General features: G+C 70.5%; 52 protein-coding genes, 2 tRNA genes, 2 pseudogenes and 1 riboswitch (1 of these 57 cut by a window edge). Of the genes and pseudogenes, 35 read left to right on the top strand and 21 right to left on the bottom strand.

Features of this window, described 5'->3' with window-relative positions:
* The 3 genes from KBX63_RS20445 to KBX63_RS20435 form a co-directional block, all read right to left on the bottom strand.
* A protein-coding gene (locus tag KBX63_RS20445) for a WecB/TagA/CpsF family glycosyltransferase (RefSeq protein ID WP_210913012.1) crosses the window boundary here: on the bottom strand, positions 1-750 show its 5' portion. The gene continues 57 nt to the left of window position 1, outside the view; 750 of the gene's 807 nt are visible here — the first part of the coding sequence; the start codon lies at positions 748-750; its stop codon lies off the left edge, out of view.
* Complete coding sequence (locus tag KBX63_RS20440) at positions 747-1,862, bottom strand: NAD-dependent epimerase/dehydratase family protein (protein ID WP_210913010.1); 1,116 nt, start codon at positions 1,860-1,862, stop codon at positions 747-749. Before KBX63_RS20440 ends, KBX63_RS20445 begins: the two co-directional genes overlap by 4 nt.
* Before the next feature lie 63 nt (positions 1,863-1,925).
* Positions 1,926-2,011: transfer RNA gene (locus tag KBX63_RS20435), tRNA-Leu, on the bottom strand.
* A 207-nt stretch (positions 2,012-2,218) separates the two neighbouring features.
* On the opposite strand from KBX63_RS20435, the gene KBX63_RS20430 reads away from it, so the two are divergent.
* The 14 genes and pseudogenes from KBX63_RS20430 to KBX63_RS20370 all read left to right on the top strand — a co-directional run bounded on the left by KBX63_RS20430 (position 2,219) and on the right by KBX63_RS20370 (position 17,272).
* A complete protein-coding gene (locus KBX63_RS20430) occupies positions 2,219-3,007 on the top strand; it encodes a DUF3662 and FHA domain-containing protein (RefSeq protein ID WP_074315673.1) in 789 nt (262 codons plus the stop codon).
* A 6-nt stretch (positions 3,008-3,013) separates the two neighbouring features.
* Positions 3,014-3,499 carry an FHA domain-containing protein gene (locus tag KBX63_RS20425; RefSeq protein WP_030331975.1) on the top strand — a complete coding sequence of 162 codons (486 nt, stop codon included), beginning with the start codon at positions 3,014-3,016 and terminating at the stop codon, positions 3,497-3,499.
* The gene (locus tag KBX63_RS20420) at positions 3,496-4,971 is read left to right on the top strand and encodes a PP2C family serine/threonine-protein phosphatase (RefSeq protein ID WP_210913008.1); all 1,476 of its coding nucleotides are present in this window, start codon (positions 3,496-3,498) and stop codon (positions 4,969-4,971) included. Before KBX63_RS20425 ends, KBX63_RS20420 begins: the two co-directional genes overlap by 4 nt.
* A 30-nt stretch (positions 4,972-5,001) precedes the next feature.
* Positions 5,002-6,492 (top strand): FtsW/RodA/SpoVE family cell cycle protein, encoded by a 1,491-nt coding sequence (locus tag KBX63_RS20415; RefSeq protein WP_210913006.1) that lies wholly within the window; start codon positions 5,002-5,004, stop codon positions 6,490-6,492.
* Complete coding sequence (locus KBX63_RS20410) at positions 6,489-7,994, top strand: penicillin-binding protein 2 (RefSeq protein ID WP_210913003.1); 1,506 nt, start codon at positions 6,489-6,491, stop codon at positions 7,992-7,994. Before KBX63_RS20415 ends, KBX63_RS20410 begins: the two co-directional genes overlap by 4 nt.
* A 1-nt stretch (position 7,995) precedes the next feature.
* Positions 7,996-9,378: a serine/threonine-protein kinase gene (locus KBX63_RS20405; protein ID WP_210913002.1), complete on the top strand. Its 1,383-nt coding sequence runs from the start codon at positions 7,996-7,998 to the stop codon at positions 9,376-9,378.
* Positions 9,375-11,201, top strand: a complete 1,827-nt coding sequence (gene pknB / locus KBX63_RS20400) for a Stk1 family PASTA domain-containing Ser/Thr kinase (protein ID WP_210913000.1) — start codon at positions 9,375-9,377, stop codon at positions 11,199-11,201. The genes KBX63_RS20405 and pknB overlap by 4 nt, the downstream gene beginning before the upstream one ends.
* Positions 11,202-11,232: 31 nt before the next feature.
* Complete coding sequence (locus tag KBX63_RS20395) at positions 11,233-11,937, top strand: ElyC/SanA/YdcF family protein (RefSeq protein ID WP_307871774.1); 705 nt, start codon at positions 11,233-11,235, stop codon at positions 11,935-11,937.
* Between the two features lie 125 nt (positions 11,938-12,062).
* Positions 12,063-12,291, top strand: a pseudogene (locus KBX63_RS36770) (serine/threonine-protein kinase); the annotation flags it as partial.
* Between the two features lie 286 nt (positions 12,292-12,577).
* Positions 12,578-12,970 (top strand): hypothetical protein, encoded by a 393-nt coding sequence (locus tag KBX63_RS20390; RefSeq protein ID WP_210912996.1) that lies wholly within the window; start codon positions 12,578-12,580, stop codon positions 12,968-12,970.
* Positions 12,971-13,156: 186 nt separating this feature from the next.
* A complete protein-coding gene (locus KBX63_RS20385; RefSeq protein ID WP_210912994.1) occupies positions 13,157-14,095 on the top strand; it encodes a hypothetical protein in 939 nt (312 codons plus the stop codon).
* An 86-nt stretch (positions 14,096-14,181) separates the two neighbouring features.
* On the top strand, positions 14,182-15,363 hold the full coding sequence (locus KBX63_RS20380) for a peptidoglycan-binding domain-containing protein (RefSeq protein ID WP_210912992.1): 1,182 nt from the start codon (positions 14,182-14,184) through the stop codon (positions 15,361-15,363).
* On the top strand, positions 15,360-16,043 hold the full coding sequence (locus KBX63_RS20375; protein WP_307871773.1) for an ABC transporter ATP-binding protein: 684 nt from the start codon (positions 15,360-15,362) through the stop codon (positions 16,041-16,043). Before KBX63_RS20380 ends, KBX63_RS20375 begins: the two co-directional genes overlap by 4 nt.
* Positions 16,040-17,272, top strand: a complete 1,233-nt coding sequence (locus KBX63_RS20370; RefSeq protein ID WP_210912990.1) for an ABC transporter permease — start codon at positions 16,040-16,042, stop codon at positions 17,270-17,272. The genes KBX63_RS20375 and KBX63_RS20370 overlap by 4 nt, the downstream gene beginning before the upstream one ends.
* Positions 17,273-17,474: 202 nt before the next feature.
* Here the strand turns inward: KBX63_RS20370 and KBX63_RS20365 are convergent, their stop codons facing one another.
* Both KBX63_RS20365 and KBX63_RS20360 read right to left on the bottom strand, forming a co-directional pair.
* A complete protein-coding gene (locus KBX63_RS20365) occupies positions 17,475-18,137 on the bottom strand; it encodes a hypothetical protein (protein WP_210912988.1) in 663 nt (220 codons plus the stop codon).
* 12 nt (positions 18,138-18,149) lie between these two features.
* Positions 18,150-20,285 (bottom strand): glycoside hydrolase domain-containing protein, encoded by a 2,136-nt coding sequence (locus KBX63_RS20360; RefSeq protein WP_210912987.1) that lies wholly within the window; start codon positions 20,283-20,285, stop codon positions 18,150-18,152.
* 403 nt (positions 20,286-20,688) lie between these two features.
* On the opposite strand from KBX63_RS20360, the gene KBX63_RS20355 reads away from it, so the two are divergent.
* A complete protein-coding gene (locus KBX63_RS20355) occupies positions 20,689-21,033 on the top strand; it encodes a hypothetical protein (RefSeq protein ID WP_210912984.1) in 345 nt (114 codons plus the stop codon).
* 20 nt (positions 21,034-21,053) lie between these two features.
* Here KBX63_RS20355 and KBX63_RS20350 read toward each other — a convergent pair whose 3' ends face one another.
* From KBX63_RS20350 to KBX63_RS20335, 4 genes are read right to left on the bottom strand one after another with little or no spacing between them, the layout of a single operon-like run.
* Positions 21,054-21,704, bottom strand: coding sequence for an aminodeoxychorismate/anthranilate synthase component II (locus tag KBX63_RS20350; RefSeq protein WP_210912983.1), 651 nt, complete (start codon positions 21,702-21,704; stop codon positions 21,054-21,056).
* A 2-nt stretch (positions 21,705-21,706) separates the two neighbouring features.
* A complete protein-coding gene (locus KBX63_RS20345) occupies positions 21,707-21,991 on the bottom strand; it encodes a hypothetical protein (RefSeq protein WP_210912981.1) in 285 nt (94 codons plus the stop codon).
* Between the two features lie 3 nt (positions 21,992-21,994).
* On the bottom strand, positions 21,995-23,665 hold the full coding sequence (locus KBX63_RS20340; protein ID WP_210912979.1) for a class E sortase: 1,671 nt from the start codon (positions 23,663-23,665) through the stop codon (positions 21,995-21,997).
* The gene (locus KBX63_RS20335; RefSeq protein ID WP_210912978.1) at positions 23,662-24,468 is read right to left on the bottom strand and encodes a DUF881 domain-containing protein; all 807 of its coding nucleotides are present in this window, start codon (positions 24,466-24,468) and stop codon (positions 23,662-23,664) included. Before KBX63_RS20335 ends, KBX63_RS20340 begins: the two co-directional genes overlap by 4 nt.
* Before the next feature lie 221 nt (positions 24,469-24,689).
* Between KBX63_RS20335 and KBX63_RS20330 the strand changes: the two genes are divergently transcribed.
* From KBX63_RS20330 to KBX63_RS20310, 5 genes are all read left to right on the top strand, one after another.
* On the top strand, positions 24,690-24,953 hold the full coding sequence (locus tag KBX63_RS20330; protein ID WP_210912976.1) for a cell division protein CrgA: 264 nt from the start codon (positions 24,690-24,692) through the stop codon (positions 24,951-24,953).
* A 296-nt stretch (positions 24,954-25,249) separates the two neighbouring features.
* Complete coding sequence (locus tag KBX63_RS20325; RefSeq protein WP_210913095.1) at positions 25,250-27,448, top strand: (Fe-S)-binding protein; 2,199 nt, start codon at positions 25,250-25,252, stop codon at positions 27,446-27,448.
* A gap of 215 nt (positions 27,449-27,663) precedes the next feature.
* Positions 27,664-28,977 carry a hemolysin family protein gene (locus KBX63_RS20320; RefSeq protein ID WP_210913093.1) on the top strand — a complete coding sequence of 438 codons (1,314 nt, stop codon included), beginning with the start codon at positions 27,664-27,666 and terminating at the stop codon, positions 28,975-28,977.
* The gene (locus KBX63_RS20315) at positions 28,970-29,971 is read left to right on the top strand and encodes a hemolysin family protein (RefSeq protein WP_210912974.1); all 1,002 of its coding nucleotides are present in this window, start codon (positions 28,970-28,972) and stop codon (positions 29,969-29,971) included. Before KBX63_RS20320 ends, KBX63_RS20315 begins: the two co-directional genes overlap by 8 nt.
* A 182-nt stretch (positions 29,972-30,153) precedes the next feature.
* Positions 30,154-31,152 carry an NlpC/P60 family protein gene (locus KBX63_RS20310; RefSeq protein WP_210912972.1) on the top strand — a complete coding sequence of 333 codons (999 nt, stop codon included), beginning with the start codon at positions 30,154-30,156 and terminating at the stop codon, positions 31,150-31,152.
* Between the two features lie 64 nt (positions 31,153-31,216).
* On the opposite strand, the gene KBX63_RS20305 is transcribed toward KBX63_RS20310, so the two are convergent.
* Positions 31,217-33,199 (bottom strand): N-acetylmuramoyl-L-alanine amidase, encoded by a 1,983-nt coding sequence (locus tag KBX63_RS20305; protein WP_210912970.1) that lies wholly within the window; start codon positions 33,197-33,199, stop codon positions 31,217-31,219.
* Positions 33,200-33,430: 231 nt separating this feature from the next.
* A riboswitch (cyclic di-AMP (ydaO/yuaA leader) is annotated at positions 33,431-33,567 on the top strand.
* Between the two features lie 12 nt (positions 33,568-33,579).
* On the opposite strand from KBX63_RS20305, the gene KBX63_RS36460 reads away from it, so the two are divergent.
* Positions 33,580-34,620 (top strand): NlpC/P60 family protein, encoded by a 1,041-nt coding sequence (locus KBX63_RS36460; protein ID WP_210912968.1) that lies wholly within the window; start codon positions 33,580-33,582, stop codon positions 34,618-34,620.
* Positions 34,621-34,708: 88 nt separating this feature from the next.
* Here KBX63_RS36460 and dcd read toward each other — a convergent pair whose 3' ends face one another.
* Entirely contained in the window at positions 34,709-35,287 is a 579-nt protein-coding gene (gene dcd / locus KBX63_RS20295; protein ID WP_210912966.1) for a dCTP deaminase, read from the bottom strand.
* A gap of 99 nt (positions 35,288-35,386) precedes the next feature.
* On the opposite strand from dcd, the gene KBX63_RS20290 reads away from it, so the two are divergent.
* Positions 35,387-35,944: a pyridoxamine 5'-phosphate oxidase family protein gene (locus tag KBX63_RS20290; protein ID WP_210912965.1), complete on the top strand. Its 558-nt coding sequence runs from the start codon at positions 35,387-35,389 to the stop codon at positions 35,942-35,944.
* 84 nt (positions 35,945-36,028) lie between these two features.
* Here the strand turns inward: KBX63_RS20290 and KBX63_RS20285 are convergent, their stop codons facing one another.
* Positions 36,029-37,012 carry a zinc metalloprotease gene (locus KBX63_RS20285; RefSeq protein WP_210912963.1) on the bottom strand — a complete coding sequence of 328 codons (984 nt, stop codon included), beginning with the start codon at positions 37,010-37,012 and terminating at the stop codon, positions 36,029-36,031.
* Between the two features lie 247 nt (positions 37,013-37,259).
* On the opposite strand from KBX63_RS20285, the gene KBX63_RS20280 reads away from it, so the two are divergent.
* The 4 genes from KBX63_RS20280 to KBX63_RS20265 all read left to right on the top strand — a co-directional run bounded on the left by KBX63_RS20280 (position 37,260) and on the right by KBX63_RS20265 (position 40,308).
* Positions 37,260-37,333: transfer RNA gene (locus KBX63_RS20280), tRNA-Gly, on the top strand.
* Positions 37,334-37,845: 512 nt separating this feature from the next.
* Positions 37,846-38,139 (top strand): hypothetical protein, encoded by a 294-nt coding sequence (locus KBX63_RS20275; protein WP_210912961.1) that lies wholly within the window; start codon positions 37,846-37,848, stop codon positions 38,137-38,139.
* Positions 38,140-39,301: 1,162 nt separating this feature from the next.
* Positions 39,302-39,859, top strand: coding sequence for a DUF3592 domain-containing protein (locus tag KBX63_RS20270; protein ID WP_307871772.1), 558 nt, complete (start codon positions 39,302-39,304; stop codon positions 39,857-39,859).
* Positions 39,860-39,942: 83 nt separating this feature from the next.
* On the top strand, positions 39,943-40,308 hold the full coding sequence (locus KBX63_RS20265) for a VOC family protein (protein ID WP_210912960.1): 366 nt from the start codon (positions 39,943-39,945) through the stop codon (positions 40,306-40,308).
* Positions 40,309-40,325: 17 nt separating this feature from the next.
* Here the strand turns inward: KBX63_RS20265 and KBX63_RS20260 are convergent, their stop codons facing one another.
* Positions 40,326-41,027, bottom strand: a complete 702-nt coding sequence (locus KBX63_RS20260) for a dihydrofolate reductase family protein (RefSeq protein ID WP_210912958.1) — start codon at positions 41,025-41,027, stop codon at positions 40,326-40,328.
* Between the two features lie 113 nt (positions 41,028-41,140).
* The gene (locus KBX63_RS20255) at positions 41,141-41,548 is read right to left on the bottom strand and encodes a contact-dependent growth inhibition system immunity protein (RefSeq protein ID WP_307871771.1); all 408 of its coding nucleotides are present in this window, start codon (positions 41,546-41,548) and stop codon (positions 41,141-41,143) included.
* 29 nt (positions 41,549-41,577) lie between these two features.
* Here KBX63_RS20255 and KBX63_RS20250 point away from each other — a divergent pair, with 29 nt between their 5' ends.
* Entirely contained in the window at positions 41,578-42,456 is an 879-nt protein-coding gene (locus KBX63_RS20250) for an LLM class flavin-dependent oxidoreductase (protein ID WP_210912956.1), read from the top strand.
* A 65-nt stretch (positions 42,457-42,521) separates the two neighbouring features.
* Here KBX63_RS20250 and KBX63_RS20245 read toward each other — a convergent pair whose 3' ends face one another.
* From KBX63_RS20245 to KBX63_RS20235, 3 genes are read right to left on the bottom strand one after another with little or no spacing between them, the layout of a single operon-like run.
* A complete protein-coding gene (locus tag KBX63_RS20245; RefSeq protein WP_210912955.1) occupies positions 42,522-42,953 on the bottom strand; it encodes an ASCH domain-containing protein in 432 nt (143 codons plus the stop codon).
* A 56-nt stretch (positions 42,954-43,009) separates the two neighbouring features.
* A complete protein-coding gene (locus tag KBX63_RS20240; protein WP_210912953.1) occupies positions 43,010-44,095 on the bottom strand; it encodes a questin oxidase family protein in 1,086 nt (361 codons plus the stop codon).
* Between the two features lie 33 nt (positions 44,096-44,128).
* Positions 44,129-44,680, bottom strand: a complete 552-nt coding sequence (locus KBX63_RS20235; protein ID WP_210912951.1) for a phosphoribosyltransferase family protein — start codon at positions 44,678-44,680, stop codon at positions 44,129-44,131.
* A 187-nt stretch (positions 44,681-44,867) separates the two neighbouring features.
* On the opposite strand from KBX63_RS20235, the gene KBX63_RS20230 reads away from it, so the two are divergent.
* The 4 genes from KBX63_RS20230 to KBX63_RS20215 all read left to right on the top strand — a co-directional run bounded on the left by KBX63_RS20230 (position 44,868) and on the right by KBX63_RS20215 (position 49,212).
* Entirely contained in the window at positions 44,868-45,500 is a 633-nt protein-coding gene (locus KBX63_RS20230) for a septal ring lytic transglycosylase RlpA family protein (RefSeq protein ID WP_210912949.1), read from the top strand.
* 101 nt (positions 45,501-45,601) lie between these two features.
* Positions 45,602-46,729, top strand: a complete 1,128-nt coding sequence (locus KBX63_RS20225) for a PP2C family protein-serine/threonine phosphatase (RefSeq protein ID WP_210912947.1) — start codon at positions 45,602-45,604, stop codon at positions 46,727-46,729.
* Between the two features lie 139 nt (positions 46,730-46,868).
* Positions 46,869-48,725, top strand: a complete 1,857-nt coding sequence (locus tag KBX63_RS20220; protein WP_210913090.1) for an acyl-CoA dehydrogenase — start codon at positions 46,869-46,871, stop codon at positions 48,723-48,725.
* Positions 48,726-48,942: 217 nt separating this feature from the next.
* The gene (locus KBX63_RS20215) at positions 48,943-49,212 is read left to right on the top strand and encodes a DUF6458 family protein (RefSeq protein ID WP_074315731.1); all 270 of its coding nucleotides are present in this window, start codon (positions 48,943-48,945) and stop codon (positions 49,210-49,212) included.
* 43 nt (positions 49,213-49,255) lie between these two features.
* Here the strand turns inward: KBX63_RS20215 and KBX63_RS20210 are convergent, their stop codons facing one another.
* Complete coding sequence (locus KBX63_RS20210) at positions 49,256-49,795, bottom strand: histidine phosphatase family protein (RefSeq protein ID WP_210912945.1); 540 nt, start codon at positions 49,793-49,795, stop codon at positions 49,256-49,258.
* A 112-nt stretch (positions 49,796-49,907) separates the two neighbouring features.
* On the opposite strand from KBX63_RS20210, the gene KBX63_RS20205 reads away from it, so the two are divergent.
* Positions 49,908-50,195: a DUF6458 family protein gene (locus tag KBX63_RS20205; protein WP_121655620.1), complete on the top strand. Its 288-nt coding sequence runs from the start codon at positions 49,908-49,910 to the stop codon at positions 50,193-50,195.
* Positions 50,196-50,304: 109 nt separating this feature from the next.
* Here the strand turns inward: KBX63_RS20205 and KBX63_RS20200 are convergent, their stop codons facing one another.
* The gene (locus KBX63_RS20200) at positions 50,305-50,982 is read right to left on the bottom strand and encodes a hemolysin III family protein (RefSeq protein WP_210912943.1); all 678 of its coding nucleotides are present in this window, start codon (positions 50,980-50,982) and stop codon (positions 50,305-50,307) included.
* Between the two features lie 105 nt (positions 50,983-51,087).
* Between KBX63_RS20200 and KBX63_RS20195 the strand changes: the two genes are divergently transcribed.
* The 3 genes from KBX63_RS20195 to KBX63_RS20185 are packed head-to-tail and all read left to right on the top strand — an operon-like array spanning position 51,088 to position 53,346.
* Positions 51,088-51,753, top strand: coding sequence for an allophanate hydrolase subunit 1 (locus KBX63_RS20195; protein ID WP_210912935.1), 666 nt, complete (start codon positions 51,088-51,090; stop codon positions 51,751-51,753).
* Positions 51,651-52,613, top strand: coding sequence for a biotin-dependent carboxyltransferase family protein (locus KBX63_RS20190; RefSeq protein ID WP_374102251.1), 963 nt, complete (start codon positions 51,651-51,653; stop codon positions 52,611-52,613). Before KBX63_RS20195 ends, KBX63_RS20190 begins: the two co-directional genes overlap by 103 nt.
* Positions 52,597-53,346 carry a LamB/YcsF family protein gene (locus tag KBX63_RS20185; RefSeq protein ID WP_210912931.1) on the top strand — a complete coding sequence of 250 codons (750 nt, stop codon included), beginning with the start codon at positions 52,597-52,599 and terminating at the stop codon, positions 53,344-53,346. The genes KBX63_RS20190 and KBX63_RS20185 overlap by 17 nt, the downstream gene beginning before the upstream one ends.
* A gap of 54 nt (positions 53,347-53,400) precedes the next feature.
* Here KBX63_RS20185 and KBX63_RS20180 read toward each other — a convergent pair whose 3' ends face one another.
* Both KBX63_RS20180 and KBX63_RS20175 read right to left on the bottom strand, forming a co-directional pair.
* A complete protein-coding gene (locus tag KBX63_RS20180; RefSeq protein ID WP_210912930.1) occupies positions 53,401-55,233 on the bottom strand; it encodes an NHL domain-containing thioredoxin family protein in 1,833 nt (610 codons plus the stop codon).
* Positions 55,234-55,377: 144 nt separating this feature from the next.
* Positions 55,378-56,304: pseudogene (locus KBX63_RS20175) on the bottom strand (hypothetical protein); the annotation flags it as partial.

The raw sequence follows: 56,304 nt of genomic DNA, 5'->3' as shown, positions 1-56,304 counted from the left end.
CAGGCCGGTCTTCTGGCCGGCGAGCCGCGCCAGGTAGGCCGGGTTGAGGATCACGTAGCGGCGCCAGAGCCGCTTCGGCTCCAGGCCGAGCCGCCAGAACCACTCCAGGCCGGCGCGTTGCATCCACGACGGCGGCTGGCGCAGCAGCCCGGCGTGGTAGTCGAAGGCCGCGCCGACCGCCATCAGCGGCATGTCGAGCAACGGCCGCATGGCGTACGTGAAGACCTCCTGGCGCGGGCAGCCGAGCCCGACCAGGACCAGCCGGGCGCCGCTGGACCGGATGCGGTCGGCGATCTCGGCGTCCTCGCCCGGCTGGACCGCGCGGAACTTGGACGGCTCCACCCCGGCGATCTTCAGCGCCGGGAACATCCGCTCCAGCGCCGGGATCAGCTTGGCCAGCGTCTCCTCCGTGGAGCCGTACAGGTAGACCGGCAGTCCCTCGTCGGCGAAGCGCGAGAGCACGTGCAGGGTCAACGTCGGCCCGTAGACCCGGTCCGTGAGCCCGGCATGGTGCAGCAGGTTGAGCGCCCAGCGCACCGGCTGGCCGTCGGGAGTGACCACGTCGAAGGAGTTGAGTCGGGCGTTGTGCGCCGGGTCCAGCACTCCGGTCATCACACCGTGCACGGCCAGCGCGGTCAGCGCGAGCGGGCGCCGCTCGTGCGCCGCGGTCACCACGGCATCGGTCGCCGCGGCGTAGTCGGTGGCGTCGACCAGGACGCCGAGCACGTTGCGCTTGGTCTGGGCGGTCATGCCTGGGGCACCCACTTGTCCACGTTGGCCTCGTAGATCTCCCGCAGGATCATCGGGACGTCATACGTAATCTTCCACTCCGGGTACTGCTCCTCGAACCGGGCCATGCTGCTCACGTACCACTGGTGGTCGCCGGTGCGGTTCTGCTCGACGTAGTTGACCTGAGCCTCGCGGCCGGTGATCTCCTCGGCGATCCGGAACGCCTCGATGTGCGAGGTGTTGGAGTGCCGGCCTCCGCCGAGGTTGTAGACCTCCGCCGACCGCGGTGCCCGGAAGAACGCCTCGAACGCGGTCAGCACGTCCCGCGAGTGGATCGCGTCGCGGACCATCTTGCCCTTGTAGCCGAACAGGTTGTACGTCCGGCCCTCCATGACGCAGCGCATCAGGTAGGCCAGGAACCCGTGCAGCTCGGCCGCCGAGTGCGCCGGGCCGGTCAGCGTGCCGCCCCGGAAGCAGGCCGTCTTCATGTCGAAGTAGCGCCCGTACTCCTGGACCATCACGTCCGCGGCGACCTTGGAGGCGCCGAAGACAGAGTGCAGCGAGTTGTCGATCGACATGTCCTCGGTGATGCCCTGGTACCAGCGGTGGTCCTCGGGCAGCTCGTACCGGGTCTCCAGCTCGATCAGCGGCAGGCTGTTGGGCCGGTCACCGTAGACCTTGTTGGTGGAACAGTGGATGAACGGCGCGTCGATCGCGTGCCGTCGGGTGTTCTCCAGGATGTTGAGCGTGCCGCCGGCGTTCACGTCGAAGTCCGTGTACGGCTCCTTGGCCGCCCAGTCGTGACTCGGCTGCGCCGCGCTGTGGATCACCACGGCGATGTCCGAGCCGTACTTCTTGAACACCTGCTCCAGGCCGTCCCGGTCCCGGATGTCCACGGCGAAGTGGGTGTACGCGGTGCCCAGGTCACGGCTGAGCCGCTCCAGGCTCCACGAGGTGGAACCGTCCTCGCCGAAGAAGTACCGGCGCATGTCGTTGTCGATGCCGACGACGTCCAGACCGAGGCCGGCGAAGTGCCGGACCGCCTCGGAGCCGATGAGACCACCCGACCCGGTCACCAACGCGACACTCACACGCCACTCCTGGTCCATCGGAGGCAGAAACCATCGGAGCATAGCGTGACGGCGGGCACGGCCCCGACATGACGGAAGGGCCCCGCATTGCGGAGCCCTCGTCGGTGGTGGGGATGGGGGGAGTTGAACCCCCACGCCCTTTCGGGCACACGGACCTGAACCGTGCGCGTCTGCCATTCCGCCACATCCCCGTGGCACGACCCGGAACACTGTAGCCGCCCCGAGCCCGCTGTCTCCAACAGGCCTCGGAGATACTACGCTGTCCAGGGCGCTCGCCACGAGCGGTTACCGTTCGTGGCGGACGAAAGACTAGCACGGGAGTCCCGGCCCATCCGAACGGGCCGGTAGCAGGCGGCCGAGCGGCGTGTGAGCTGCGCGCGCGCCGGCCGGATACCATCATGTCCTCGGGACCCGAGGAGGAGCCGGTGAGCGTGCTGCAACGCTTCGAGAAGCGTCTGGAAGGCCTGGTCGAAGGGGCCTTCGCCAAGGTCTTCAAAGGGGTGGTCCACCCCGTGGAGATCCTCAACGCCATGCAGCGGGAGGCCGAGGCGCACAAGGCGATCCTGGCCGGTGGGCGCACGTTGGTGCCCAACCGCTACGTGATCGATCTCTCGCCGTTCGACCACAGTCGGCTGGCGCCGTACGCCGCCGCGCTGGCCCAGGAATTGGCCCAGTCGCAGGCGGAGTTCATCGGCGAGCAGGCCTGGACGGTCTACGGCGACGTGATCGTCGAGATCGAACGGGGGGAGGGCCTGGACACGGGAATGTTCCGGGTCACCGCCGAGGTCTACACCGGCGGCGAGGTCGCCCCGGTGTCGGCGCCCGGCTACGACGCCGGCCCCCCCGCCTACCCCGCGTACGACCAGGGTGGCGGCTACGGTCCGCCGCCCGGGCAGGGTGGCGGCCGCAACGTGCGGCTGGTCTCGGGCGACGGGCGCACCTATCCCCTCCAGATGGGGTCGACGGTGATCGGTCGCGGCGACCAGGCCAACCTGCGCCTGCCCGACGTCGGTATCTCCCGGCGACACGCCCGGCTGGATTTCGACGGTGGCCAGGTCGTGCTGACCGATCTGGGTTCGACCAACGGCACCATGGTGAACGGGCAGCGGGTCTCCGCCGTCGCACTCAACCCCGGTGACATGGTCCAGCTCGGCACGACGACGCTGACCTTCCGCGTGGACGGCTGACCCGCCTTGCCGGAACTGGTCATCACCGTCGCCCGGTTCGGGTTCCTGATCCTGCTGTGGATCTTCGTGTTCACGGTGGTCGGCGTGATCCGCCGGGACCTCTTCGCGGGCGCCCGGTCCGGTCGTCTGGTGGCCGCGCCACGCGCGGTGGGCGCCTCGACGGGGCAGGCGGCCAAGCCAGCGAAGGTGAAGCGAGGCAGAGCGGCGCACCAGCTGGTGGTGACAGCCGGTCAGCTGGCCGGCACCAGGATCACTCTCGGTGAAGCGCAGATCACCATTGGTCGGGCTGAGGACTCCACCCTGGTCATCACCGACGACTACGCCTCCGCGCGACACGCCCGGCTCGTGCCGCGTGACGGGCAGTGGTACGTCGAGGACCTCGGCTCGACTAACGGCACGTACCTCGATCGCGCTAAGGTCTCCGGACCAACCCCCGTCCCCCTCGGCGTGCCGATCCGGATCGGCCGCACTTCCCTCGAATTACGGCCATGACTCTGACCCTGCGCTATGCGGCCCACAGCGACCGCGGTCTGATCCGAGACGGCAATCAAGACTCCGTCTACGCCGGGCCGCGGTTACTCGCCGTTGCCGACGGCATGGGCGGTATGGCCGCCGGTGACGTCGCCAGCAACATCGTCATCGGTGCCATGGCGCCGCTCGACGAGGACGTCCCGGGTGACGCTCTCGTCGATGCGTTGCGTTCGGCCGTGGGCACCGCCAACCAACAACTCCGCGACACGGTGGACGCCAACCCACAGCTGGAGGGGATGGGCACCACGCTGACGGCGACCCTCTTCACCGGCAGCAAGCTGGGGATGGTCCACATCGGCGACTCGCGGGCCTATCTGCTGCGCAACGGCGAGTTCGCGCAGATCACCAAGGACGACACGTACGTCCAGATGCTCGTCGACGAAGGCCGGATCAGCGCCGAGGAGGCGAGCAGCCACCCGCAGCGGTCGCTGCTCACCCGTGCCCTCGACGGTCGGGACATCGACCCGGAATACTCGGTCCGCCAGGTCATGCCCGGCGACCGGTACCTGATCTGCAGCGACGGCCTCTCGGGCGTGGTCAGCACCGAAACCATCGGCGAGACCCTGCGGGAGTACACCGACCCGCAGCAGTGCGTCGAGCGGCTGGTGCAGCTCGCGCTCCGCGGCGGTGGGCCGGACAACATCACGGTGATCATCGCCGACGCCACCGACCAGGACATCGTCGAGGCGACCCCGATCGTTGGCGGCGCCGCCGCTCGGGACCGGGGCATGGCGACCTCCGCCGACGTCTCCACCCCGGCCGCCCGGGCCTCGGCGCTCTCCGCGCCGCGCCCGGCCGCGCCCGAGGAGCCGGCGCCGGCGGACGACGAGCCGGAGCGGCCGAAGCGCCGGCCGGTGCGGGCCACCGCCATGGCGCTGGCCCTGCTGGTGATCCTCGGCGGCGGGCTCTTCGCCGGCTGGACCTACACCCAGCGGCAGTACTACGTGGGCGCCACCGAGGAGGGCCAGGTCGCCGTCTTCCGTGGCATCCAGGGTCAGGTCGCCGGGATGGACCTCTCCACCGTGCACCGCACCAGTGGCACCCGGCTGGACGACCTCACCGTGGCGGCACAGGACACCGTCAAGGTGGGCATCCGGGCCAAGAGCGAGCCGGATGCCGAGCGCCAACTCGCCGAGCTGACCAGCGACACCCCGAGCAACCCCAACCTGAAGCCGCTCTGCCCGCCCGACCCGACCGCCGTGGTGGGCGGCACGCCGACGCCGACGCCGACGCCGATCGGTACGACGCCGGCACCGAACGGCAGCCCCAGTGCCAAGGCGTCGGTGACCCCCAACGGGGTCGTCAGCGCAAGCCCGATCACCGGTGCGACCGCCACTGTCGGCGTGACCGGCCCGACCACCACACCCGACGCCACGCCCTCCGACTCGACCACGCCAGGGCTCGACCCGGCCGGTTGCCGGTCTCCCGAGTGAGCGTCAGCTGAGATCCCGAGGACTCCACCCGTGACCGTAGCGGCCACACCGGCACCCTCGCCCGCCACCACGGGCGGGCCGTCCGGCGTACGCCTGGCCCGGTCGCGCCGTAACGCCGAGCTGTCCCTGCTGCTGCTCGCGATGGTGCTGGTGGCCGCGTACGGGGCGACCGTCGAGGCGAACCTGCTGGACACGGTGACACCGGACTTCTGGATGCCCGCCGCGGCGCTCGGCGCGGTCTTCCTCGGCCTGCATCTGGTCATCCGGTTCCTCGCCCCGTTCGCCGACCCGGCCCTGTTGCCGGCGGTGGCGCTGCTCAACGGCCTCGGGGTGGGTTTCCTGCGCCGGATCGACCTGGGCGAGGCTCCCGTGGCCGACCGGGAGACCCTGGCCATCTTCGCCGGCATCGGCGGGCGGCAGCTGGCCTGGACGCTCGTCTCGGTGATCCTCGCCGCCGGTCTGCTCGCCATCATGCGCGACCACCGTTCGGTCTCCCGGTACGCGTACACCCTGGGCCTGGCCGGCATCGTGCTGGTGATGCTCCCGGCGGTGCTGCCGAGCAGCATCTCCGAGATCAACGGCGCCAAGCTGTGGATCCGGATCGGCTCGTTCTCCATCCAGCCGGGTGAGTTCGCCAAGCTGGCACTGCTGGTCTTCTTCGCCTACTACCTGGTGCGCAAGCGTGAGGTGCTGTCGCTGGCGAGCCGGCGCTTCCTCGGCATCGACTTCCCGCGTGGGCGCGACCTGGGCCCGGTCGTCGGGGTCTGGCTGATCAGCCTCCTGGTGCTGGTCTTCGAGAAGGACCTGGGCACCTCGCTGCTCTACTTCGGCATGTTCGTGGTGACGCTGTACATCGCCACCGAGCGGGTCAGTTGGCTGCTGATCGGCCTGGTCCTCTTCTTCGGCGGCGCGTACCTCGCCTACGTCCTCGGCGAGATGGTCGGTGGGCCGTTCGCCAACTTCTACCTGCGGGCCGAGATCTGGCTGGACCCGTTCGCCGACCCGACCGACAAGGGCTACCAGTTGGTCCAGGGGTTGCTCGCCCTGGGCACCGGCGGGCTCTTCGGCGCCGGGCCGGGCGGCGGTCAGCCGGACATCCTGCCGGAGGTGCAGAACGACTTCATCTTCGCCGGCATCGGGGAGGAGATCGGCCTCTTCGGGCTCTCCGCGCTGCTCGTCGTCTACCTGCTGATCGTGGAGCGGGGGCTGCGTGCCGCGCTCGCGGTGCGCGACTCGTTCGGCAAGCTCCTCGCCGGTGGTCTCGCCTTCACCCTCGGCCTGCAGGTCTTCGTGATCGTCGGCGGGATCAGCAAGCTCATCCCGCTGACCGGTCAGACCACCCCGTTCCTGTCCGCCGGTGGCTCGTCCCTGATGGCGAACTGGCTGCTCATCGCGGTGCTGCTCCGGGTGTCCGACGGAGCCCGGCGACCGGTCATCGGGGGCGGCGGCAAGGCGGCCCGACCCACCGGCGGCCCGCCGGAGCAGCTGCACGGTGCTCCCACGGAGGTGATCAAGCCGTGAACGCACCCCTGCGCCGCGTCGGCGTCGTCGTCATGGTCCTGTTCGGCCTGCTCTTCGCGAACCTCAACTGGATTCAGTTCCAGAAGGCCGACGAGTACCGCACCAGCGACTACAACGGCCGGGTCCAGGTTGCCGACTACAAGCGCAAGCGCGGCAACATCGAGGCCGGTGGCACGGCAGTGGCCACCAGCAAGGAGACCACCGGCAAGCTGAAGTTCCAGCGCACCTATCCAGGTGGCCCCAAGTACGCCCACGTGCTCGGCTACAAGCCGGTCAACCTGGCGGACCAGGGCATCGAGGAGGTGGAGAACGACTTCCTGGCCGGCACCAGCGACCAGTTGATCGGCGACCGGTTGAAGGACATGTTCACCGGCGACGACACCGGTGGCGGCAACGTGCTGCTCACGCTCTCGAAGCGGGCTCAGGACGTGGCGTACGACCAGTTGCGCAACAACCAGGTGGGGGCGAAGAAGGGTGCGGCGATCGCCATCGACCCGCGTACCGGCGCGGTGCAGGCGCTGGTCTCCATGCCCAGCTTCGATCCGAACCCGCTGGCCAGCCACAACGGCACCGAGGAGGCGGCGGCGTACAACAAGCTGGAGCAGGACCCGGACGGCCCACTGAAGAACCGGGCGCTCTCCGAGACGCTGCCGCCGGGCTCCACCTTCAAGGTCGTGGTGGCCGCGGCCGCGCTGGAGAACGGGATCACCAAGTCCACCGCGATCCCGGCCGGACCCAGTTACACCCCGCCCACCTCGGGCAGCCCGATCCGTAACGCCAGCCCGTCGATCTGCCCGAACGATCAGGTCACCCTGCTGGACGCGGTGACCTACTCGTGCAACACCGGCTTCGCCAAGCTCGGGGTGCGGCTCGGCGCCGACACCATCAAGGAGAAGGCACGGCAGTTCGGCTTCGAGCAGGACGATCTCACCGTCGGTCAGCTCGGCGAGGACGGTCTGCGCACGGCGGCCAGCCGGACCGGGGACATGCAGAACCCGGACGGCAGCACCGACCCGGCCGCGCTGGCCCAGTCCTCGATCGGCCAGAACAACGTCCGGATGACCCCGCTGGAGGGGGCCATGATCGCCGGGGCGGTCGCCAACGGCGGCAGTCAGATGCGGCCGTACCTGGTGCGGCAGCTACTCGCACCGGACCGGACCACCAGCTACTACACCGCGAAGCCGCGGGAGCTGCGCCAGCCGGTCAACGGTCAGGTCGCCGGCGACCTGCGCGAGATGATGGTCAGCGTGGTCAAGAAGGGCACCGGCGAGAACGCGGCGATCAGCGGCTACACGGTCGGCGGCAAGACAGGCACCGCGCAGTCCGCCCCGGACCGGCCCGACCACGGCTGGTTCATCGGCTTCGCCCTGGACAAGAACGGCACCCCGGTCTCCGCGGTCTGCGTCGTACTGGAGGAGGCCGGCAGCCGCGGCAGCGCCGAGGCGGCCCGGATCGGCGGTCAGATCATGCGGGCCGCCATCGCCGATCCAGGGGGCCGCTGACATGCTCAGCCCCGGCGTCCAGCTCGGCAACCGCTACCGTCTCGACGAGCGGATCGCCAGCGGCGGCATGGGCGACGTCTGGCGTTGCACCGACCAGGTGCTCGGCCGGACGGTCGCGGTGAAGAGCCTGCTCCCGGCGCTGCTCGACGACCCGGACTTCGCCGAGCGGTTCCGCGGCGAGGCCCGCACCATGGCCACCATCAACCACCCCGGTGTGGTGGACGTCTACGACTTCGGCAACGACCAGCAGATCGCCTTCCTGGTCATGGAGTACGTCGAGGGCGACGCCCTGTCGTCCACGCTGAGCCGGGTCGGCCGGCTCACTCCGGCCCGGACGATGGCACTGGTCGCGCAGGCCGCGGACGCGTTGCACGCCGCGCACGAGAAGGGCATCGTGCACCGTGACGTGAAGCCGGGCAACCTGCTGGTCCGGCCGAACGGCACGCTGGTGCTGACCGACTTCGGTATCGCCCGCTCCGACATGGTCGGTCAGCTCACCGCCGCCGGCTCGGTGCTCGGCACCGCCTCATACATCTCGCCCGAGCAGGCCACCGGCGGCGTGGCCACCGCGGCGTCCGACGTCTACGCCCTCGGCGTGGTCGCCTACCAGTGCCTGGCCGGCCGGCGACCGTTCGAGGGCGACAACCCGCTCGACATCGCCATGCGGCACGTCCGGGAGACCCCCCGACCGTTGCCGGCGGACATCCCGCCGCAGGTCCGCGCGGTGGTGGAACGGGCGTTGGCCAAGGACCCGGCCGCCCGCTGGCCCAGCGCCGCCGCCCTCGCCGGGGTCGCCCGCCAGCTCAAGGCCGCGCTCTCCCAGCAGGCCAGGGCCGGTGGCCACCCCGGGCCGGTCTCCGCGGCGCCGGCCTCGCCCGCCGCACCCGGCCGGGCCCAGGTGCCGTCCGCGCAGCAGCTTCGCCCGCCGGGCGCCCCGCACCGCCCGCCGGTCGCCGGACAGCGGCCGACCGCCGTCGCGCCGGCGGTCCCGCACGCGCGCCCGCCCGTCGCTCCCGCCGGTTATCCGCGGGGCGCCGCGGCGGTGCCGGCGGCGCCGATTCGGCAGGAGCACCAGCCGGCGTACGCCCGGCAGGCCGGTCCGGCACTGCCGACATCCGATCCCCGCCGGTCCCGGCCCGGAATGGTGCTCCTCGCCATCCTGCTGGCCGTACTGGTCCTGCTCTGCTCCGGCGTGATTTCCTACAACCTGCGGAAGCGGTCGCAAGCCGGTGAACCCGGTGCGCTGGCTCCGCACACCGTGACGTCCGGCGTGCTGCGGCTCGACGGACGCGACGATGCGACCCGGACGTCGTACCGTCTTGGGGTACGACTCCAGCCGGACGACGGCGGGACGACGACGAGCGAAGGACGACAGACGCGATGACAGCGCAGGCCCGCCTGCTCGGTGGCAGGTACCAGGTCGGCGAGCTGCTCGGCTACGGCGGCATGGCCGAGGTGCACCGCGGTCGCGACCTCCGGCTCGGTCGGGACGTCGCGATCAAGATGCTCCGCACCGACCTCGCCCGGGACGCGACGTTCCAGATGCGGTTCCGTCGGGAGGCGCAGAACGCCGCTTCGCTCAACCACCCGGCGATCGTGGCGGTCTACGACACCGGCGAGGAGACCGCGCCGACCGGTGAGACGCTGCCGTTCATCGTCATGGAGTTCGTCAACGGGCGGACGCTGAAGGAGGTGCTCGGCGCCGAGGGCCGGTTGCAGCCCCGCCGGGCGCTGGAGATCTGCGCCGACATGTGCGCGGCGCTGGAGTTCAGCCACCGGCACGGCATCATCCACCGGGACATCAAGCCGGGCAACGTCATGCTCACCCAGACCGGCCAGGTCAAGGTGATGGACTTCGGCATCGCCCGGGCGCTGGCCAGCGGCGCGACCACCATGACGCAGACCAGCGCGGTGATCGGCACGGCCCAGTACCTCTCCCCGGAGCAGGCGCGCGGTGAGGCCGTGGACGCCCGCTCCGACGTGTACGCCGCCGGCTGTGTGCTCTTCGAACTGGTCTGCGGGCACCCGCCGTTCGTCGGGGACAGCCCGGTCAGCGTCGCGTACCAGCACGTGCGGGAGACGCCGCCGACGCCGAGCGACATCAACCCGGACGTCAACCCCGCGGTCGACGCGATCGTGCTCAAGGCGCTGTCCAAGAACCCGCTCAACCGCTACCAGAGCGCCGGCGAGATGCGCGCCGACCTGCTCCGCGCCGCCGCTGGCCGTCCCGTGCTGGCCACTCCGGTGATGCGCGAGGCGGAGACCGTGGCGATGGCCCCGGCCGGTGGCGGGGGCGGCTATCCGCCCGCCGCCGGTGGGCCGCAGACCCGCCAGATCCCGGCCCGGGTCGGCGATCCGCGCCAGCGCAAGGCGTCCTCCTGGCTGATCGCGACCTTCAGCGCGGTCGGCGTGCTGGCGGTGATCGCCCTGGTCGCCGCCCTGATCTGGAGCCAGCAGAAGGACGAGGACCTGAAGTCGGTCCCCACCCTCACCGGCAAGACCCAGGACGCCGCCTTCGCCGAGATCCGCAACGCCGGCTTCCAGCCGCAGGCGGGCGAGCAGGTGCTGAACGCCACCTGCGAGAAAGACACCGTCGTCACGCAGATTCCGGAGGCCGGGACGGAGCTGGGGGAGAACGGCACGGTGACCATCCAGGTGTGTGGTGGCAAGCCCGAGGTGCCAATCCCGGCCGACCTCGTCGGCTCGAAGTACGACTCGGTCAAGGCTCGGCTCGAGGGCCTGGGCTTGAAGGTCAAGCCCAAGCCGGTCGACGACGACGAGAGCGAGGGCATCGTCCTGGAGGTGACGCCGACCTCCGGGAGCCGGGTGGCCGAGGGCACCGAGGTGACGGTCACCTACTCCAAGGGCAACATCCGTGGCGTGCCGGACGTTCGTGGTTCCTCGCAGAAGGCGGCCGAGGAGGAGTTGAAGCGGGCGGGTTACAAGGTCAACGTCGACCTCGGCGAGCTTGTGCCGGCGGCGGAGGCTGGCAAGGTGACCGATCAGAGCCCCAGGCCGGGCACGCCGTTGGCCCAGGGGAAGACGGTGACGATCGTCGTCTCCCAGCCCGAGCCGGTGGATGAGACTCCGAGTCCGCCAGCGACCCCGACCCCGACGCCGACCGTCACGCCGACCCCCGGTGACGGCAATGGCGGCGGTTCCGGTTGGCCGTTCCCGTCGCCACCGACCCGGCTCAACGAGGAGTAGACCCGATGGCTCGGTTCCGGGGACCGTCGGCGTGACCGCTGCCGGAGCCTCGGCGACCGATCGTCCGGGCCGCGAGAAGCGGTGGCGGCGGCGTCTGACCCGGGCCGCCGCCCTGGGGCTGGCCGCGCTGCTCCTCGTCAGTCTTCCCTGGCTGTGGACGACCATCGCCGCGCGCGGCCACGTGCACGACGAGGCCGACGCGCCGGCCGCCGACGTCGTGATCGTCCTCGGCACCGCCGTGGCGGCAGATCGACGTCAACCGGGTGACCGGCTGGCCGGCCGCCTGGAGACCGCCGCCGAGTTGGTGAACAGTGGGCGGGCCCGGGTGGTCCTCGTGTCGGGCGACGGGGGTGGCACGTCGGGTGACGAGCCGGCGGTGATGACGTCGTACCTGACCGAGCTGGGTGTCGATCCGCGTCGCGTGGTGGCCGACCCGTTCGGCCTGGACACCTACGACAGCTGCGTCCGTGCGCGCGAGGTGTACGGGGTCGAGCGGGCCCTGATCGTGACCCAGTCCTACCACCTGTCCCGGGCCGTGACGCTGTGCCGACACCTCGGCCTCGACGTCGACGGAGTCAATGCCCGCTGCACCGGTTGCGGCCCCGCCCTGCTGGTCGAGAAGTCGATCCGGGACTACTTCGCCAGTGGCAAGGCGGCCTGGGACGCAGCCCTGGGCCGGCCGCCCGCGGTCAGCTCGCCCGTGGATCCGGCGGTTCAGGACGCGTTGCGGGGCTGACCTCGGCGCCGGTGACCACGAAGGCCGGCTCTCCCGACCGGGGTCTCGGGCCAGTACGGCCAGTGAGTGGTAGCGGGTGGCAGTGAACGGGTCGGGCAGATCTTGCCGTGCAGCATGCGGGCCACCTGGTCCGCGCGGCCCCCGGCCGGCCGCTGCTGGCCACGCCGGTCCTGCGGGAGGACCAGACGACCCAGCTGACCCAGGCAGGGGGTACCCGGCCGGTGCAGGAGGGTCGCAGACCCGTCGGATCCCGGCCGGGGTGGCGACCCACGCCGGCGCAATGCGTCTTCGTGACTGATCGCCACCTTCGCCGCGGTCGGCGTACTCGCGGTGCTGGGTCGAGCCCGGCGGAGGCGATCCGGGCGCTGGAGCGGTCGGAGTCGGTGGGAACGCCCGCACCACGTCATGACCAGCACCTATCTCGGTAGAGGTGGTCCTTCCACGTGGCCGCTGATGGTTGTAGATCGCAGGGCCACCTTTCCCCGAGTCGAGCGGGGCAGCGAGGTTTAGCTCGATCAACTATCCTTCGTGGACTCATGGATGATTGCGTCACCAGCTAACGCGCCGCAGTCGTCGCATGTCCTAACCGTCCATGAAAGGAACAACGGTGAAACGCGTTTCGCTTATGCTGGCGGGAGTGATGGCTGCTGCAGCCTTCGTTCTTGCCCCGGCCGCTGCTGCCCAGGCTGCGGATGTCGGTGATGGCTCCCTCGATTGCAACTCCGGCGAGATCTGCTTCTCGCAGCACGAGTGGCACGAGGGTGGCCGGAAGCACTTCTGGTACAACGCCATCCACACTGACCTGGACTTCCACACCGGGTACCCACTCATGGACGAGGCTTCGTGGGTCTGGGTCCGCGACACCCGCTGCGGCATCTACCTCTACGACTATCGGACCGGCTTCGACCACTCGCTCTGGCTGCCCACCGGTGGCGGTTCCCAGGCGTTGAGCCAAAGGTCGGCGTCGCACACCAGTTCGGGTACGTGGAATGACGTGAACAACGAACACAAGCGCTGCAGCTCTCAGCTCTAGTAACAGCTGAGATGACGGGCCGTCACTTCGGGCCTTCGAACCAAGTGCGGATATGCGCGGCGGAGGGCGCGTAACCGGAGGGCGCCCGCACATCTTTGGATGCGGATGGTTTGTCTGCGGGGGGAACCCTGTGACAAACCATCCGCATCTGCCATGAGAAATGCGCTGGAGAGAAGCGAAACGAGGATGACCTTGGTGAAGTGGCGCGGTGTGGGACGCTGGTTGACGAGTGGGGCGCTCGGGCTCGCGGTGATCGCGGTGACAGGGGCTTGTGGCGGGGGTGGATCCGAGTCGGAGGCGGATCAGTCGTCGATGCTCGCGGGTGCGAAACGTCCCTTCGATCTCTTTCTCGGTGAAGAGCTTGGACTGATCGACTGGGCGCGCATCAAACTCACCGACAAGTGTGTGGCGTCCCGGGGCTATCCACAGGTGTTGCAAGGCGCACTGGAGAAGCCGTACAACCCGTTCTACTATTTGGCCGCCGACTACGACGGCCTGGGACCCATGACTGAGGAGCAGGCCCGCCGGTCCGGGTTTCGCGAGGACAGGCCCCCTACCCCGACCTCGGTGGTGAGTTCGGACAAAAACTTCGATGCGGTCAACGAGCGGTGCTTGAAAGAGGCATCGAAGGCCCTCGGCGGCGCCCAGGAGACCGTCAACTCCTACGCAATGCTAGGTAATGACGTGTACGAGGCCTATCGGGCCGAGATTAACGAGCTTCTCGAACCGCAGCGGGCAAAGATCGCCGATTGCCTGGAGGATAAGAAATTCAAGTTCGACCGGCAAGGTTACGTCAAGGAAGACGACCTCACTTCTTTTGGCCTGCCTCCCGGGCGCTACGAGGGCGGCGACAATCCCCTCAACTGGAAGCCGAAGCGCGTCCCCGGAACGGTCGAGGTGAGTCCGCCGTGGCCGGCCCAGCGCTACATTCCGAGTCAGCAGGAGTCCGACCTCGCAGTCGCGATGTTCCGATGCTCCCAAGAGGTGGGCGTCCGGCAGGCGTTCGACGAGAAGAGCACCGAGATCCAGCGGGCGATCGTCGGGCGGTACGAAGCCAGGTTCGCCGAGATGAATCCGAAAATCGAACAGGCGGCTCGGCGGGCCACGGAGCTAGTGAATCAGTGACGGACCGTGATATGCCCAGTCAACCTGCGCCTTCCTCGCCTAGGCGGTTCCGCCGCCTCTGGCCCGTTCTGACTGCCGTCTCCACGATGACGGTGCTCCTGGTGCTGGCCACGATCGTGGTAGCGCCAGGTCTCCGGTCGCCGGAGCAGGCGGCGGCCGAAGCTCTACCGCCGTCACCGTCACTGGTGACGGCAGCCGCTGAACGTCGCGCTGTCACCGAACCCGCAATCGTCAGGGGCAAGGTCGTCGTCGGTGCCAGCGTCAAGGTCCTGCCGCCGCCGGGCGCGGCCGGTGACTCAAGCGTTGTGACCGCGGTCCATGCCAAGAAGGGACAGAGGATCAAGGTCGGCCAAGTCCTTCTGGAACTTTCCGGCTCACCGGTGTTCGCGATGGTGTGGCGCTTTCCGTCTTATCGGGACATCACGCCGGGCATGAAAGGCCCGGATGTGCGGGAGATGCAGACCTCCTTACGGCGCTTGGGTTACCGGTCCGGGGTGGCGGGAGTTTTCGATGCACGGACCCAGAAGGCTCTCACCGGGTTCTACAGCGATCGTGGCTATACGGCGCCGCGCGCCGAGACGGGAGCGGAGACGGGAGCGGAGACGGGAGCGGAACCGAGCCAGTCCGAGGGGGTGGCGGCTGCCGCCCCGGACACGGTTTCGGCGCCGCAGCCAGGCGTCATGCTGCCCAAGTCGTCCGTGGTCGTCCTCGCCCGCGACAACCACAAGGTAACGAAAGTCGCAGTCAAGGTGGGTACACGGCTCAGTCAGTCGGATGACGTCCTCTTCGAGTTGGACGGCGCGGCGAGTGGGATCACGGCTATCGCCACCAAGACTCAGCTAGGCTCTGTCGTCGAAGGGCAGTCAGGCGAGGCGTACGACGATCTGACGGGCGAGACCCGGAAGGTGACCGTGGTAGCGATCGGTCAGGAGCCCGTGACCGACGCTGATGGGAATTCCGGCTTCCCGATCCGGCTTAGTTTCGCCGGTTCACCGCTGAATGCCCCGAACCGGTCGTTGAGAATCACCCTCACCAACTCCGACGAGGCCAAGTTGGTATTGGCGGTGCCGGTGACGGCGGTGTTCTCAAAGCCGGACGGAGACACGTTCGTCACGTTAGCGGAGAGTGGCAAGGCCGGGCCGGACATCGCGGTCAAGGTGGGAAGGACCGCCGGAGGCTGGGTGGAGATCCTGGAGAGCGCGCCATCTGGCCGTCTGCAGCCCGACGTTCATGTCGTCGTGGGCTTCGACAGAACCGTTCATCCGTGAGTGCCACGGCTTGTCTGCAACTCAAAGACGTCGAGCGAGTTTATGACGATGGCCACCCGATCCATGCCCTGCGACCAACTGACCTCGATATATTCGCAGGTGATTACGTCACGATAACAGGGGCGTCGGGATCCGGTAAGTCGACCCTGCTCAACATCCTCGGATTGCTGGACCGTCCGACCGCCGGGTCTTACCAATTCGGTGGGATTGACATAGCGGCGGCCGGCGAGAAGGTGAGAGGTGCGGTTCGCGGCCAGAAGTTCGGATTTGTATTCCAGTCCTACCATCTCGTGCTTCGGCGAAGCGCGCTGGAGAATGTGGAACTCGGCATGCTCTACGGCCCGCACCGGGCGCGGAGGCGGCGGGACGTCGCTGCGGAGGCTTTGGAGCGAATCGGACTGTCGCATCGCATGCACGCTGACCCGCGTCAGATGTCGGGTGGTGAGCGGCAACGGATCGCAATCGCCCGTGCCATCGCGACCAGACCGTCCGTGCTGTTCTGCGACGAGCCAACCGGGAATTTGGACAGTCAGAACACGGCAAACGTGCTCGACGTCCTTCAGGAACTGCACCGGGATGGCCTGACGGTCGTGGTCGTCACGCACGACGCCCATGTCGCTTCGGTAGGCACGCGTCGACTCTCGGTGACCGACGGCCGGGTGCGGGAGGAGCAGAGGTGAGGCGCCGGAACAACGCCCGGGTTCTCGAGGCGCTCGGAGTGCGCGTTGCCAAGCTCCGCGGGGTCGACCTGATCCGAGAATCGTGGATCTCGATCGCGGGCAACCCCGGCAGGTCGCTCGTGACGGCGCTCGGCACCGTGCTCGGAGCAGCCGCGTTCGTGTCGACCCTCGGACTCAGCTCGACGCTTGGGCGACAAGTGTCCGCGGAGTTCGACGTCTACCGGGCGACCGAGGTTGTCGTACGCGCCGAGGACGCGCAGGTCTCGCGTGAGTGGCAGGAATCCGAGAAACTCGGGGTGCTTCGCTCACTCAACGGTGTCCAGGCCGCCGGCGCACGAGTCTCGCTCTTCGAGCGGCGGGTCCAGCGCACGGCAGCGCTCGGTGGTGATACCGCCTCTGCGCGAATCGTCGGGGCTGACCCGGAGGCGCTGAAGGTCATCCAGCCAAGACTCACCACCGGGCGCCTGCCGGACCAGTTCCACGAGGAGACCGCGGCGAAAGTCGCCCTGCTGCCCAAGACCATTGCCGACAAGTTGGGAGTGCAGCGTACCGGGGTCGCGGTCTTCGTCGATGATCAGGCGTACAGCGTGATCGGGATCTTCGATGAAGTTGAGCGCAGCCCGGAGGCGATGATCTCGCTTCTCGTTCCGTTCCGCGTAGCGGAGGAACTTTCCTTCGGCATCAGTGCCGACCAAGTGGATCGCGAGGTGCTCATCGAGACTGCGCCCGGTGCCGCCCAGTACATAGGGCGGCAGGCACCGCTCGCGCTCCATCCCCAGAGCCCGGAGTCATTGCGGGCGATCGCGCCACCGGACCCGATGACGCTGCGTCGTAGCGTCGAAGGAAACGTCACCAAGTTGAGTCTTCTGCTGAGCATCGTCGCCCTCGCGATCGGTACCGTCTCGATCGGAAATGCGGCGAGCGCAAGTATCGCCGCGCGAACGTCCGAGATCGGCCTGCGCCGTGCGGTGGGCGCGCGGCCCGTGCATGTGTTCGCGCAGCTCTTGGGCGAGACCACGGTTCTCGGCTTGGCGGGCGGCCTGGCGGGTGCCTTCCTGGGGGCCACCGTCACGGTAGGTGCCTCGTTGTGGAACGGGTGGCAACCGGTGATAGATCTGAAGCAAGCCGTGCTCGCAACGGCGGTCGGTGCCGCCGCGGGCCTGATCGCTGGGCTGATTCCTGCGTTGAAGGCGATGCGGATCGAGCCGGTGGCGGCGCTGCAACGGTAGCCGGTGGGTGGTCAGCCCCGATGCCGGTGACGCCCGCACGGACAGGTCGAGTCGACGTACACGGTTCCGGTGGAGGCGCGCGGCAGGTGACCGGGGCGTGCGCCGAACGAGAAGGACGGGCTCCTCCCTGAGGGAAGGAGCCCGTCCTTGCTGTCGCGGCGTGGCCCGGAGTGCCTCATCGCCCTGGTCGGCGGTACCCGGGTCAGCGCGGGCGGGGAAGCCTCCGCGCCTTTTCGCGGCGCGCCGGCGTCGCCGGGTCGGCGACCACACCAGCGGTCTGCATCCGGAACTTGGTCTGCCCGCTGATATCGAATCGGGCGGCGACGCTGGCCAGGACCTTGTCGCCCGGCCGGGTGACGATTTCGAAGTGCGAGGTCTTAATCGGGGTTAGGTCACCGCCCCACACGACCGTGCCCTCACAGTCGGCGAGGATGTCCCGCACGATCGCCTCGTGGTGCGGCCACAGCCGCTCGCTGCCGGCGACCGGGTAGGCGGTCGGGTGCAGGGCGATGGCGGTGCCGGACAGGTAGTTCGACTCGAATTCCGCCAGGACCGCGCGCCGCGTGGTGTGCCCCGTGATTCCTCCGCCTTCACCGGTGTCCAGTGGGGCGATCTCGTAGTGCCAGCGGCGGGCGACGTGCAGCAACACCGCAGCGGCACGGCCCTGTCGCAGTGCAACCGTGGCGTTCGATCCCTCGACCCGGTAGGTCGTGATGGCGGCAGGGTCGATCTTCCAACCATTGGCGGACACTCCACGTGTCCAGCGCGCGGGGCCTTTGCCCGCGGCGTTGGCCGGCAGGCTGGGCGCGAGAGCGAGGACGCCGGTGCCGGCGGCGGCCCCGAGGAGACTGCGTCTGGTTACCATGTGGATTCCTAACTAGTCGCTGAGGGCGGACACGCCGGGGTCACTACCATCGCGCCAAACGTTGTGGTCCAGTCCCCAGTTCGACTGGAACATGTACTCCTTGATCTGATTGAACGACCAGTTCGCTGGCAGGGGGTAACCCAGGTTGCCGGAGAAGCCCCAGGACATGCCGGAGACCAGGGACCAGCGGGCGCCGACCTCGTGCGAGATGCGGCTGCACACGTTGCGGGACCCGTAGACACCAAAGGTGTACGGGTTGCCGTGATTAGTCAACAGCGTCTTGACGCCCTCGAAGTACGGTTTGATGTTGCTGTCGATCTCCGAGTCCATCGCGTCGTAGTCGACGGCGAAGTAGATGCAGGTACCGGCCGGGATCCGGTGTTCGAGCGACTTCTGATAGGCGATCCAAGCCTGGTCGAACCCCTTCTCGTACGTGAAGTTGAACAACTCCCGGCCGTTGTACTGGAAGATCGGGAAGAACCTCATTCCCGCGTTGAGAATCGTCTGCGGCTCGCCGGGCTTCAGCGCCTTGCCGAGGTAGTACGGGTCCGTGGGCGGCAGATGCTCGTCGAGGTAGCGCCCGACGATCCGGTAACCGGCGGCCTTGAGTGCGGCCGCGCGGGTGGCGGTGATCTCGGTGATGCAGTCGCAGCCGGTGGCGGGCCGATCCGTGTCACCGCTGGAGACGAGTAGTTGAGCCCACGTCGTGTAGTCGTTGTGCCCTGTCACGGGAATCTGCGAGAAGCGCTGGAACGCCTGCACCCAACTCAGGTGGGTGCTGGTCAGCGTGTCGGTGCCGATATCCTCCGGGCGGTACATCAGCGGCACCTGGGGGTTGCCCGGCAGCATGGTCGGCGAATTGAAGTAGCAGGCCGAGCGGAACAGATATCTCAGGTCGCCGGTGAGCGTTCCCGAGCCCCTTCCTCTGAGGCCGGACTGGGTGCCGGGACCGAAGTATCCGTTGATGGAGTTGAGCGCGATGCCGATCTCGTACTGGACCGCCATCATGAAGCCCTGCTGGACATCCCGGGAGTAGATGCCGTCGCAGGGAACCAGGCCCATCGCGGGAATGCGGACTCCGGCGACGTAGCGTGAGTTGAGCCTTTTCTGCACGTTCTGGATATTGATGTCACCACCCGGTACCAACTGGAATTGGTCCATCCGCATCAGCGCCTTGACGATGTGCGGCCACATCCCCGCCTGGTTGTACGTCAGGCCGGCGTCCCGGTAGAGCTGCTCGAGTGAGGATTGTGAGGCGGTGTTCCAGAGGAAGTAGTTCGTGGAGGCCCAGTATCCCTTGCAGAACAGGGCGCTGTTGTAGATGCGGACCAGGTTCGGCTTCGGCTCGTTGCCGGGCAGGGTGTTGCGCTGCTTGACAGCCTCGAACGTGCCGGGTCCGAAGCTCTGGACCGTCGGGGAAATGCCAAGCTCATGCTGGAGCGCCTGGGTCAGGGAGAGCACCGTGGACCATCCGGTCTTCCCGTTCTCCGGGCACGAGATGTATCCCGGAGCACTCGCGTACGTGGCGTTGACCCATTTCTGAGCCGCGTACACGTGGACGTCGCCAGCGCCGATCCAGGGTGCCGCCGGGTCGATGGTTGATCCCGGCTTTGCGTACATGTGGAGGTGGCCGGGGCACTGGGTGTCGTATCCGAAGGAGTGCGGGTAGATCTGGAGGCCGGTCCTCCTGGGGGCCTCCTCGCGAAGGTGTTTGATGAGCGCCCGGTACGCCTGCAGCATGGGTTCGCTCGGAGTGTGGTTCAACCGCATCAGGGCGCAGATCGAGTAGAATCCCGCGTTGCGGCCCAGTCCGTTGATGTATCCCGGAGCGTTCGCCTCGCCGCGCTCGTAACCCCGGCCTTCGTAGATGTTGCCGTGCTTGCAGATGAGGAAGTTGTATCCGATGTCTCCCTCGAAGTCGTCATTGCTGGTGTGCATGTCGTATACCGCGGCCACATCGCGGCGGCAGTCTTCTTCCGTCGGGTAGTCGTTCTCCTCACCACCGCCTCCGCGATAGTGGATGAACACCCCGCCGACCGGGTTCCATTCAGGATTGCTGCTCGGTATGGGCCCGTAGATTGCATGGTCGCGTTTATCCGCGGGTACATAGGGGGCCCAGGTGGCACGACTGTTGATGGTAATCGGCATTGCTCCTCGTTTCACCCAAGAATCGAGTCAGTAGGGGCAGGGGAGGCGACGGAACCAGTCGCACGCGTGGGTCATCAGTTGCAGATCCGCAGGTGGTGCCGGCCTGTTGATCGGCAGAATGCCAACCCAATGCTCACGCAAGGGTTGGCCGAAAGTGAATTGTCTTCGGCGCGACAAGGGAATGTTAGTACAGGATCTACGACGGCGGGGGGCGACAGATCGGACATTCCATGGCATTCACGTGAGGTGATCCGAGCCTGAGGAATTCTGACCGCAGAGGGCGGTGGGACGTACGACAGGGTGCCCGAGGTCTGAGAGGTCTACGGTTCCGAGGCATCGTCGGCCCCCGATGGGCGATCCCGCGCGTTTGTGCGGCGGTGACCAGCGCTCTATCATTTCCTCGATGAGCACCAGGACCGAGCGAGACGGTTCGAGACTTCGCACCTGGGTGACAGCGCCCCGAGTCGTATGGGTCGGGACTGTCGTGGTGGTGCTCCTCCTGACCCTTCCGATCCACATCCTCGGGCCAGGAGATCACGAGCAGAAGTCCTGCGGGAACGCGTTGAGCATGGATCTGGATTACTGGACAGGGCCGTCGGACGGGAACTACTGGGAAAAGGCGTACCGGACGTGCAACTCCAAGCGCACCGACCGGCTCGGCCAAGCCCTCGGCGTCGTCTCGCTGACAGTCCTCGCCGCCACACTCCTCGGTGCGGGTACCCGTCGGAGAAGTGTTAAGGAGTCCTGAGCCGGTAGGGGCACGCCGGTTCAGGCGGTGGCGAAGGCGGCGCGGCGGCGGGCGTCGACCTCCGCGGCCAGCTCCGGGGCCCGCTCCAGCGCCTCCGGGTGGCCGCAGCCGGCCAGCCAGTTGGCGAGCATCAGGTGGCCGCCCTCGGTGAGCACCGACTCCGGGTGGAACTGCACACCCTCGATCGGCAGCGTACGGTGCCGCATCGCCATCACCACGCCGGAGCCCGTCCAGCCGGTGACCTCCAGCTCGTCGGGGAGCGTCTCGGGCAGCACGGCCAGTGAGTGATAGCGGGTGGCGGTGAACGGGTCGGGCAGACCGGCGAGCACACCGACCGAGTGGTGCCGCACCTCGGAGGTCTTGCCGTGCAGCAGCTCGGGTGCGCGGGTGACGGTCGCCCCGAACGCCTCGCCGATCGCCTGGTGGCCGAGGCAGACACCGAAGATCGGCAGCTGGCCCGCGTACTCCCGGATGACGTCCAGGCAGATGCCGGCGCGGTCGGGACTGCCCGGCCCCGGCGAGAGCAGGACGCCGGCCGCGCCCACCCTGCCCACCTCGGCGACGTCGATCTCGTCGTTGCGGCGGACCTCGCAGTCCACCCCGAGCTGGCCGAGGTACTGCACCAGGTTGAAGACGAACGAGTCGTAGTTGTCGATCACCAGGACGCGCATGGTCACCTGTCCGGGGAGGGCGGCGCGGAGTTGTTCCGGTCGGTGTCGTAGGGCAGGTCGTGCTCGTCGCCGGCCGGGGTCTCCCCGGTCACCGCGTCCCCGCCACCCGGGGCCCCGGGTACGCCGGAGTCCTGGGTGACCTGCACGTCGTCGAAGGGCAGCAGCGGCTCGGCCCACGGGAAGGCCACGTACCAGAGCAGCGCCACCGCGGCGGCAACGAGCAGCACCGAACCGGTCAGCTTGCCGGCCAGGCCGAACGGTAGTTTGCGCCAGATGAACGCGTACATCGGTCAGCCTCCCAGCTCCGTCGGGCGGCCCGCCGACTTGGGTTGGGTCCGGTCCAGCTCGGCGTGGATGATCAGGCGCTGGTAGTTGTCGAACTTCGGGTTGCAGGTGGTCAGGGTGAGCATCCGCTTGGTCGGCTTCTTGTCCGGTTCACCGGGGACCGGCGCCACCACCTCGACCTGCGTCGGCTTGACGATCCGGGACTGCGACACCCGGTAGACGTACCAGTCGGTCTTGCCCTCGACCACGATCGCGTCGCCGTCGTCCAGCTCGTCCAGCCGCCAGAAGGTGGCCCGGTTGCGGTGGCCGGCGACGGAGAAGTTGCCGACCTGTCCGGGCAGCGCGCTGGTCGGGTAGTGGCCCGGGGCGTACCGGATGTCGGCCTGGGTGACGCCCTCGACCACCACCCAGTTCTTGTCGAGCTTGGGGATGTGGAGGCCGGCGATCGGCTTGCCGCGCACCGGCGGCGACGGTTTGACGCTCGGGGTGGCCGACGGGGCGACCGTGGGGTCGTCGGTCGGGCCCCACGCCTGGGCGAGTTGCTGGCTGAGGTCGTTCTGGTGGGCGTCGACGATGGCCGACTTGCCCCAGACCTCGTAGCCCGCGAAGAGCAGCACCACCAGGCCGAAGGTGATCAGGACCTCGCCGCTGACCCGGATGCCGGTGCGCAGCCGGGAGGCGAGCGAGGGGCGGGTCAGCTCCGAGTAGACGCTCCTGTAGCCCTCGCCGGTATGGTGTGGCCGCAGTTGCACCATCCGCTCGCCGCGTCGGGGCCGCGGTGGCTCGGCGGGACCGTCGCCGGCACCGGCCGGTTCGTCGGTGGTCGCCGTGCGGGGGACGGCACCCATCAGCGCCGTCGAGTCCATGGCCGGTGGCCGGGACGACGGCCCGGCGGGCACGGCCGGAATCAGCGCCGTCGCGCCCGGGTCGGCGGCGCGGTCCGGCCCGGCTGGAGCGGCCGGGGAGCCGGTGGCCCGGGTGGGCCCGGCGCCGACCTTGGGGATGAACGCGGTGGGCGCTTCCACACCGGCAGCGGTCGGGGTGCTGGGAGTCGTCGGCCGCGTCGAAGGACCCGGAGTGGCCGGCCGGGTCGGCGTTCCACCGGGCGTACCCGGGTTGGTCGGGGTGGTGCCAGGCCGTCCCGGCGTGCCGCCGCTCACCGGCGGGCGGACGGACGGGGCGCTGGGCGGCGCCGGCGGCCGGATGGAGGCGTTGCCGGGTCCGGCCGGCCGGGCCGGTCCCTGGTCGGGGTCGGCGGTCGGTCGACCGGGGATGGCAGCGGGGGGACGACCGGGCTCGCCCTGCGGGCCCAACCCGTGCGCGGCCCCAGGCCAGGGCGGAGGCGCGCCGGTGCCCGGGTAGCCCGGACTCTGCGGCGGGTCGGGTCGGCCGGCGCTCGGCGGGGCCGGCCGGTCGGTGCGCGGAAGGTGGCCGGCGCGGCCGGCCGGCGGGGTGGTCGACCGGTCGCCCTGGGGAGGCCCGGCGACCGGAGGCTCGGGTGCGGCCGGTGGGCGCGCCGCCCGGGGCCGGGTGGGCAGCACCGGATCGGGCCAGTTGCCGGCCAGGCCCGGCCGGTCCGCCCTGGGCTCGGGCCGGTCGACCTTCGGCAGGAACGCTGTGGGTTCGTCGGCCTGGTCCCGGTGTCGTCCGTCGCGCCGGTCGTCCGGGCCGCTCACCTGGGCACCGTCGCCGAGCGCAGGGCGGTCGAGTCCTCGAATGCCGGGACTGTCACCGCGGAGACGGTCTCCTCGTACCCGAGCTGGTAATCGTCGACTGCGTCCTTGAACAACCGGACTCCCTCAGAGCTGGCGAGGGCCTGCTGGAGGGCAGCGGGATCGCCGATTGCTACGATCTTGAACGGTGGGGAGTACACCCGCCCGTGCAGCAGCAGGGTGTTACCGACGCAGCGTACCGCGCTGGTCGCCAGCACGCGGACGTTCATGATTGACATGGCCTCCGCCCCTCCGGCCCAGAGAGCGTTGACCACCGCCTGCACGTCACCCTGGTGCACCACCAGGTCGTCGTTGCTGGCGTCCGTGGGGGTCTGGTCGCTGCGTCGTGGCGGCGCGTCGTTCAGCTCCACCGTCACCCCGGCGCCGGCCAGTGCCGTGAACCCGGCGGCCTGGAGGCTGCCCTGGGCGCGGTCCTGCTGGGCCTTGATCGGGCTGTCCGAGTGGGCCAGCGCGTCGGTCCGCTGCTCGACCTCGCCGCGTAGTGTGGCGGCCCGGCGCTCGCTCGCCGCAACCTGCTCGCGGCGGTCCTCGATGAGCTGGTTGAGCTGGGGCCGGCGGTCCTCTCGCAGGGCGGTGCCGCCGGCGGTGGTCGCGGTGGTGGTGAAGAGCAGCCCCGCTGCGGCGGCGATCAGGGGCACCCCGATCGACCAGCCTGGTCGGCGTTGACGCGGTCGCCGGGGCAGCAGCCCGGCACCGGCCCGTCGAAGGACCTTCTGCCAGGAGGCGGCGCCGGATGTGTACTCCACCGAGCGTTCCTTCCGCGTTTCGGGGATCGGTCCGTCCCGGCTCGGCCGGTGATGGGAACAGTCCCGCCTTTTTCGGTCACTCCGCGCACCGGCCTGACCCCATTCGTGGTCCGGGCGGGCGTTCCGGACTACGCTAGCTTTTGAACATTATTGGCCATGGACCGTCGCCCCCGCGCCCGGTTGTCAGGCCGGACGAGGTCGTCACCCCTCTGGAGAGCGTCGTGCCCAAGTCTCAGGTCCGCAAGAAGAAGGTGTACACCCCGCCGACGGACGTCCGTCCGACGACGGCGCCATCGTCGCGCAAGCCTAGCCCGGTGTGGCTTCCGATCACCGCGGTGGCATTGATCGTCGCAGGCATCGGTTGGCTGGTGGTCTACTACCTCTCCGAGCAGCAGTACCCGGTCATGGCGTGGGGTTACTGGAACCTCGCGGTGGGCTTCGGCGCGATGGTCGCCTCACTGGCACTGCTCTCCCGCTGGCGCTGAGCCGGCCCGGCCGGCGGGTCGCCACGCCGGAGGATCCACGTCACCCCACGGAGCCCCTGCCCGGCAGGACCGGGCGGGGCACCCTATGGTGTCCGCAGGGCGGCGTGGCCCGCTGCGAGATGACTCACGTTACTGCTGGGTAACCTTGCGCGTAGGCTGCACTGCATGACCGAGCGGAGCGAGGTCATCGACCGGTCCGGTCGCAGGTGCGGCAGCGGCGCGACGCTGGCTCCGTCCTGACCCGGCCCCCGGTCGCCGAGCCGCTCGACAGGCAGCAGACCGGGGAGGCCAACTCGATGGGCAGCGTCCAGATCGTCACCACGATCCTCGCGGCCGCCATCACCGCCGTGGCGGTGTGGCTTGCGGCACGCGCGGTCCTCAAGATGGTGGCAGTCATCCGGCTCGGGCAGCCCGCGCCGGAGCGGTTCACCGACAAGGTCAGCCGTACGAAGACCATGCTGGTGGAGACCGCCGGCCACACCCGGATGCTCAAGTGGGGCGTGGTGGGTGCGGCGCACTGGTTGGTGATGGTCGGCTTCATCGTGCTGTCGCTGCTGGTGCTCGAGGCGTACTTCGAGGTGGTCACGCCGACCGGTGGCCTGCCGATCATCGGGCACTGGGTGGTCTTCGGGCTGGCCACCGAGATCATCGGCGTCCTGGGCCTGGTCGGCATCCTGGTGCTGATGGCGATCCGGCTGCGCAACCGGCCGACCCGGCCGGGCGGACGGTCCCGGTTCACCGGCTCGACCATGTGGCAGGGCTACTTCGTCGAGTGGATCGTGCTGCTGGTCCTGATCTTCGGGTTCGTGATCCGGGGCTTCAAGGTCGCCACCGACCACTTCGAGTACCCGCTCTGGGCCACCCCGGTCAGCCACGCGGTCGGCGCGGTGCTGCCCGACTGGCAGGACGGGGCCAGCGTCGCCGCCCTCATCAAGATCGTCATCTCGATGACCTGGCTGATCGTCATCTCGCTGAACGTCACCATGGGCGTCGCCTGGCACCGCTTCCTGGCGTTCCCCAACATCTTCTTCAAGCGCGAGCCGGCCCGGCCGGCCGGCTCCGGCCTCGGCGCGCTGCGCCCGATGACGAGCCAGGGCAAGCCGCTCGACTTCGAGGAGGCCGACCCGGAGAAGGACCAGTTCGGTGTCGCCCAGGTCGAGCAGTTCAGCTGGAAGGGTCTGCTGGACTTCAGCACCTGCACCGAGTGCGGTCGCTGCCAGTCGCAGTGCCCGGCCTGGAACACCGGCAAGCCGCTCTCGCCCAAGCTGCTCGTGCTGAGCCTGCGCGACCACGCGTACGCCAAGGCGCCCTACCTGCTCGCCGGTGGCGGCAACGACCTGACCGGCGAGGAGAAGGCCACCGCGGCGCAGCTCGCGCACCTCGACGTGCTGGCGCTGGCCGAGGCCGACCGTCCGCTGATCGGCACCGCCGAGGAGGGCGGCGTCATCGACCCGGACGTGCTCTGGTCCTGCACCACCTGTGGTGCGTGTGTCGAGCAGTGCCCGGTGGACATCGAGCACGTGGACCACATCGTCGACATGCGCCGCTACCAGGTGCTGATCGAGTCGAGCTTCCCCTCCGAGGCCGGCGTGATGCTGCGCAACCTGGAGAACAAGGGCAACCCGTGGGGCGCCCCGCAGAACACCCGCGAGGACTGGACCAAGGGCCTCGACTTCGAGGTGCCCCGGGTCGGCGAGGTGGACGACTTCGAATACCTGTTCTGGGTCGGCTGCGCCGGCGCGTTCGAGGACCGGGCCAAGAAGACCACCCGCGCCGTGGCCACCCTGCTCAACGAGGCGGGCGTCGAGTTCGCCATCCTGGGCGAGGGCGAAACCTGCTCCGGTGACCCGGCGCGGCGGATCGGCAACGAGTTCGTCTTCCAGATGCTCGCCCAGCAGAACGTGGAGACGCTCAACGAGGCGTTCGAGGGCCGGGAGAAGGCCAAGCGCAAGATCGTCGCTACCTGCCCGCACTGCTTCAACACCCTCGGCAACGAGTACGGCCAGCTCGGCGGCGAGTTCGAGGTGGTACACCACACCCAGCTGCTGGCCCACCTCGTGTCCACCGGCAAGCTCACCCCGGTGCAGCCGGTCGACGGCGGAGTCACCTACCACGACCCCTGCTACCTGGGCCGGCACAACCGGGTCTTCGCTGCTCCCCGCGAGGTGCTCGGGGACGCCATCGAGGGCGAGATCACCGAGATGCCGCGCAACAGCGAGCGCTCCTTCTGCTGCGGCGCCGGCGGCGCCCGGATGTGGATGGAGGAGAAGATCGGCAAGCGGATCAACGTGGACCGGGTCGAGGAGGCCATGGCCACCGGAGCGAAGACGGTCGCAGTCGGCTGCCCGTTCTGCTCGACGATGCTCAGCGACGGGGTCAACGGCAAGGGCGCCGGCGAGCAGGTCGAGGTGATCGACGTGGCCAGCGTGCTGCTCCGCTCGGTCAAGCCGGAACGATCGCAGGGCGGTAAGGAGGCTGCGCCGGTCGCCGGCTGAGCCGCGTACCGCGCAGAAGCACCGGACGGCGGTGGCACCCACGGGGTGCCACCGCCGTCGTCGTGGCAGGGGCGATGGCGGCACCGGGACCATCTGCGGGCACCGGGGACCGCCTCCGTCGCCGGTCAGCCGGACCGGCCGGTGGCCGGGCATCCGCCGTGGCACAATCGCGCCGAGGTGAGGCGAACATCGACGGGATTCTCCTGACCACGCTGCTGCCCCTGGTTGGCTTCGCTGCGTTGACCGCCGGCAACGCGTTCTTCGTCGCGGCCGAGTTCGCCCTGGTCACGGTCGATCGTGCGGAGATCGATCGCCGTGCCGCCGCCGGCGACCAGGCCGCCCTGACGGTACGCACCGCGCTGCGCGAGCTGTCCTTCCAGCTCTCCGGGGCACAGCTCGGCATCACCATCACCGCGCTGCTCACCGGCTACCTGGCCGAGCCGGCCCTGGCCCGGATCTTCTCCCCGCTGCTGCGGCCGGTGGCCGGGGACAGCACCGAGCGGTTCACCCCGTTCCTGGCGCTGGCCCTGGCCACCCTGATCTCGATGCTCTTCGGCGAACTGGTGCCCAAGAACGCGGCGCTGGCCCGGCCGATGCCGGCCGCGCTGGCCACCGCCGGCCCCATGCACACCTTCTCCCGGACGTTCGGCTGGGTGATCCGGGGATTGAACGGCTCGGCGAACCGACTCGTCCGGGCGCTCGGGGTGGAGCCGCAGGAGGAGCTTCGGAGTGCCCGCTCACCGGAGGAGCTGGGCCTGCTGGCCGCCATCTCCGCCCGGGCGGGGGCGCTGCCCACGGACACCGCGATGCTGCTGCGCCGCACCATCCGCTTCGGCGACAAGCGGGCGGCCGAGGCGATGACCCCCCGGGTGGACGTGGTCGCGCTGCGCGCCACGGCCACGGTGGCGGCGTTGCTCGAGATGTCCCGGGAAACCGGACGGACGCGGTTCCCGGTGTACGAGGAGACCCTGGACCTGGTCACCGGTGTGGCGGGGGTGCCGGACGCGCTCGGTGTGCCGCTGGCCGCCCGGGCGTCGACCATGGTCGGCTCGGTGGCCCGGGAGCCGGTGTACGTGCCGGAGAGCCTGGACCTGGACGGCGTGCTGGCCGCGCTGAAGGCCGCCGGGGCCGACCTGGCCATCGTGGTCGACGAGTACGGCGGCACGGACGGCGTGGTGACCATCGAGGACCTGGTCGAGGAACTGGTCGGGGAGATCGCCGACGAGTTCGACCCGGCCAGTGTGGACGACGCCGGCCCGGTCGAGCTCACCGTGCCGGGCGGGGAGCGCACCGTGCTGGTCGACGGGGTGCTGCGCTCCGACGAACTGGCCGAGCAGACCGGCTTCCGGCTGCCCGAGGGGCCGTACGAGACGCTGGCCGGGTACCTGATGGCTCGGCTCGGGCACATCCCGCTGGCCGGCGAGACGGTCGAGGCGGGTGGCTGGGAGTTCACCGTGGTGGAGGTGGAGCGGCACCGGATCGAGCAGGTCCGGGTGCTGCGCCCGGCGGAGCCGGACGACGATGACTGAGCTGCTGGTGACCGTGCTGCTGCTGCTCGGCAACGGGTTCTTCGTGGGCAGCGAGTTCGCGCTCATCGCGTCCCGGCGTACGGTGATCGAGCCGCTGGCCGCCGACTCGAAGCGGGCCCGCTGGGCCCTGTCGGCGATGAACCAGATCCCCCTGATGATCGCTGGGGCGCAGCTCGGCATCACGGTCTGCTCCCTGGGCCTCGGGGCGATCGCCGAGCCCGCGCTGGCCCATCTGCTGGAGTCGCCGTTCCACGCGATCGGTCTGCCCGAGCGGGCGGTGCACCCGGTGGCGTTCGTGCTGGCGTTGGGCGTGGTGGTCTTCCTGCACACGGTGGTCGGCGAGATGGTGCCGAAGAACATCACGCTGGCCGGTCCGGAACTCTCCGCGCTCTGGCTCGGCCCGGCCATGCTGGCGTTCTGCGTGGCCACCAAGCCGCTGCTGCTGGCGATGAAGTGGGCGGCCCGGCAGGTGCTCGGGTTCTGGCGGATCGAGGCGTCCGAGGCGGTGAAGACGGTGTTCACCGCGGAGGAGTTGGCCGGGCTGGTCTCCCAGGCGCGCACCGAGGGGTTGCTCGACGCGGAGCAGCACGCCCGGATCACCGGCGCCCTGGCGCTGCACACCCGGACGGCGGCGGACGCGTGGCAGCCGTGGTCGACGGTGGTGACGGTGGCCGAGGACGTCTCGCCGGCGTCGCTGGAGGTGCTGGCGACCCGGACCGGCCGGTCCCGGTTCCCGGTGGTGCAGCGGTCCACCCGGCGGGTGCTCGGTTTCGTGCACGTCAAGGACGTGCTCGGGTACTCCGGCCATGCTCGCCGGGCACCGGTGCCGGCGGAGGTCTACCGGCCGCTGGCGGTGGTGCCGCCGGAGCGTACGCTCGCCGATCTGCTGCTGGCCATGCGCCGCGAGCGGAGGCACATGGTGCTGGTCAGCGACGGCCGGCGCCCGCTCGGCGTGGTCACGCTCGACGACGTATTGACCGCAATCGTTGGTTGATGGGCCGATACCCTTGGTGTGCAAGCAGTTGCGTGACAGTGACGGTGACGCCTCCCGCCTTGATTCCGGTGCTGCGCTTCCCTAATGTGGGGCACCGACCGCTGTGGGTCGTCTGCCTCGGCCCTTCCCTCACGCGAGGCGCCCGGCGGTCGGTTGCAAAGGAGTCGGTGCCGGTGGCAACCATGCCCCCTCATCGTCACGCCCCGGGACTGCCCGCTCGGCCGGGCGGTCTGCGCCGGGTCGCCCACCGTCTACTCGTCCTGGTCGCCGCCGCGGCTGTCGGCGCCGGCGTGCTCTCCGCGCCCGTGCAGGCCGCGCCCACGGTCGACGAGATCGAGGCGCAGATCGACAAGCAGTGGGAGCAGTTGGAGCCCACCATCGAGCAGTACAACAAGGTGCGGTCGCAGCTCAAGGCCAACCGGAAGAAGTCGTCCGAGCTGCAGAAGAAGATTGAGCCGCTGGCCCTGCAGAGCGAGCTGGCGCTCAACCGGGTCGGTGACCTCGCCTCCCGGTACTACATGTCGGGCCCCTCCCACGACATCGGGGCGCTGCTCGTCAGCGCCAAGCCGGACACGCTCACCGAGCAGCTCACCGTCCTCGACCGGCTCGCCGCGCGGGAGCGCAAGGAGGTCGAGGGCGTGCTGGCCGTACGGGCCAAGTACGACGGCCAGAAGCAGAAGCTGGACGTGCTGATCGTCACCCAGACCAAGCAGCAGAACGAGCTGGCGGCGAAGAAGAAGCAGATCGACGGCGAGATCAAGCGGCTCGAGGCCTCGCTGCCGAAGACGACGATCAAGACCGAGGGCTGCCCGACCATCAACGGGGTGGCCAACGCGGCCGCCCAGAAGGCGATCAAGACCGCCTGCCAGCAGGTCGGAGACCCGTACGTCTGGGGCGCCACCGGCCCGAACTCGTTCGACTGCTCGGGCCTGACCCAGTACGCGTACAAGGCGGCCGGGATCTACCTGACCCACCACACGGGTGACCAGTGGCACGAGGGCAAGGCCATCTCGCGGGCCGACGCACGACCCGGTGACCTGGTCTTCTTCTTCAGCGACCTGCACCACGTCGGCCTGTATCTGGGCAACGACAAGATGGTGCACGCGCCACGCGCCGGCAAACCGGTGCAGGTGGCCAGCATCAACAACATGCCGGTCGCCGGGTTCCGCAGACCCGGCTGATCCAGCAGTCACGACGAGGGCCCCCGGTCGGACGACCGGGGGCCCTCGTGCCGTTCAACACGGTTCAGCGCGGTGCTCCCACCGGAGACGGCAGAAGCTGCACGTCGGCGAGATCGACGTACATGATCCGGTGACCGAACTGGATCTGTGCGTACCGGTTCTGGCCGCGGATGACCGTCCAGTCGCCCGGCGAGGAGCCGTCGAACGTGGTGGCCCGGTAGTACTCGCCCGGCAGCACCGCGCCGACGGCGTACCGCTGGCCGGCCGCCAGGGTGTACTGGAGCGGCGAGATCGGCTGGTAGGGCACCCCGGACGGGTACGCCGTCTCCTCGGGGTACGCCCGCCCGTACACCGGGATGGTGGCCCGCCCAGGCTTCGGGGTGGCCACCATGCCGACGGTCCAGCTGGCGGTCGGTGCGGACGCCGGGTTGTGGAACCACGCCTTCTGTCCGAGGTACCAGATCGCCGTCCAGTCACCCTGCCGGCCGGCGAGGGCGTACGTCTGGCCGGCGGAGGCCCGGGCGCCGTGGTCCGACACGGTCATCGTGTTCGGGGTGCCGTCGGGACGCAGTGCGATGTCGTTGACCAGTGGCGCGCCCGCCGACGGCGCGCTGCGCAGCACCACCGCCGATGAGCCGCGCGGCGCGCATGGCACGCCGGCGGTGACGCAGCCGGTGAACGCCGGCTGGTTGGTGGCGTAGTCCGGGTCGATCCGGACCAGCCCGGTCGCCGGGGTGCCGGTGTCCAGCCGCGGCGCGTGCAGCAGGTCGAAGTAGTGCGTCCAGTCCCAGTACGGGCCCGGATCCCAGTGCATCCCGCGCACGTTCGCGGCGACGGTACCGGGCACGTTGTCGTGGCCGATGATGTGCTGGCGGTCCAGCGGGATCCCCAGCCGAAGGGCGAGATGCCGGACGAGCTTGGCGGAGGTCCGGTACATCGCCTCGGTGTACCAGGTGCCCTGCGCGGCGAAGCCCTCGTGTTCCAGCCCGATCGACTTGGCGTTGACGTACCAGTTGCCGGCGTGCCAGCCGACGTCCTTGGTCTTCACGTGCTGGGCGATGTGCCCGTCCGCCGAACGCAGCGAGTAGTGCCAGCTCACGTAGGTCGGGTCCTGGACGAGTTGCAGCGTGGTCGCCCAGCTCGCCTCGGTGTCGTGGATGACGATGTACTCGATCTTCTGCCGGCCGGGTCGGTCGGAGAGGTCGTGGTTGCCGTAGTCCCCGGCGCCGAACGCCTCGTACGGCGCCGGGATCCACTCGCAGGAGATGGTGCGGGGGCACTCCAGCCCGTCGGGGCGGGCGAGCCGGCGCAGTCCCAGCCGGTCCAGCCAGGAACGCTGGGGTTGGATCGCCCGGGCCGGCAGCGTGATCCGCTGGCCGTCGTCGGTCACCCGGGACTCGCCGGCGCCGATGGTGGTGAACACCTCGTCGGCGAAGGCGGCCGCGGCGTCCGCGCTGTCCGCGCCGGCATAGCGGGCCACCGCGCCGTACCAGGCTGCCGGGTCGGTGTCGGCGCCAACCGGCGCGCCGATCTCCCGCTGGTACGCGGCCAGCAGTGCCGCGCCGCCACGGATGTTGACGCTCGCGTCGGTGCGCAGTGACTCGGGGGCGGCACCGGTCAGTGCGGCGGCGGCGTCCACGGTCTGCAACGCGGCGGCGGGCGGCGCGGGATCCTCGGCCGGTCGGGGCGCCAACGACCGGGCGGGGCGGGAGTCGTCGCCGCGCGGGTCCTCGTCGCCGGCATCGTGGTGGCCGCGCCCCGGTAGGGCGGCCACGTGCCGGGCGTCGGTCAGGTGCATCGGGCCGTAGCCGCCGCTGGTGCTCGGCGTGCCGGCGTTGCTGTCCCAGCGCGACTCCAGATAGGAGACACCGAGCAGCACGTCGGCCGGTACGCCGTACTCGGTCGCCGCTGCGGCGTACTGCTGCTGGCGGTCGGCGGTGGGTGCGGCCACGGCTGGGCCGCCGGGTAGTGGTACCGCGGTCGCGGCGGCGACCACGGCGGCGGCGAGCAGGGCACGCCGGCCGGTGGACAGGGTTGGACGGTGCATCGAACCCCCTAGATCTGACGGGCGAAGGTGAGGTCACCTTCGTCCCGCCCGGAGCTCCCGTCAATACCTTTCCATCTGCCGCGTTTCTCGGAAGGAAACCTTCGTCGGCCGTCGTCGTCCCCCGGAATCGGTACGGAGTGTCACGGCCCCGCCGGTTGCGGATCGGTAACGGCCGTCTCTACTCTGGTCATTCGTCGGGCCGACAGCAGCTCCGCCCACCCGGGCGGTAACGGACCGACACCGCCGAGTCGCTTTCGAGCGAGCCGGGGACCCAGGTTTCCCGGGGTGAATCCGCAGCCACTGCGGTAGGGCGTCCACCTTCCCGCCCGAACCCGTCAGCTAACCCGGTAGGCGGTCAGGAAGAAGGAGTACGGAACCCGGTGGCCCACCATGCCCCGCGGCCGTCGTCCGAGCGGTCGGCGTCAGCCGGCCCGACGTCGATCGTGCCGCGCCCACGCTGGTCCCGCTTCACCACCGCCCTCGCCGCCCTGGTCGGCGTTGCCGTCGTCCTGACGGGCAGCGCCACGGCGGCCCACGCCGACCCGTCCGTCGCCGAGATCGAGCGCCAGATCGACGCCGACTGGAACAAGCTCGAACCGATCATCGAACGGCACAACGCCACCCGGGCCGACCTGGCCGCGAAGCGCAAGCAGGCTGGGGCGCTGGCCGCCCGGATCGCCCCGCTGGAGCGCCAGGTCGACGCTGCGATGGACAAGGTCAGTTCCCTGGCCGTCCGCGCGTACAAGGGCGAGAACGTCTCCACCGTCAACGCCGTGCTGGGCAGCCGGTCGCCCAGCGAGGTCGTCGGGCAGCTCGAGATGCTCGACCGGTTCGCGCACGACCAGCAGCAGGACGTGCGGCAGGTGTCCGACCTGCGTGACGAGCTGGCCCGGCAGAAGGCACCACTGGACGAGATGGTGGCGCAGCTGACCCGGACCGAGGCCCAGCTGGCGGCCAAGAAGAAGCAGATCAACGACGAGATCGACCGCCTGCAGAAGCTGCGTCTCAAGGTCTACGGCAACGGTGGCGGCGGCCCGCTGCGTCCGGCGCCCTGCCCGGCCAGCTACCCCGGCGGTGGTGCCGGCGTGGCGGTCAAGTTCGCCTGCGCGCAGATCGGCAAGCCCTACGTGTGGGGTGCCGAGGGTCCGAACTCGTACGACTGCTCCGGGCTGATGCTGGCCGCCTGGGCCAAGGCCGGGGTGTCACTACCGCACAACGCCGCCCAGCAGAGCCGAACGACCAGGGACGTCAGCAGGGCCGACCTGCGCCCCGGTGACCTGGTCTTCTACTACAGCGACATCCACCACGTCGGCATGTACGTCGGCGGTGGCTGGGTCGTGCACGCATCGCAGGCCGGTCAACCGATCAAGATGAAGAAGGTCGACGACGGCCCTATCCACAGCTACGGCCGCCCAGGCTGAGATGTAAGGAGGGGCCCCTTCTTAACGCCTCCGGTATAGGAGGGGCCCCTTACTGACATCCGGCGGGCGCAACGCCCGACGAGTGACTTCAGCGGGTGGGCCAGGTGCGCCAGTGCTGCCACGCGCGGCTCGGGGTCGGCCCGCGCTGCCCCTGGTAGCGCGAGCCGTAGACCACCGAGCCGTACGGGTGCTCGGCCGGCGAGGAGAGCCGGAAGATGCAGAGCTGCCCGATCTTCATGCCCGGCCAGAGGGTGATCGGCAGGTTCGCCACGTTGGACAGCTCCAGCGTCACGTGCCCGGAGAAGCCCGGGTCGATGAAGCCGGCGGTGGAGTGTGTGAGCAGGCCCAGCCGGCCCAGGCTCGACTTGCCCTCCAGCCGGCCGGCGAGCTGGTTGCCGAGCGAGATCACCTCCAGCGTCGAGGCGAGCACGAACTCCCCCGGGTGCAGCACGAACGGCTCGCCGTCGGGCACCTCGACGACCGAGGTGAGGTCGTCCTGCTGCATGGCCGGGTCGATGTGGGTGTAGAGATGGTTGTTGAAGACCCGGAACAGCCGGTCGAGTCGTACGTCGATGCTGGACGGTTGGACCAGGGTGGGCTCGAACGGCTCCAGGCCCAGCGTACCGGCCTTGATCTCGGAGACCAGGTCGCGGTCGGAGAGCAGCATCGGACCACCATAGCGGCGTTGCCGGCAACAGCCGGATCTGGTGCCGGTGACCAGCGCGTCGAGGTCGCTGGTCGTACATTTGTTCGATAGAATGCCGGCATGGCTTCCTGGTCCGAATTCGCCGCCGACGAGCCCCGACTCGCCGACGGGATCCGCGTTCTCCTCCAGCAGTACGGGCCGGGCTTCGGCTACCTGGCCACGGTCCGCGCCGACGGCGGGCCGCGGGTCCATCCGGTCTCCCCGGTCATCACCGACGAGGGTCTCTTCTGCTTCATTCTCGACTCGCCGAAGCGCCGCGACCTCGAACGGGACGGCCGTTACGCGCTGCACTCGTTCCCGCCGGAGGAGAGCGACGACGAGGCGTACGTGGCGGGGCGCGCCTGGCCGGTGACCGATCCGGCCCAGGTGGCCCGGCTGGCGCAGAGCGCGCGGGCGGCCCCGCAGGTCGACTGGCGGCTGTTCGAGTTCACCGTCGACGTGGCGATGCTGGCTCGCCGCGAGCAGCACGGCACCGGTGTTCCGGGTGGCGCGCCGGGCGGGCCGGCCGTTCAGGTCTGGCTCGACCCGCACGCACCACCCGCGGCGGCCGGGCCGTCTTCCGTACCGCAGGCCCGCCCGGCCCGCCGCAGCCGTGACGTCCAGCGTTCGGCCGCCTGACCGCGGCCCACCGATCCGGTTTTGGGGAAGACGCCGGTGCCGGCCCCGTCGTGACGGGGCCGGCACCGGTGGTACGCGGGGAAGCTACGCCGCGCGGTACGCGTTCCACGCGGTCAGCATGCGGCTGGCCTGCCCCGGCGTGAACTGGTACATGCACGAGTCGTAGGTGTAGTCCATGAAGTTGGTGATCGGGTCCAGCCCGGCCGCCGAGCAGGTGTTCCGACCGGTGGGGCACTGGTACGCCGGCGACGCCTCGGCCGGGGTGTCGCTGACGCTGTCACCCGAGCCACCGCAACCGCCCTGAAAGGTGTGGTAGAGGTTCAGCCAGTGGCCCACCTCGTGGGTGCCGGTGTCGCCCTGGTTGTAGTTGGTGGCGGTGCCGCCCGGCAGCGACTCGCTCAGCACGACCACGCCGTCCATGCTGTTCAGCCTCCGCTGTGGGAAGGTCGCCCAGCCCAGCAGGTCGTCGCTCAACTCGCCCAGGTACATGTTGAGGGTGTTCTTGCCGCCCACCCGCAACGACGACTTCATCGATCGTTCCGCCGACGAGCCCTCCACGATCGGGTACCAGGAAGGGTTCGTCACCCGGTTGATCGCGTCGAGCCGGAAGGCGAAGGCGGTGGCCGCGCCGCCGGTGGCGCCGGCGTAGGCCTGGTTGAGCACGTTGATCTGGGCGGTGATCAGCGAGTCCGGGATGTTGCCGCCGGCGCGGGTGCTGTTCTCCTGGATCACGTGCACCACCACCGGGATGGTGACGGTGGCCAGCGGCGCGGTGCCGGCGCCGGTCCGGAAGGTGGCGCGCTCGCGCAGCGCCGCGGCGAGGTCGGCGTCCCGCTCGCGGACCTGCTTCGCGGTCAGCTCGTTCGGCTCGTGCTTGGCCGCGGCACCGGGCTTCAGCCGGGCGTTTGCGTGGCTGTCGGTCGGCTCCACGCAGGCGCCACCGGGGGCTGCGGAGAATGCCGAGGCAGCCGGAACGACGCCCACCGCAGCGGTGCTGAGCAGCAGCGCGAGGGTCGTCGACGCGACTCCGGCGGCACGCCGGGTCAGCAGGTTGGGACGGAGTCCCATGGGCCCACCTCTTTCTGGCGGCGTGGCAGGGGGTGTGTCACGCCGTGACTGACAACGTGTGGCAGACGTTACAACTCATCGACATATTTGAGAATAGCCATATGTTGGCACCAGGAAACTACTCTCCGCGAGTGGTGGCTCACGGGAGCGAGGTCGATCCGGCGCGACGGGGCGGGTGGTGGGCCGTCGGGTGGGGTGGGGTACCTGGGTGCACTGGCCGGGTGACTCGGGTACAGTGGTGCCGCTTGCGGGTGTAGTTCAATGGCAGAACATCAGCTTCCCAAGCTGACAGTGCGGGTTCGATTCCCGTCACCCGCTCCACGCGAAAGGCCCTGGTCAGGACGTCAGTCCCCGCCAGGGCCTTCGACGTCTTAAGGTCAACGATCATGCCGCGTGCCATTGGCGTGCCATTAGCCCCGGTCATCCCCAACCCCGTCCGGGTTCGCTGCCCGCCTCTTGCCGATCTTGTCGCCCGAAGTTCTCGCCCTCATCACCAAGGCGGGACCAGCCGAAGTCATCCGGCAAGTCCGAGCAGCGGAAGCCAGTGATCCGCACGGCAGGAAGTGGCCACGTGGCAAGACCCACGACGACGCCACGCTGGCCCACTGCACCCAGCTCAGCGAGCCGATTTGCGAGCCGATTCAACTGCCGAATTGACCTCTTAAGAATCAAGGCGGCCCGCAAAGCGGGCCGCACCGGCCCGGCCCCGGCCTGCTGGCGACCTCCGGCCGGCATCGGCCGGGCCGGCCGGCCACGCATGCGATCGATTGTCACCATCACCTACCCTGGCTTCGCCCCGTCGCCAAACCCATGCCCACACGCCTGGAGTCGTCATGCCCCTGCACATCCAGAGAGGGCTCGGCCTCATCGGATTCGGGCTGCTCCTCGGGTTCGTCGGCCTCATCTGGACAGCGAACCTCTTCGGGGTTGCAGACGAGCACGCGCGCCGGATCGCGCGGAGCCGAATGACTCGCTGGACGGGCGGCCACGAGGTAACCCCGGAGGAGATGAAGCACGAGCCCGGGTTCCTCCTCGGCCGGTACATCGCTGGGATCGGGTTCATGCTCTTCGGCTTACTCGTAGTCGGCGGCGGCGTTGTCTACCTGACTGCACCACCAGCTGAGTAACAGCATGTGGCTCATCGGGTGGCCCAGCGCCCGACCGTCCCCCGGAGCAATCTCGGGGCTCCGCCCCGAACCCCGGCCTTCCCTCAGAGATCGGCGGCAGACGGGTGCCAGGCGGGATCTCCTCGGTCAGGCACCACGAGGGCTACGCGAGAACCCCCGGCCGCGCCAAGGCCAAGCCGCTTCGCGGTCGCCTGCGGCGAGCCTTGACACGACCGGGGAACCTCGCGCAGGGACGAGCCTGCCTGACCGAGGAGATCCCGCAGACGCGCCGGGAGCATGCCCATGATGGGCCATCCATGGGCCAGTAGCCGCGAGGCGTAGCGGTCACGAACGGGCACGAGACGCAGCTTGGCCGACCCTCCACGGCAGGCGTTTCGGGCATCGCGGTCACGTGAGCGCGCTCTTCCAAACTGACGGTTGCCGCCCGAGGATGTACGGTCTTTGGCGTGATGGACGAGGGCGAATCAGCCCAGGGGGGCTCTATGTCACCTCGCCGCGGAATCGCGTATGGCCTGGTAGGTCACACCCTCGCCATCCTCGTCTTCTTGGGAGTCTTCCTGCTCGACCCCGAGGATCCGGCCGACCGTGCCGCAGCCGCAGTAGGTCTGTCAGTCCTGACAGGTGTTGTCGGATCAGTCGTCACGCTTGGCGTCGCGGTCCGCCGTCTGGTGAGAGGTCATCGAGACAAGGCGTTGGCGGGGATGCTTACGGCATGGGCCGTCGGTGCCGTCGTTGGGATGGTTGCCGCTGGCCTCGTGCTCGTTAGGACGGCGGACTGGAGTAGCCATTGCCCGTGCGATCCACCGATCTCCTGGTAGCCGAGGGGAGCAACCCGGCGTGCCATTAGCGTGCCATTGGGCGAGGACAGCAGGGGCCAGCCGAGGCCACGCGAGACTGCCGAGACCAGGCCGCCAGGCCGGTGACGTGCCGTAGATCGACAATTCCCAAGCTGACAGTGCGGGTTCGATTCCCGTCACCCGCTCCACCACGAAGGCCCTGGTCAGGATGCGAAATCCGAGCCCGGGCCTTTCAGTTTCCATAGCTGTGAACATGAGACGGCCATCCGCGAGCCGTTCCGTCATCCGGGCGACCGGCCACGCTCTGTCCGACTCCGTTGCCTTGCACCGCTTCCAGGGTTGCGGCGGAGCGGCACGATGACCCGGTGAGCCGCGTGATCATGTTGCTGAGGCGCCCGGTCTGGGCGACCGTCGGCTGCGTGTTGCTGGTGGTGGCCGGCGGTGCGCTGCTCTGGCTGCCGATGCACACCCAGTCCGCGCTCGACGACTGGAAGACCGAACTGCGAGCCAGAGGTGTACCGGCGCGGGCGGTCGTCCACGACCGGGTGACGAAGCGCGGTGGCACCTCCACCACCATGTATCTCCGGTACGAGATGGCCGGCCGGACGTACGAGCAGGAGATTGGCTGCTTCGAGGTGTGCCGGCCAGCCGGCGATGTGGTGCCGATCTGGGTGAACCGCGCCGATCCAAGCGACTTCGTGACCGACTTCGACGCGCTCAGCGGGCACCGAGGCCGCATCCAGGGCGTCCTGGGCGCGGCCGGGTTCGTGATCCTGGTCGTGGCGGTTCCGCTGACACTCTCCCGCATACCGTTCCGGAGATGGTTGCCCGGGCGTGCGGCGCCACGGCGGACCGGCGCTACGAGCAGGGACGGCGTCGGGTTCACCAGCCGTTCCAAGCACAAGCGGGTCGGTCGACAGTGAGCGGCGCCGGGCATCCGGGATGTCACCGAGGTTGATGCCGCTGAGCCCTCCTGCCAGCTAGTGTCCGGTTCGGAGGTGGTCCCGTGTTCACCGAAGCCTTTCCGATCGTGACTACGCCCGACCTGCCGAGACTGATCGCGTTCTATCGGGATGTCGTCGGCTTCGAGCAGACCTACCGGTTCCCGGATGACGGCGACCCGGAGTTCGTCGCACTCCGGCTGGGCAACAGCGAGCTGGGCCTGGCCGCCGACCCGAAGGCCGGCAACCCCTCCGTCTCGCACCGCTGGGAACTGTGCGTTTACGCCTACGACTGCGACGCAGCCGTGGGCACGCTGCGGGCCGCTGGTGCGATCGTCACCGAGGAGCCGGTCGATCAGCCGTGGGGTGAGCGGTCCGCCCGGGTCGAAGACCCGGACGGCAACAGGCTGCTGGTGCTGTCACGGCTGTAGGTGCCGGCTACCGCCGTTCACCCGGTCACCGTCGGGCCGCCGCCGCTGCCCCGGTCGTCGAGCACGAGCGGGGCGCGACCGTGCACCGCGTACCGGATGTGGGTGACCTGCGGCGTGTGGATGACCCGGGTGGGTGTCAGCTCGATCGCTTCCTTCTCGCCGAGGTCGAGGTCCGCGTCGAACAGCCGGAGGCCGGTGCCGAGCACGACCGGTACGACGTGCAGCTCCAACTGGTCGAGCAGGCCGGCCTTGAGGACCTGCCGCACGAGGCTGCCGCCCCCGGCCACCGCGACGTCCTTGCCGCCAGCCGCGGCGCGCGCCTGCTCGACGGCGCTGGCCACGCCATCGGTGACGTAGGTGAAGCTGGTGCCGCCGCCGCGCAGCAGGGGCTGGCGGGGGCGGTGCGTGACGACGAAGACCGGCGCGCGGAACGGCGGCTCCTCGCCCCAGGGAATCTCACCTCCGTCGGCCATCCGCCGTCCCATCACGTACGCGCCGGCCGAGTCGAACGACTCGGCGACCACGTCCGAGTTGGTGTCCTGCTCGCCACCGGCGAAGCCCTGTCGCTCGCGCCACGACATCGCTTCGGTCACCCAGCGGGTGACCCGGAAGAATCCGGCGCTCTCGGCCGAGTCCATCCAGTCGCCCTCGCCGGCGAACTGGGGGCCGGCGTAGAACCCGTCCATCGACACCGACAGCTGTGCGGTCACCTTCGTCATCTCGCGCCATTCCTCTCCTCGGGCGGCACCCGGCTCGGATGCCCGCTCACCGATGGGTCGGAGCCGACCGGACACGCCCTACCGGGCGGTGGTGTGACAGATGCCACACTGAATCAGCCGAGAAACTGCTCGATGGCAGGGCGAAGCCTCTCGGCCTCACGAGCTGAGAGATCCGGGTCGGAGAGGGCGGGACCGGCGACGAGGTCTGCCACCACCGCCCTGAGTTGCTCCCGCTCCGCCGCGAGGCCCGACCACGCCGAGTCGGGCAGCCGCAGCACCTGCAGGAGCAGGTCGCCCGGGTGGTAGTCGGCCTCGACCAGCGGATCGTCGCGCAGGACGCCCACCGCGAGAGGCAGCAGGGACGGCACGCCGATCGCCTGCCCGAGCATGATGCGGAGGTCCTCGGCCGTGAAATCGGCCAGCGGCTTACGACGAAGTTCGGTGCACCGAGTGACGAGGTAGGTGGCGTCCGGATCGGGGTCCGGCCACACGTGGGGTCCGCGCCGAACGGTGCCGGTCACGAGGGGTCGGCGCGGCTAGGCTGGCGATCATGCGGATTGGCATCGTGATCCTGCCGGACCAGCGCTGGGCGGAGTCGCAGCGTCGCTGGCGGCAGGCCGACGAGTGGGGCTTCGACCACGCCTGGACGTACGACCACCTGGGTTGGCGGGACCTGGTGGACGGTCCGTGGTTCGACTCGATGAGCACGCTGACCGCCGCCGCCACGGTCACCTCGCGGATCCGACTGGGCACCCTGGTGGCGTCGCCGAACTTCCGGCACCCGGCCGCGTTCGCCCGGCAGATCACCACGGTGGACGACGTCTCGGACGGCCGGCTGCTGCTTGGCCTGGGCGCGGGCGGTATCGGCTTCGACTCGGCGGTGCTGGGCGGCGAGACGCTGCCGCCGCGTCAGCGGGTCGACCGGTTCGCCGAGTTCACCGAGCTGCTGGACCTGATCCTGCGGGAGGACGGCACCACCTGGCGCGGTGCCTGGTTCGCCGCGGTGGACGCCCGTAACAATCCGGGCTGCGTGCAGCAGCCGCGGGTGCCGTTCGTGGTGGCCGCCAACGGGCCGCGGTCGATGCGGCTGGTGGCCCGGTTCGGCCAGGGTTGGGTGACCACCGGCACCGACGCCGACGACGTGGAGGGCTGGTGGGGCACCGTGTCGGCGCTGTCCGCGCGGCTGGACCGCACGCTGGATGAGGCCGGCCGCGACCCGGCCACCCTGGACCGGTATCTCTCGCTGGACGCGGCGCCGGTCTTCTCGCTCAGCAGCGCGCAGTTCTTCGCCGACCAGGTCGGCCGGGCCGCCGACCTCGGCTTCACCGACGTGGTGACGCACTGGCCCCGGGCCAGCAGCTGGTACGCCGGCGACGAGGCCGTCCTGGCCGACGTGGCGACCCGGCTGCTGCCGGAGCTGCGCGGCTGAGCCGGCGGCGCCAGCAGCGGGGCGCAGCGTCAGCGGCTGAGACCGCGCCGCGAGCGACAACCGGGTCAGGTGCCGAGGTCGCCGCTGGCCACGCCACCCTCGCCACCGGAGACCAGCCGTAGGCGGAGGCAGACGATCGGGGTGTCGTCGTCGACCGGGGTGCCGAGCCGCGCCCAGTAGGCCGAATGTCCGGCCCGCCACTCCTCGATCGAGCGGTCGCCCTCACCCTCGGCGCGGGCGAAGTCCCAGGGCACGTCGGCGAAACGGACCACCTCGACGCCGGTGATCTCCACGACGCCGGCCAGCGCATCGTCGTCGTCGACCAGCGCCAGCCGTTCGCCGACGCGCTCCAGCTCCTCGCCCTCCTCCGCGTACTCGGCGAGCCGGCCGGCCGTGGCGGTCTTCACGCCGGCCAGCACCAGGGTGTTCAGGGTCGCCCGCAGCTCGCCCGGGGTGCCGAGGGCGAGGGCGCGCAGTTCACCGATCCGTGGCCACATCCTGCCGAGGCTAGGCCAGCGCGGCCCGTACCGCCGCCGCAATATGCCGGCCCCGGTCAGATCAGCTGACCGGCGTAGCCGGCGGCGGTGAGCAGCCGCTCGTCGCCGGTGGCGGCGTGCGCGTCGAGCACCGCGTCGGCCAGCTTGACCACGTGTTCGTCACCGTGCCGGGCCGCCCGGGCGAAGACCTCCGCCGGGGTCGCGGCCGGCACGATCGGCGGTGTCGTCCCGTCGGTCGGGGCGTACACCGAGGTCACGGCCGCCGTCGCGGCCCAGGCGGCGGCGAGGCTCGGCGCCCAGAGCGCCCGATCGAGTGCCGGCAGGGTACGCAGCACCGCGGTCGGCGCGGTGACCGCGTGCACCAGCATGACCGGCGCGGCGTGCCCGAAGCGCAGGTAGTCCAGGCCGGCCCGGTGCACCAGCGTGGCGAGCCCCCGCTCCGCCTCGTCCGGGGTCAGCGCGGGGCGCAGCGCCGCGAGTGCCGGCTCCCATCGCGGTACGTCCGGCAGTCGGCCCAGCCGGGCCAGGATGCCCCCGGACTGGTCGTCGATCCGGGGCAGTCCGGCCAGCGCGGTGGCCACGTCCACCCCATCGTTGTCGGGCTGGCCCGCTTCGGCGGCGAGGGACCGGCCCGACGCCCCCGCGACGAGGGTCGGGTCGAGCAGTCGGCCCGCCCCGGGGACCGGCTGCCAGCGGGCGGCCCAGTAGCCGAGGGCCTGGCCCAGCTCGGCGAGCCGCTGCGGGTTCCCGCCTGCCGGCTCGAGCGCGCGCACGGCGTGCCCGACCCGGATCACGCCGTGGGTGGCGCCGGCGGCGATGCCGGGCAGCAGCCGGGGCCACCAGGTGCCGAGCACCTCCCGCCACGGGTGTTTGCGCAGCTCCCGGTCGAAGTACGCCAGCCAGTCACCGGCCCGCTTCGCATCGCCCAGCGCCACCCGCCAGTCGTCGATCGGGCGGAGCCCGCGGGGCAGCTCGTCGAGGCGACCGAGGTAGTCGTCGAGCCAGCGGTGCACCCGCTGTTGGTGCCCGTGCCGGGCCAGCGCCTCGACGGCCATCGGCCCGTGGTTGGTCAGCCAGCCCTGGTATTCGGGGCCGGTGCGGTGCAGCCGTTCGTACGCCTCGTCGAGGATCCCGTCGCTCATGCGTCGATCGTCGGAGGTGAACCATGGTTCAGGTCAAGCGGGCAGATCCGCGCCACTGATCAGGCCGGTGATCCGGAGTTCGGTCGCGACGTCGGGCGGGCAGTCGACGGCCACCACGGCGCTGCCCAGCACATCTGCGCCGCGCGCGGCGCAGATGTCGTAGAGGGCGTGGATCTGCGCTCCGGTGCGTACCCAGTCGTCCACCACCAGGACCCGGTCGCCGGGGCCGAGGTGGCGGTCCCGTACGGCCAGGTCGACCTGCCGGCCCCGGTAGTCCGGCGGGCTCTGCGCCCAGGTGAGCGGCCCGGCCGGCAGCCGCCCGTCGCCGGGCTTGTGCGCGGCCACGAAGCCGACTCCGAGGGCGGTGGCGGCCAGCGGCCCGAGCAGCAGCCCGGTGACCGCGGGGGCGAGCACCACGGTCGGCCGGGCGGACCGGTACGGCGCCACCAGGGCCGGCCCCAGCTCGGCCAGCACCGTCGGATCCCGCCACCAGCCGGAGATGTCGCTGACCAGGTGGCTGGTGCCCGGCCCGGGGTCGATCCACCGGAACAGGGTGGTGAGGCGTTCGGTCAGCTCAGCGGGCATCGGTCCATCCTGCGGCACGCGTGTCCGGCGTGTGGGCACCCGGGCCGGCCGGCCCATCCCGGCTCGGATGATCGGCTACACGTACCAGTCCAAATACGGACATACCAGAATGATCACGTTGACGTCGGAAGTGCTTCTCTCGTTACGGTCCGACCCGGTTTGTTCAGTCGGCGAAAGGACCGGGCCGGTGGCAGGTAGGCACTCCCGTACGCGCATCTTCTCCTCCCCGGCGGGCATCGCGGCCACCGCGGCGGCCGCCGTCGCCCTCGCCGTCGGCGGCACCGTCGGCGCCGTGCAGCTGACCTCGGGGTCCGCGCGGCCGGAGCAGGCCACCATCGAGTTCGCCCCCACCATCGCTGTCAGCAGCCCCGCCGCCAGTTTTTTGGCCGCCTCCCCGAGTACCAGCGCCTCGCCGAGTGTGACGGCCAGCCCGTCGGCCAGCCGGTCGCCGCAGGCCGCCTCGCGGAACAAGACCCGCACCACCGCGCCGAAGCCGAGCCCGACCGCGAAGAAGAAGACGCCGGCGGCGAAGGTGCTGGAGAGCGGCTCGTGCGGCGCCTCCTTCTACTCGGACGGGCAGCTCACCGCCAACGGCGAGTCGTTCAACCCGAACGAGCTGACCGCGGCGCACAAGACCCTGCCGTTCGACACCAAGGTCCGGGTGACCAACCCGGCCAGCGGCAAATCGGTCGTGGTACGGATCAACGACCGTGGCCCGTTCATCGACGGCCGCTGCCTGGACCTCTCCCGGACCGCGTTCGCCACCATCGCCTCGGTCGACGTGGGCGCGCTCACCGTCAGGTACGAGGTGCTCGGCTGAGCGGAGCGGGCGATGCCGTTCCGGCCGGACACCCCCGCCAGCCGGACAGAACCTCCTCGGACGACGGGCCAGGTTCATTCACCCGCTCACGTGGATCAGGCATGCTGTCCCTCGTACCCACGCGACTCCTCCAGTCGGGCCGTCGCCCGCTGAGCCCCGGATCCCGCGCCGGCCTCGGCGCGGCCCTCGTTCTGCTCGCGATCGTCTCGGCGGTGGAGCTGGCGGACGGCCGTCCCGCGCACTACGTCGCGCTGCTGGCGGCCGCCCCGATCCTGGCCGCCGCGCTGGCGGCGTGGCAGGTGGTGCTGGGGGTGGGCGCCGCGGCGACCCTGATCGGGGCCGGCTTCGCCCTGGTCGAGCCGAAGATGTCGCTGGTCACCTCGGTCAACGTGGTCGGGGTCGCGCTCGCCACCGGGCTGGCGATGGCGGTGGCGTCGGTGCGGCAGCGGCAGGCGGTGAAGATCGCCGAGTTGACCAAGCTCGCTTCGGTGGCCCAGCAGGCGGTGCTGCGTTCGCTCGGCCCACAGGTCGGCACGCTGTCGGTGGCCGGTCGCTACATCTCCTCCACCGCGACGGCCGAGATCGGTGGGGACCTGTACGAGGCGATCGACACGCCCTACGGGGTTCGCATGATCATCGGTGACGTGCGCGGCAAGGGTCTGGACGCGGTCCGGCTGGCCAGCATCGTCCTCGGCTCGTACCGGCACGTGGCCTACGAGCGGGCCGACCTGCGCGCCGTGGTGGCCGACCTGGACCGCGCGGTGGCCCGCAACGTCGGTGACGAGGACTTCGTGACCGCCGCACTGGTGGAGGAGCGTGGCGGCACGCTCACCATCGTCAACTGCGGGCATCCGCCACCGCTGCTGTTGCGCCGGGGCGCGGTGATCCCACTGGAGCCGCCCGCGCCGGCCCCTCCGCTCGGGTTCATGCCGGTGGTCCGCCCCCGGGTGGAACGCCTGGAGCCGGGCGACCGGCTGCTGCTGTTCACCGACGGTCTCGGGGAGGCCCGGCGGGACGGCGAGTTCTTCCCCACCGCGGACCGGGCCTGGCGACTGCTCGGGCACGGCACGGTCGCCGACGGGTTGGCCTCGCTGGAGACGGCCCTGGTGGAGTGGGTGCACGGCCGGCTCGACGACGACATCGCCCTGGTCCTGATGGAGTACGCCGGCGCGCGGACCGCCGCGGCGGCGGCCGTGCCGAGCTGGGAGGTCGGCGCCGCCGAGAGCTGACCGGTCGGCTGGACGCGGGCGCGGCACGGAAGTGTGTAATGCCTGTCACTTACGTGATCGGCTTGTCGGTGGCTACCCGCGAGTAATAGAGTCGGGGTTACTGATCGGTAACACCTGTCCGGAAGCGGGGCCAGTGAGCATGACCCACTACAAGAGCAACCTCCGGGACCTCGAGTTCAACCTGTTCGAGGTCTTCGGGGCTGACCGGGCGTTCGGCCAGGAGCCGTACTCGGATCTCGACACCGACACCGCCCGGAGCTTCCTCGCCGAGGTCGACCGCCTCGCCCGCGAGGATCTGGCCGCCAGCTACACGGACAGTGACCGCAACCCGCCGGTCTTCGACCCGGCCACGCACACCGCGCCGCTGCCCGAGTCGTTCAAGAAGTCCTACCAGGCGTTCATGGACTCCGAGTTCTGGCGGCTGGACCTGCCGCCCGAGCTGGGCGGCACCAACGCGCCGCGTGCGCTCTGGTGGGCCCTCGCCGAGCTGGTGCTCGGGTCGAACGCCCCGGTCTGGATGTACGCCTCCGGCCCGTCCTTCGCGCACGTGCTGCACGTCGAGGGCACCGAGCGGCAGAAGAAGTGGGCCAAGCTTTTCATCGACAAGCAGTGGGGCTCCACGATGGTGCTCACCGAGCCGGACGCCGGCTCGGACGTGGGCGCCGGCCGCACCCGTGCCATCCAGCAGCCGGACGGCTCGTGGCACATCGAGGGCGTCAAGCGCTTCATCACCTCGGGTGAGCACGACCTGAGCGACAACATCGTCCACTACGTGCTGGCCCGCCCGGTGGGCGTCGAGGGTGTCGGTGGCCCGGGCACCAAGGGCCTCTCCCTCTTCGTCGTGCCGAAGTACCACTTCGACGAGGAGACCGGCGAGCTGGGCGAGCGCAACGGCGTCTACGCCACCAATGTCGAGCACAAGATGGGCCTGAAGGTCTCCAACACCTGCGAGGTGACCTTCGGCGAGCACGGCGTGCCGGCCCGGGGCTGGCTGCTGGGCGACAAGCACGACGGCATCCGCCAGATGTTCATGATCATCGAGTACGCCCGGATGATGGTCGGCACCAAGGCGATCGCCACCCTCTCCACCGGCTACCTCAACGCCCTGGAGTACGCGAAGAACCGGGTGCAGGGCGCCGACCTGATTCAGCAGGCCGACAAGACCGCGCCGCGCGTCACCATCACCCACCACCCGGACGTGCGCCGCTCGCTGCTGCTGCAGAAGTCGTACGCGGAGGGCCTGCGCGCCCTGGTTCTCTACACCGCCACCTGGCAGGACAAGGTCGCCATCGCCGAGGCGGCCGGCGACGAGAAGGCCACCAAGCTGGCCAAGCGGGTCAACGACCTGCTGCTGCCGCTGGTCAAGGGCGTCGGTTCGGAGCGGGCGTACGAGATGCTCGGGCACGAGGCGCTGCAGACCTTCGGTGGCTCCGGCTTCCTCCAGGACTACCCGCTGGAGCAGTACGTCCGGGACGCCAAGATCGACACTCTGTACGAGGGCACCACCGCCATCCAGAGCCTGGACCTGATCTTCCGCAAGATCGTCCGGGACAACGGCAAGGCGCTGATGGCGGTCGCCGGCGAGATCCAGGAGTTCATCTCCTCCGAGGCGGGCAACGGCCAGCTCAAGGAGGAGCGGCAGGCGCTCGGCAAGGCGCTCGCCGAGATCCAGAACATGCTCGGCGTGCTGACCGGCTGGCTCGGTGAGGCGCAGGGCGGCGACACCCGCGCCCTCTACAAGGTCGGGCTCAGCAGCCGGCGGTTCCTGCTGGCCATCGGCGACCTGGTGGTCGGCTGGCTGCTCCAGAAGCAGGCCGACGTGGCGCTGACCGCGCTGGCCGGTGAGCTCTCCGCCACCGACAAGGCGTTCTACACCGGAAAGGTGGCCGCTGCCCGGTTCTTCGCCCGCGAGGTGCTGCCGCGCATCGGCGCGGACCGGCGCATCATCGAGGGCGCGGACCTCGACATCATGGACCTCCCGGAGGAGGCCTTCTGAGCGTGCCGCGGCACGCCTGAAGGTTCCGAGCGACATCCGACATCCGACATCCGACACCGACGGCCGGTGGGGCGACTGCTCCGCCGGCCGTCGCGCTGCCCGTACCACTCCCGCTATTCCGTGGCCCGACCCCGATAGGCCGGCAGCGGGACGGGTAACCGTCGCGTGGTCACGACAGGGAACGCCCAGAGCCACCGCACGGGGGAGTGCAGCGCACATGGGTGTAGGAAGCGGCATCTTTCTCATCGCGATCGGCGCCATCCTGACCTTCGCGATAAGAGCCAATGTCTGGTGGATAGACCTGCGCGCGGTCGGTTGGGTGTTCATCCTGGCCGGGCTGGCCGTACTGCTGACCACGCTCTGGTTCTGGCAGGACCGGCGTAAGCGGGCCCGAACCCTCATCGTCGAGGAGAACCGGCTCTCGCACCCGACGGCGATGATGCCGCCGCCGCCCGATCCGCCGCCGCCGACCGCGCCACCCTCCTGAAGCCGCGTACGCCCGGGCCACCCGTCGACCACCGGCGGGTGGCTCAGCCGCGTGCGGTGTGCCGTGCGGTGATCGGCGCCCGGGCCGGGGCCAGCTCCGTCCAGCTGAGCGTGCCGCGATGCACCGCCAGTTCGGTGGTCCGCAACCCCTCCGCGTCCGCTCCCTCCGGGTCGAGAAGCGCCGAGAGCAGCGAGATGCCCGGATTGTGGGCGATCAGCAGCGCGGTCCGCGCCGCCGCGTCGATGGTGCGGACCAGCGCCAACAACTCCTCCGGGTGGGCGTCGTACGCGCCGGGCTCATAGCGGACGGTCGGGCGGGGACCGGCCGGGCCGCCCTCCGGCGGCGAACCGGTCATCCCCATCGCCACCCCGTGCCAGGTCTGTCGGGTGCGTAGCGCCGTCGAGCAGATCACCACGTCGGGCAGCAGCCCGTGGTGGGCAAGCCAGGCGCCGGCCGACGCCGCGTCGGCATGCCCCCGCGCACAGAGCGGCTGGTGGGCGTCGTCCGTCCCTTCGCCGCCCTGCTCGGCCTTCGCGTGCCGGAGCAGCACCAGAGTCCGTGTCTCGGGATGGGCGTCCGTCATGTCACCAGCTTGCCCGATTGGCGATCTCCGTGCCGGGGTAAGTCGATGGATGCCGCACCCCTACCGACGGCCGCGGCGGGACGTACGCCAGGTTAGAGCCGAGGAGCGAGACATGGGCATTGGTGGCAGCATCTTCCTGATCGCGTTGGGCGCGATCTTCGCATTCGCCGTGGAGGCCGACCTGGGCTGGCTGAACCTGGCCGTGGTCGGCTGGGTGCTGATGCTGGCCGGCGTCGCCGGCCTGCTCGTCACCCTCTACTTCTGGAACAGTCGCCGCCGCACGGTGGTCGCCGCGCCGGTCCGGGAGGACCGCGTGGTGACCGATCGCGTGGTGCCGGTCCAGGACGACCGGGTCATGCGGGAGTACCGCGAGGTGCGCCGGCCGGGCCGGCCGGTCTGACCGTCGTTCGCGCACTCCGGGGTTCCGCAGCATCGCGGGGCCCCGGCTCGCGTCTGCCCGCTCGTGGCTCGCCCGAGCCCTGGCCCCGGCTCGGGTCCTGCCGGTTGGGTCAGGCGAACAGCGCGAAGTAGATCGCGATGTGGTGGCAGAGCGCGGCCAGCAGCGTGCAGGCGTGGAAGAACTCGTGGTGGCCGAAGACGGTCGGCCACGGGTTGGGTCGGCGCAACGCGTAGAAGACGGCGCCGACGCTGTAGATCGCGCCGCCGACGGCCAGCAGCACCAGCGCCGCGACGCCGCCGCCGTGCAGGATGTCCGGCAGCATGGCCACCGACACCCAGCCGAGCGCCAGGTAGAGCGGCGCGGAAACCCAGCGTGGTGCGTGCGGCCAGACCATCTTGAGCGCCACGCCGGCCAGCGCGCCACCCCAGACCAGGGCCAGCATCACGGTGGCCGGTCGCGGCGCGAGCAGCAGCGCGCAGAACGGTGTGTACGTGCCGGCGATGAACACGAAGATCATCGAGTGGTCCATCCGGCGCATCACCTGGTAGCCGCGCTCCGACCACACTCGACGGTGGTACAGCGCGCTGGTGCCGAAGAGCCCACAGACGGTCAGGCTGTAGATGACGCAGCTCAGCAGGGGTGCCCACCCCGGCCGGGTGGCGGCGATCGAGCACAGCACGATGCCGCAGACCAGGGCGACGAAGAAGGCGTACGTGTGCAGCCAGCCGCGCATCCGGGGCTTACCGATGTCGACCGGCTTCAAGCGAAGCGGGGCGGAGGTGGTCACGACATTAGGTTACGGCACCGTAGGTTACTTGCAAGTAGTCGCGCCGGTGACGCCCGGCACCGTCGCCGGCACACCCCCCGGCACGACATCGGCGAGGATGAGCGGATGCGGATCCGACCCGTCGGGGCGCACGCCCTGCTGCTCGACTGCTCCGCGCCCGCCGACGTGGCCCAGGCCGCCCTGGTCGACGCGTGGCGGGCCGAGCTGTGGCGCCGCCGCGAGCGGAGCGAGCTGCTCGCCGTCGAGATCGTGCCGGCCGCCAACACCATCCTGCTCGACGGCCTGCCCGATCCGGCCGCCACGGCCGACCTGCTGTCCCGTTGGGCACCGACGGTCGCCGCCGCCAGCAACGACGCCGAAGGCGCGGCGCACCGGAAGAGCGAGCGGGAATCTGGCGAGGTCACCGTCCCCGTCGACTTCGACGGGCCCGACCTGCCGGCGGTCGCCCAGCACTGGGGGATCGACGTGCCGGCCGCACTGCGCCGGTTGACCGGCACCCCGTTCCGGGTCGCCTTCTGCGGCTTCGCCCCCGGGTTCCCCTACCTGACCGGGCTGCCCGCCGAGCTGGCGCTGCCCCGGCTGGCCACCCCTCGCCCCCGCGTGCCGGCCGGCTCGGTCGCCCTGGCCGGCCCGTACGCCGGCATCTACCCGAGCGCGTCCCCCGGCGGCTGGCTGCTGGTGGGCCGGACCGAACTGGTCCTCTTCGACGTACACGCCGACCCGCCGGCCCGGCTCGGCCCGGGCACCCGCGTCCGGTTGGCGGCGGCGTGACCCGTCCTGCCGAGATCGAGGTGCTCCGCGCCGGCGCGCTCACCACCGTGCAGGACCTGGGCCGGCCCGGCTGGGCGCACCTGGGCGTACCCCGATCCGGGGCCCTCGACCCGGCCGCCCTGCGGCTGGCCAACCGGCTGGTGGGCAACCCGGAGCAGGCCGCCGGCCTGGAGATCACCCTGACCGGCTGCGTGCTGCGGCTGACCCGGGCCACCACCGTGGCGGTCACCGGAGCCGAGGTGCCGATCCGTGCCGGCGACCGACCCGGCGACACCGGACGCCCGCTCACCGTGCCGGCCGGAACGGTGCTGCGGATCGGCCCGGCGCGTCGGGGATTACGGAGCTGGCTGGCCGTGGCGGGAGGGATCGACGTGCCGGCCGTGCTCAGCAGCCGGGCCACCGACACCCTCTCCGGGCTGGGCCCGCCCCCGCTGTGGGACGGTGACCGGCTGCCGCTCGGCGAGCCGTTCGACGAGCCCGCGCCGGTGGACGTGACCGTCGGCCCCGCGCCCCCGGCGGAGCTGCACCTGATCCTGCTTCCCGGCCCCCGCGACGACTGGTTCACCCCGACCGCGTTCGACCGGCTGCTCGGCACCGCGTACACCATCAGCCCGGTGAGCAACCGGGTCGGCGCGCGGCTCGCCGGCGCACCGCTGCCCCGCGCGGTCGCCGGCGAACTGCCCAGCGAGGGCATCGTGCTCGGCGCGGTACAGGTGCCGGCGGACGGGCAACCCCTCATCTTCCTCGCCGACCATCCGACCACCGGCGGATACCCGGTCATCGGGGTGGTCAGCGACGTGACCCCGCTCGCGCAGGCCCGGCCAGGTACTACCGTCAGATTCCATGGACCTCAACGCTGACCTGGGCGAGGGATTCGGCATCTGGCGACTCGGCGACGACGAGGCACTGCTGGGCCTGGTCACATCCGCCAACGTCGCCTGCGGCTTCCACGGCGGCGACCCGTCCACGATGCGACGGGTCTGCGAGGGCGCCGCCCGGCGCGAGGTGGCGGTGGGCGCGCAGGTCGGCTACCGGGACCTGGCCGGCTTCGGCCGGCGGCACATCGCGTACGACTTCGCCGAGCTGCGCGACGAGGTGACCTACCAGCTCGGGGCGCTCAGCGCGTTCTGCCAGCTGTTCAACACCCGGGTCCGCTACCTCAAGCCGCACGGGGCGCTCTACCACGCGGCCGCCACCGACGAGTCCCAGGCGGCGGCGGTGGTCGCCGCGGTGACCGGCCACAACCCCGAGCTGCCCGTGCTCTGCATGCCCGGCTCGACGCTCGCCCAGCTCGCCGTCGGCGCCGGCCTGCCGGTGGTCGCCGAGGCCTTCGCCGACCGCGGCTACCTGCCCAACGGGGCGTTGGTGCCCCGCGGCACCCCCGGCGCGCTCATCACCGACCCGGACGCGGTGGCCACCCGGGCGGTACGGATCGCCACCGAACGGACCGTGGTTGCGGTGGACGGCACCGTCATTCCCTGCCCGGCGGACTCGATCTGCGTGCACGGCGACACCCACAACGCGGTCTCCGCCACGGAGCTGGTCCGCGCCAGCCTCATCGACGCCGGCGTCCCACTAGCCCCGTTCGCGTGAAAGGAAGGGCCCCTTCTTATCGGATTTTGTTGTACAAGGGGCCCTTCCCAACAGCTAGGCGTCGAGGCCGCGCAGCACCAGCGGGAGCCGGGCCGCGGCGCCGTCGACCACGCGGACCGGGACGCCCCAGTCCTGGCGGGTCAGGTGGCAGGCCGCGTGCTCGACGTCCGCGTCGCACGTCGCCGCCTGGGCGGTCACCTGGAGCACCCCGGCGGTGACCTCGCCGTTGAGCACCAGCCGGCGGGACAGCTCGGTGCCCGTGCCGGCGCCCTCCACCAGCAGCTCGGGCGGGGACGCGGAGACCACCAGCCGGGTCGACGGCCCGTACGTCTCGTCCAGTTTCTGCCCCGGCGCGGGGGTGAAGACGATGTCGAGGGTGACCTCACCGGCCGCGACGTCGGTGGGCTTCCGTTCGGTGCGGCGCCGGGGGCCGCCCACCGTTCTGGCGCCGGCCGCCGACAGCGAACCCGGGGCCAACCGGGTCAGCCGGTGCGCGGCGGACTCCACGACCAGCACCTCGCCGGCCGGGGTGAGCACCAGGTCGCTCGGCTCGGCCAGCCCGTCGGCGACCGTGGACACCTGGCCGGTCGACGGGTCGAAGCGGCGCACCGCGCCGTTGTAGGTGTCCGCGATCAGCACCGAGTCGTCCGGCAGCGCGCACACGCCCAGCGGGTGCTGGAGCAGCGCCGACTCCGCCGGCCCGTCCACGTGGCCGAAGTCGAACAGGCCCTGCCCGACGGCGGTGCCCAGCACTCCGTTCTCGACGTACCGGACGGCGCTGGTCTCGCTGTCGGCGATCCAGAGCCGGGTGCCGTCGGCGGAGACGGAGAGCCCGGACGGCTGCGCCATCCACGCCTCGGCGAGCGGGCCGTCGCGCAGCGACTCGACCGTGGTGCCGGCGTACATGCCGGCGGTCCGCTTGATCGGGTCGAACCACCAGAGCTGGTGGATGCCGGCCATGGCGATGATCAGTTTGTCGTCGTACCAGGCCAGGTCCCACGGTGAGGAGAAATCCACGGCGAGCGCGTCGTGCGCGTGGTCGTCGACCGAGGCGCGCCACTGCCGGCCGCTGCCGGCCACCGTGACGACCTCGCCGGACGACAGGCGTACGCCGCGCAGCAGGTGGTTGACCGTGTCGGCGACCACCAGGTCGTAGCCGGCCACCTCGGCGACGTGCCGTGGCAGCACGCAGAGTCCCTGCGGCTCGGAGAAGGTCGCCGCGGCGGCCGGCCCGTCGGCCCGGCCCCGCTCACCCGAGCCGATCCGGCGCACCGGCGTCTCGCCGTCCGGGGCAAGCTCGACCAGGGAGTGCCGGGCCGAGTCGGAGACCAGCAGGTTGCCGTCCGCCAGCAGCACCGCCTTGCCGGGGAAACGCAGCGTGGTTTCCGGTGCCGGCGGCGGGACGTACGGGCCGTCGCCCCGGTGCAGGGTGCCCTTGGCCTCATGGGTGGCGATCAGCTCGTCGATCAACCGGGCCAGCCCTTCGGCGTGCCCCTCGCCCGCCATGGTGGCGACCACGTACCCCTCGGGGTCGATCACCGACAGGGTCGGCCAGGCCCGGGCCGCGTACTGCTGCCACATGTCCAGCTCGGAATCGTCGAGTACGGGGTGGTGCACCCCGTACCGCTCCACGGCGGCGGCCAGCGCGTCGGCGTCCTTCTCATGCTCGAACTTCGGCGAGTGCACGCCGATCACGACGAGCACGTCGCCGTACTTCTCCTCCAGCGGGCGCAACTCGTCGAGCACGTGCAGGCAGTTGATGCAGCAGAAGGTCCAGAAATCCGCGAGGACGATCTTGCCGCGCAGGTCGGCGAGCTTGAGATCGCGTCCACCGGTGTTCAGCCAGCCCCGACCGCGTAGCTCGGGGGCCCGTACTCGTGCGCTCATGTCCCCATCGTGCCTGATCACCGGCCCGCCGCCGGCCGGAGGGGGCGAGCCACCGAAATCCGGGCGAGCCTACGCCCCACTCAGGGGATGGTGGGACGACGACGGCGGGGCCCCGGTCACCCGTGGCCCCGCCGTCGGTTCGCGCTACTTGGTGGCCGGTTTGAGGCAGAGCACCCGGTTGGTGCCGTCGCCGGGCAGCGCCACGTGCGGCTGGGCCGGGTCGGCGCACTTGTCCTTCGCATCCACCTTGGAAACGATGGTGAACGCGCCCTCCTCGCCACAGTCGACCGCCGAGGCGCCCTGGCCGGACTGCTTCACGCAGGTGCCGACTGCCGGGTCGAAGGCCGGCGTGTCGTCCCCGCCGAACTTGCCCAGCAGCATCAGCAGGCCGAGCGGCACCGCCAGGATGAGCACGGCGGCGATCAGCACCGCCGCCAGCACCCGGCCGTTGCGCACCTTCGGCACCGGTGGCTCCGCCTTCGGCTCGTCGGCGTCCGGCTTGAACGCGTCGAACCGGCCCTGGTCCGACTCGGTGGCTCCCTGGCCCCACGCGGGCTGCTGGGGCGCCGGCGGGAAGGCAGGCGGGAAGCCGCCGCCCGGTGCCGGCTCGGTGGCCGGCCCGCCGCCGAAGCCCGGGCCGCCGAAGCCCGGCGTGCCGTTCACTGCGGCGGTACCGGCGGCCGGTGACCCGGGGCCGCCGAACCGGTCGGCCGGGCGCTCGGCGCCGGCCTGCGGCCGGACCCCGTTCACGGGCCGGTTGCTGCCCGGCGTGTCGACGAACGACGGCACACCCGGCGGGAACGCCGGCGGCGGGGACGCCGCGTCACCGAACCCGTTCGGCGCCGCCGGCCGGTCCCGGTCGTCGAAGTGCGGCTCGGCCGGGGACTCGCCGCCCCACGCGGGGCCACCCTGGCGGTCCGGGCCGTTCTGCCAGTCGGGTGCGGCCTGGCGGTCCGGGCCGTTCTGCCAGTCGGGTGCGGCCTGGCGGTCCGGGCCGTTCTGCCAGTCGGGTGCGGCCTGGCGGTCCGGGCCGTTCTGCCAGTCGGGTGCGGCCTGGCGGTCCGGGCCGTT

Source organism: Micromonospora sp. U21, assembly GCF_018070045.1.
In the GTDB taxonomy this organism is placed as follows: Bacteria; Actinomycetota; Actinomycetes; order Mycobacteriales; family Micromonosporaceae; genus Micromonospora.
Note: the sequence above shows the minus strand (reverse complement) of the source record. Positions and strands in the feature narration are given on the sequence as shown.

Bases quoted from the DNA above. Each gene is read 5' to 3' on its own strand.
- KBX63_RS20440 (WP_210913010.1), bottom strand. From the start codon at position 1,862: ATGCTCCGATGGTTTCTGCCTCCGATGGACCAGGAGTGGCGTGTGAGT.
- KBX63_RS20430 (WP_074315673.1), top strand. From the start codon at position 2,219: ATGTCCTCGGGACCCGAGGAGGAGCCGGTGAGCGTGCTGCAACGCTTC.
- KBX63_RS20420 (WP_210913008.1), top strand. From the start codon at position 3,496: ATGACTCTGACCCTGCGCTATGCGGCCCACAGCGACCGCGGTCTGATC.
- KBX63_RS20405 (WP_210913002.1), top strand. From the start codon at position 7,996: ATGCTCAGCCCCGGCGTCCAGCTCGGCAACCGCTACCGTCTCGACGAG.
- pknB (WP_210913000.1), top strand. From the start codon at position 9,375: ATGACAGCGCAGGCCCGCCTGCTCGGTGGCAGGTACCAGGTCGGCGAG.
- KBX63_RS20390 (WP_210912996.1), top strand. From the start codon at position 12,578: ATGGCTGCTGCAGCCTTCGTTCTTGCCCCGGCCGCTGCTGCCCAGGCT.
- KBX63_RS20385 (WP_210912994.1), top strand. From the start codon at position 13,157: ATGACCTTGGTGAAGTGGCGCGGTGTGGGACGCTGGTTGACGAGTGGG.
- KBX63_RS20380 (WP_210912992.1), top strand. From the start codon at position 14,182: ATGACGGTGCTCCTGGTGCTGGCCACGATCGTGGTAGCGCCAGGTCTC.
- KBX63_RS20365 (WP_210912988.1), bottom strand. From the start codon at position 18,137: ATGGTAACCAGACGCAGTCTCCTCGGGGCCGCCGCCGGCACCGGCGTC.
- KBX63_RS20360 (WP_210912987.1), bottom strand. From the start codon at position 20,285: ATGCCGATTACCATCAACAGTCGTGCCACCTGGGCCCCCTATGTACCC.
- KBX63_RS20355 (WP_210912984.1), top strand. From the start codon at position 20,689: ATGAGCACCAGGACCGAGCGAGACGGTTCGAGACTTCGCACCTGGGTG.
- KBX63_RS20350 (WP_210912983.1), bottom strand. From the start codon at position 21,704: ATGCGCGTCCTGGTGATCGACAACTACGACTCGTTCGTCTTCAACCTG.
- KBX63_RS20345 (WP_210912981.1), bottom strand. From the start codon at position 21,991: ATGTACGCGTTCATCTGGCGCAAACTACCGTTCGGCCTGGCCGGCAAG.
- KBX63_RS20325 (WP_210913095.1), top strand. From the start codon at position 25,250: ATGGGCAGCGTCCAGATCGTCACCACGATCCTCGCGGCCGCCATCACC.
- KBX63_RS20315 (WP_210912974.1), top strand. From the start codon at position 28,970: ATGACTGAGCTGCTGGTGACCGTGCTGCTGCTGCTCGGCAACGGGTTC.
- KBX63_RS20310 (WP_210912972.1), top strand. From the start codon at position 30,154: ATGCCCCCTCATCGTCACGCCCCGGGACTGCCCGCTCGGCCGGGCGGT.
- KBX63_RS20305 (WP_210912970.1), bottom strand. From the start codon at position 33,199: ATGCACCGTCCAACCCTGTCCACCGGCCGGCGTGCCCTGCTCGCCGCC.
- dcd (WP_210912966.1), bottom strand. From the start codon at position 35,287: ATGCTGCTCTCCGACCGCGACCTGGTCTCCGAGATCAAGGCCGGTACG.
- KBX63_RS20290 (WP_210912965.1), top strand. From the start codon at position 35,387: ATGGCTTCCTGGTCCGAATTCGCCGCCGACGAGCCCCGACTCGCCGAC.
- KBX63_RS20285 (WP_210912963.1), bottom strand. From the start codon at position 37,012: ATGGGACTCCGTCCCAACCTGCTGACCCGGCGTGCCGCCGGAGTCGCG.
- KBX63_RS20275 (WP_210912961.1), top strand. From the start codon at position 37,846: ATGCCCCTGCACATCCAGAGAGGGCTCGGCCTCATCGGATTCGGGCTG.
- KBX63_RS20260 (WP_210912958.1), bottom strand. From the start codon at position 41,027: ATGACGAAGGTGACCGCACAGCTGTCGGTGTCGATGGACGGGTTCTAC.
- KBX63_RS20250 (WP_210912956.1), top strand. From the start codon at position 41,578: ATGCGGATTGGCATCGTGATCCTGCCGGACCAGCGCTGGGCGGAGTCG.
- KBX63_RS20245 (WP_210912955.1), bottom strand. From the start codon at position 42,953: ATGTGGCCACGGATCGGTGAACTGCGCGCCCTCGCCCTCGGCACCCCG.
- KBX63_RS20240 (WP_210912953.1), bottom strand. From the start codon at position 44,095: ATGAGCGACGGGATCCTCGACGAGGCGTACGAACGGCTGCACCGCACC.
- KBX63_RS20235 (WP_210912951.1), bottom strand. From the start codon at position 44,680: ATGCCCGCTGAGCTGACCGAACGCCTCACCACCCTGTTCCGGTGGATC.
- KBX63_RS20225 (WP_210912947.1), top strand. From the start codon at position 45,602: ATGCTGTCCCTCGTACCCACGCGACTCCTCCAGTCGGGCCGTCGCCCG.
- KBX63_RS20220 (WP_210913090.1), top strand. From the start codon at position 46,869: ATGACCCACTACAAGAGCAACCTCCGGGACCTCGAGTTCAACCTGTTC.
- KBX63_RS20215 (WP_074315731.1), top strand. From the start codon at position 48,943: ATGGGTGTAGGAAGCGGCATCTTTCTCATCGCGATCGGCGCCATCCTG.
- KBX63_RS20210 (WP_210912945.1), bottom strand. From the start codon at position 49,795: ATGACGGACGCCCATCCCGAGACACGGACTCTGGTGCTGCTCCGGCAC.
- KBX63_RS20205 (WP_121655620.1), top strand. From the start codon at position 49,908: ATGGGCATTGGTGGCAGCATCTTCCTGATCGCGTTGGGCGCGATCTTC.
- KBX63_RS20195 (WP_210912935.1), top strand. From the start codon at position 51,088: ATGCGGATCCGACCCGTCGGGGCGCACGCCCTGCTGCTCGACTGCTCC.
- KBX63_RS20185 (WP_210912931.1), top strand. From the start codon at position 52,597: ATGGACCTCAACGCTGACCTGGGCGAGGGATTCGGCATCTGGCGACTC.
- KBX63_RS20180 (WP_210912930.1), bottom strand. From the start codon at position 55,233: ATGAGCGCACGAGTACGGGCCCCCGAGCTACGCGGTCGGGGCTGGCTG.